The sequence below is a fragment of the Zhongshania sp. genome, from assembly GCF_029212375.1.
Lineage (GTDB): Bacteria > Pseudomonadota > Gammaproteobacteria > Pseudomonadales > Spongiibacteraceae > Spongiibacter.
In genome coordinates, this window is record NZ_JARGNU010000008.1 from 89,344 (window position 1) to 146,439 (window position 57,096).

53 protein-coding genes and 1 tRNA gene (1 of these 54 only partly in view) are annotated in these 57,096 nt (G+C 51.8%); 36 read left to right on the forward strand and 18 right to left on the reverse strand.

Going from position 1 to position 57,096, the window contains the following annotated elements; genetic code table 11:
• Positions 1–203: 203 nt before the first annotated feature.
• A complete protein-coding gene (locus tag P1U47_RS10210) occupies positions 204–1,562 on the reverse strand; it encodes a cytochrome P450 (protein ID WP_301028723.1) in 1,359 nt (452 codons plus the stop codon).
• Between the two features lie 291 nt (positions 1,563–1,853).
• Here P1U47_RS10210 and P1U47_RS10215 point away from each other — a divergent pair, with 291 nt between their 5' ends.
• The 5 genes from P1U47_RS10215 to P1U47_RS10235 all read left to right on the forward strand — a co-directional run bounded on the left by P1U47_RS10215 (position 1,854) and on the right by P1U47_RS10235 (position 8,493).
• A complete protein-coding gene (locus P1U47_RS10215) occupies positions 1,854–3,026 on the forward strand; it encodes an acyl-CoA dehydrogenase family protein (protein WP_301028724.1) in 1,173 nt (390 codons plus the stop codon).
• A 204-nt stretch (positions 3,027–3,230) separates the two neighbouring features.
• A complete protein-coding gene (locus P1U47_RS10220; RefSeq protein WP_301028725.1) occupies positions 3,231–4,403 on the forward strand; it encodes an acyl-CoA dehydrogenase family protein in 1,173 nt (390 codons plus the stop codon).
• A 9-nt stretch (positions 4,404–4,412) separates the two neighbouring features.
• A complete protein-coding gene (locus P1U47_RS10225) occupies positions 4,413–5,549 on the forward strand; it encodes an acyl-CoA dehydrogenase (RefSeq protein WP_301028726.1) in 1,137 nt (378 codons plus the stop codon).
• 76 nt (positions 5,550–5,625) lie between these two features.
• Entirely contained in the window at positions 5,626–7,179 is a 1,554-nt protein-coding gene (locus P1U47_RS10230) for a long-chain-fatty-acid--CoA ligase (protein ID WP_301028727.1), read from the forward strand.
• A gap of 81 nt (positions 7,180–7,260) precedes the next feature.
• Entirely contained in the window at positions 7,261–8,493 is a 1,233-nt protein-coding gene (locus P1U47_RS10235; RefSeq protein WP_301028728.1) for an iron-containing alcohol dehydrogenase, read from the forward strand.
• A 112-nt stretch (positions 8,494–8,605) separates the two neighbouring features.
• On the opposite strand, the gene P1U47_RS10240 is transcribed toward P1U47_RS10235, so the two are convergent.
• The gene (locus tag P1U47_RS10240) at positions 8,606–9,631 is read right to left on the reverse strand and encodes an AraC family transcriptional regulator (RefSeq protein ID WP_301028730.1); all 1,026 of its coding nucleotides are present in this window, start codon (positions 9,629–9,631) and stop codon (positions 8,606–8,608) included.
• Between the two features lie 213 nt (positions 9,632–9,844).
• On the opposite strand from P1U47_RS10240, the gene P1U47_RS10245 reads away from it, so the two are divergent.
• A complete protein-coding gene (locus tag P1U47_RS10245) occupies positions 9,845–10,858 on the forward strand; it encodes an AraC family transcriptional regulator (protein WP_301028731.1) in 1,014 nt (337 codons plus the stop codon).
• Here the strand turns inward: P1U47_RS10245 and P1U47_RS10250 are convergent.
• Together P1U47_RS10250 and P1U47_RS10255 are read right to left on the reverse strand one after the other, a co-directional pair.
• The gene (locus P1U47_RS10250) at positions 10,855–11,982 is read right to left on the reverse strand and encodes an ATP-binding protein (RefSeq protein WP_301028733.1); all 1,128 of its coding nucleotides are present in this window, start codon (positions 11,980–11,982) and stop codon (positions 10,855–10,857) included. The genes P1U47_RS10245 and P1U47_RS10250 overlap by 4 nt on opposite strands.
• Positions 11,983–12,142: 160 nt before the next feature.
• Entirely contained in the window at positions 12,143–12,955 is an 813-nt protein-coding gene (locus P1U47_RS10255; protein WP_301028734.1) for a hypothetical protein, read from the reverse strand.
• Positions 12,956–13,213: 258 nt separating this feature from the next.
• On the opposite strand from P1U47_RS10255, the gene P1U47_RS10260 reads away from it, so the two are divergent.
• Together P1U47_RS10260 and P1U47_RS10265 are read left to right on the forward strand one after the other, a co-directional pair.
• Positions 13,214–13,852 (forward strand): response regulator transcription factor, encoded by a 639-nt coding sequence (locus P1U47_RS10260; protein WP_301028735.1) that lies wholly within the window; start codon positions 13,214–13,216, stop codon positions 13,850–13,852.
• A gap of 144 nt (positions 13,853–13,996) precedes the next feature.
• A complete protein-coding gene (locus P1U47_RS10265) occupies positions 13,997–14,983 on the forward strand; it encodes a hypothetical protein (protein ID WP_301028736.1) in 987 nt (328 codons plus the stop codon).
• 104 nt (positions 14,984–15,087) lie between these two features.
• Here the strand turns inward: P1U47_RS10265 and P1U47_RS10270 are convergent, their stop codons facing one another.
• Positions 15,088–15,558, reverse strand: a complete 471-nt coding sequence (locus tag P1U47_RS10270) for an NADAR family protein (protein WP_301028737.1) — start codon at positions 15,556–15,558, stop codon at positions 15,088–15,090.
• A gap of 242 nt (positions 15,559–15,800) precedes the next feature.
• On the opposite strand from P1U47_RS10270, the gene P1U47_RS10275 reads away from it, so the two are divergent.
• Positions 15,801–16,460: a dienelactone hydrolase family protein gene (locus tag P1U47_RS10275; RefSeq protein ID WP_301028739.1), complete on the forward strand. Its 660-nt coding sequence runs from the start codon at positions 15,801–15,803 to the stop codon at positions 16,458–16,460.
• Positions 16,461–16,596: 136 nt separating this feature from the next.
• Positions 16,597–16,673 (forward strand) — tRNA-Arg (locus P1U47_RS10280).
• A 489-nt stretch (positions 16,674–17,162) separates the two neighbouring features.
• Here P1U47_RS10280 and P1U47_RS10285 read toward each other — a convergent pair.
• From P1U47_RS10285 to P1U47_RS10295, 3 genes are all read right to left on the reverse strand, one after another.
• The gene (locus tag P1U47_RS10285; protein ID WP_301028740.1) at positions 17,163–17,972 is read right to left on the reverse strand and encodes an HDOD domain-containing protein; all 810 of its coding nucleotides are present in this window, start codon (positions 17,970–17,972) and stop codon (positions 17,163–17,165) included.
• A gap of 242 nt (positions 17,973–18,214) precedes the next feature.
• Entirely contained in the window at positions 18,215–20,263 is a 2,049-nt protein-coding gene (locus tag P1U47_RS10290; RefSeq protein WP_301028741.1) for an NADPH-dependent 2,4-dienoyl-CoA reductase, read from the reverse strand.
• 206 nt (positions 20,264–20,469) lie between these two features.
• Positions 20,470–22,065: an ABC-F family ATPase gene (locus P1U47_RS10295; RefSeq protein WP_301028742.1), complete on the reverse strand. Its 1,596-nt coding sequence runs from the start codon at positions 22,063–22,065 to the stop codon at positions 20,470–20,472.
• Between the two features lie 227 nt (positions 22,066–22,292).
• Here P1U47_RS10295 and P1U47_RS10300 point away from each other — a divergent pair, with 227 nt between their 5' ends.
• The 3 genes from P1U47_RS10300 to P1U47_RS10310 all read left to right on the forward strand — a co-directional run bounded on the left by P1U47_RS10300 (position 22,293) and on the right by P1U47_RS10310 (position 23,971).
• Positions 22,293–22,547, forward strand: coding sequence for a hypothetical protein (locus P1U47_RS10300; protein WP_301028744.1), 255 nt, complete (start codon positions 22,293–22,295; stop codon positions 22,545–22,547).
• A gap of 43 nt (positions 22,548–22,590) precedes the next feature.
• A complete protein-coding gene (locus tag P1U47_RS10305; RefSeq protein WP_301028745.1) occupies positions 22,591–23,340 on the forward strand; it encodes a pteridine reductase in 750 nt (249 codons plus the stop codon).
• Between the two features lie 115 nt (positions 23,341–23,455).
• On the forward strand, positions 23,456–23,971 hold the full coding sequence (locus P1U47_RS10310; RefSeq protein WP_301028746.1) for a DUF1993 family protein: 516 nt from the start codon (positions 23,456–23,458) through the stop codon (positions 23,969–23,971).
• A gap of 55 nt (positions 23,972–24,026) precedes the next feature.
• Here P1U47_RS10310 and oxyR read toward each other — a convergent pair whose 3' ends face one another.
• Positions 24,027–24,917: a DNA-binding transcriptional regulator OxyR gene (gene oxyR, locus P1U47_RS10315; protein WP_301028747.1), complete on the reverse strand. Its 891-nt coding sequence runs from the start codon at positions 24,915–24,917 to the stop codon at positions 24,027–24,029.
• Between the two features lie 148 nt (positions 24,918–25,065).
• Between oxyR and ahpC the strand changes: the two genes are divergently transcribed.
• From ahpC to P1U47_RS10350, 7 genes are all read left to right on the forward strand, one after another.
• Complete coding sequence (gene ahpC, locus P1U47_RS10320; protein WP_008252550.1) at positions 25,066–25,635, forward strand: alkyl hydroperoxide reductase subunit C; 570 nt, start codon at positions 25,066–25,068, stop codon at positions 25,633–25,635.
• Between the two features lie 87 nt (positions 25,636–25,722).
• Entirely contained in the window at positions 25,723–27,330 is a 1,608-nt protein-coding gene (gene ahpF / locus P1U47_RS10325) for an alkyl hydroperoxide reductase subunit F (RefSeq protein ID WP_301028750.1), read from the forward strand.
• 162 nt (positions 27,331–27,492) lie between these two features.
• Positions 27,493–29,274 carry a von Willebrand factor type A domain-containing protein gene (locus P1U47_RS10330; protein WP_301028752.1) on the forward strand — a complete coding sequence of 594 codons (1,782 nt, stop codon included), beginning with the start codon at positions 27,493–27,495 and terminating at the stop codon, positions 29,272–29,274.
• A complete protein-coding gene (locus tag P1U47_RS10335) occupies positions 29,271–30,092 on the forward strand; it encodes a hypothetical protein (RefSeq protein WP_301028753.1) in 822 nt (273 codons plus the stop codon). Before P1U47_RS10330 ends, P1U47_RS10335 begins: the two co-directional genes overlap by 4 nt.
• Complete coding sequence (locus tag P1U47_RS10340; RefSeq protein WP_301028754.1) at positions 30,085–30,636, forward strand: sigma-70 family RNA polymerase sigma factor; 552 nt, start codon at positions 30,085–30,087, stop codon at positions 30,634–30,636. Before P1U47_RS10335 ends, P1U47_RS10340 begins: the two co-directional genes overlap by 8 nt.
• An 81-nt stretch (positions 30,637–30,717) precedes the next feature.
• Entirely contained in the window at positions 30,718–30,996 is a 279-nt protein-coding gene (locus P1U47_RS10345; RefSeq protein WP_301028755.1) for a type II toxin-antitoxin system RelE/ParE family toxin, read from the forward strand.
• Entirely contained in the window at positions 30,996–31,289 is a 294-nt protein-coding gene (locus P1U47_RS10350; protein WP_301028756.1) for a HigA family addiction module antitoxin, read from the forward strand. The genes P1U47_RS10345 and P1U47_RS10350 overlap by 1 nt, the downstream gene beginning before the upstream one ends.
• A gap of 241 nt (positions 31,290–31,530) precedes the next feature.
• Here the strand turns inward: P1U47_RS10350 and P1U47_RS10355 are convergent, their stop codons facing one another.
• Entirely contained in the window at positions 31,531–31,824 is a 294-nt protein-coding gene (locus P1U47_RS10355; RefSeq protein ID WP_301028758.1) for a hypothetical protein, read from the reverse strand.
• Between the two features lie 138 nt (positions 31,825–31,962).
• On the opposite strand from P1U47_RS10355, the gene P1U47_RS10360 reads away from it, so the two are divergent.
• On the forward strand, positions 31,963–32,850 hold the full coding sequence (locus P1U47_RS10360; protein WP_301028760.1) for a LysR family transcriptional regulator: 888 nt from the start codon (positions 31,963–31,965) through the stop codon (positions 32,848–32,850).
• 22 nt (positions 32,851–32,872) lie between these two features.
• Here P1U47_RS10360 and P1U47_RS10365 read toward each other — a convergent pair whose 3' ends face one another.
• The gene (locus tag P1U47_RS10365; RefSeq protein ID WP_301028761.1) at positions 32,873–33,907 is read right to left on the reverse strand and encodes a helix-turn-helix transcriptional regulator; all 1,035 of its coding nucleotides are present in this window, start codon (positions 33,905–33,907) and stop codon (positions 32,873–32,875) included.
• 400 nt (positions 33,908–34,307) lie between these two features.
• Here P1U47_RS10365 and P1U47_RS10370 point away from each other — a divergent pair, with 400 nt between their 5' ends.
• Together P1U47_RS10370 and P1U47_RS10375 are read left to right on the forward strand one after the other, a co-directional pair.
• Entirely contained in the window at positions 34,308–35,822 is a 1,515-nt protein-coding gene (locus P1U47_RS10370; RefSeq protein ID WP_301028763.1) for a thrombospondin type 3 repeat-containing protein, read from the forward strand.
• Positions 35,823–35,875: 53 nt separating this feature from the next.
• Positions 35,876–36,538, forward strand: coding sequence for a hypothetical protein (locus P1U47_RS10375; RefSeq protein WP_301028765.1), 663 nt, complete (start codon positions 35,876–35,878; stop codon positions 36,536–36,538).
• A 59-nt stretch (positions 36,539–36,597) separates the two neighbouring features.
• Here the strand turns inward: P1U47_RS10375 and P1U47_RS10380 are convergent, their stop codons facing one another.
• The 3 genes from P1U47_RS10380 to P1U47_RS10390 form a co-directional block, all read right to left on the reverse strand.
• On the reverse strand, positions 36,598–37,662 hold the full coding sequence (locus P1U47_RS10380) for a succinylglutamate desuccinylase/aspartoacylase family protein (RefSeq protein ID WP_301028766.1): 1,065 nt from the start codon (positions 37,660–37,662) through the stop codon (positions 36,598–36,600).
• A 9-nt stretch (positions 37,663–37,671) separates the two neighbouring features.
• Positions 37,672–38,577, reverse strand: a complete 906-nt coding sequence (gene rimK, locus P1U47_RS10385; RefSeq protein WP_301028768.1) for a 30S ribosomal protein S6--L-glutamate ligase — start codon at positions 38,575–38,577, stop codon at positions 37,672–37,674.
• Positions 38,578–38,661: 84 nt separating this feature from the next.
• Positions 38,662–39,123: an ATP-dependent zinc protease gene (locus P1U47_RS10390; RefSeq protein ID WP_301028769.1), complete on the reverse strand. Its 462-nt coding sequence runs from the start codon at positions 39,121–39,123 to the stop codon at positions 38,662–38,664.
• Positions 39,124–39,357: 234 nt separating this feature from the next.
• On the opposite strand from P1U47_RS10390, the gene P1U47_RS10395 reads away from it, so the two are divergent.
• On the forward strand, positions 39,358–40,059 hold the full coding sequence (locus P1U47_RS10395) for an SIMPL domain-containing protein (RefSeq protein ID WP_301028771.1): 702 nt from the start codon (positions 39,358–39,360) through the stop codon (positions 40,057–40,059).
• A gap of 195 nt (positions 40,060–40,254) precedes the next feature.
• On the opposite strand, the gene P1U47_RS10400 is transcribed toward P1U47_RS10395, so the two are convergent.
• Positions 40,255–41,031: a DUF2889 domain-containing protein gene (locus P1U47_RS10400; RefSeq protein ID WP_301028773.1), complete on the reverse strand. Its 777-nt coding sequence runs from the start codon at positions 41,029–41,031 to the stop codon at positions 40,255–40,257.
• A 297-nt stretch (positions 41,032–41,328) separates the two neighbouring features.
• Here P1U47_RS10400 and P1U47_RS10405 point away from each other — a divergent pair, with 297 nt between their 5' ends.
• The 3 genes from P1U47_RS10405 (at position 41,329) to P1U47_RS10415 (ending at position 45,029) form a co-directional block, all read left to right on the forward strand.
• The gene (locus tag P1U47_RS10405; protein WP_301028775.1) at positions 41,329–42,270 is read left to right on the forward strand and encodes a DUF4126 domain-containing protein; all 942 of its coding nucleotides are present in this window, start codon (positions 41,329–41,331) and stop codon (positions 42,268–42,270) included.
• Positions 42,271–42,433: 163 nt separating this feature from the next.
• Entirely contained in the window at positions 42,434–43,315 is an 882-nt protein-coding gene (locus tag P1U47_RS10410) for an OmpA family protein (protein WP_301028777.1), read from the forward strand.
• An 82-nt stretch (positions 43,316–43,397) separates the two neighbouring features.
• The gene (locus P1U47_RS10415) at positions 43,398–45,029 is read left to right on the forward strand and encodes a hemin-binding protein (protein ID WP_301028778.1); all 1,632 of its coding nucleotides are present in this window, start codon (positions 43,398–43,400) and stop codon (positions 45,027–45,029) included.
• Here P1U47_RS10415 and P1U47_RS10420 read toward each other — a convergent pair.
• Complete coding sequence (locus P1U47_RS10420) at positions 45,026–45,514, reverse strand: MarR family transcriptional regulator (protein WP_301028779.1); 489 nt, start codon at positions 45,512–45,514, stop codon at positions 45,026–45,028. The genes P1U47_RS10415 and P1U47_RS10420 overlap by 4 nt on opposite strands.
• Before the next feature lie 190 nt (positions 45,515–45,704).
• Here P1U47_RS10420 and P1U47_RS10425 point away from each other — a divergent pair, with 190 nt between their 5' ends.
• Positions 45,705–46,904: a multidrug effflux MFS transporter gene (locus P1U47_RS10425; protein WP_301028781.1), complete on the forward strand. Its 1,200-nt coding sequence runs from the start codon at positions 45,705–45,707 to the stop codon at positions 46,902–46,904.
• Positions 46,905–46,910: 6 nt separating this feature from the next.
• On the opposite strand, the gene P1U47_RS10430 is transcribed toward P1U47_RS10425, so the two are convergent.
• A complete protein-coding gene (locus P1U47_RS10430; protein ID WP_301028833.1) occupies positions 46,911–47,789 on the reverse strand; it encodes a LysR family transcriptional regulator in 879 nt (292 codons plus the stop codon).
• Positions 47,790–47,911: 122 nt separating this feature from the next.
• Here P1U47_RS10430 and P1U47_RS10435 point away from each other — a divergent pair, with 122 nt between their 5' ends.
• The gene (locus tag P1U47_RS10435) at positions 47,912–48,685 is read left to right on the forward strand and encodes a ferredoxin--NADP reductase (RefSeq protein WP_301028782.1); all 774 of its coding nucleotides are present in this window, start codon (positions 47,912–47,914) and stop codon (positions 48,683–48,685) included.
• A gap of 113 nt (positions 48,686–48,798) precedes the next feature.
• Here P1U47_RS10435 and P1U47_RS10440 read toward each other — a convergent pair whose 3' ends face one another.
• Complete coding sequence (locus P1U47_RS10440) at positions 48,799–49,632, reverse strand: class III extradiol ring-cleavage dioxygenase (protein WP_301028784.1); 834 nt, start codon at positions 49,630–49,632, stop codon at positions 48,799–48,801.
• A gap of 226 nt (positions 49,633–49,858) precedes the next feature.
• Between P1U47_RS10440 and P1U47_RS10445 the strand changes: the two genes are divergently transcribed.
• The 7 genes from P1U47_RS10445 to P1U47_RS10475 form a co-directional block, all read left to right on the forward strand.
• A complete protein-coding gene (locus tag P1U47_RS10445; protein ID WP_301028785.1) occupies positions 49,859–50,827 on the forward strand; it encodes a zinc transporter ZntB in 969 nt (322 codons plus the stop codon).
• Positions 50,818–51,324 carry an MgtC/SapB family protein gene (locus tag P1U47_RS10450; protein WP_301028787.1) on the forward strand — a complete coding sequence of 169 codons (507 nt, stop codon included), beginning with the start codon at positions 50,818–50,820 and terminating at the stop codon, positions 51,322–51,324. The genes P1U47_RS10445 and P1U47_RS10450 overlap by 10 nt, the downstream gene beginning before the upstream one ends.
• A gap of 127 nt (positions 51,325–51,451) precedes the next feature.
• Positions 51,452–52,591, forward strand: coding sequence for a hypothetical protein (locus tag P1U47_RS10455; RefSeq protein ID WP_301028788.1), 1,140 nt, complete (start codon positions 51,452–51,454; stop codon positions 52,589–52,591).
• Between the two features lie 88 nt (positions 52,592–52,679).
• Positions 52,680–53,066 (forward strand): MAPEG family protein, encoded by a 387-nt coding sequence (locus tag P1U47_RS10460; protein ID WP_301028790.1) that lies wholly within the window; start codon positions 52,680–52,682, stop codon positions 53,064–53,066.
• Between the two features lie 6 nt (positions 53,067–53,072).
• Positions 53,073–55,829, forward strand: a complete 2,757-nt coding sequence (locus P1U47_RS10465; RefSeq protein WP_301028791.1) for a CehA/McbA family metallohydrolase — start codon at positions 53,073–53,075, stop codon at positions 55,827–55,829.
• Between the two features lie 157 nt (positions 55,830–55,986).
• Positions 55,987–56,655, forward strand: a complete 669-nt coding sequence (locus tag P1U47_RS10470) for an OmpA family protein (RefSeq protein WP_301028792.1) — start codon at positions 55,987–55,989, stop codon at positions 56,653–56,655.
• 81 nt (positions 56,656–56,736) lie between these two features.
• Positions 56,737–57,096: the 5' portion of an LEA type 2 family protein gene (locus tag P1U47_RS10475; RefSeq protein WP_301028793.1), read on the forward strand. 105 nt of this gene lie beyond the right edge of the window; the window shows 360 of its 465 coding nt (coding positions 1–360); its start codon is at positions 56,737–56,739; the stop codon falls past the right edge of the window.

Here is a 57,096-nt window from a genome sequence, read left to right on the forward strand (position 1 = left end):
GTATTGGATTCTGAATCAAGTTCAGAATGACGGGCTAGGGCGTTCAGAGCGACGGGGTAGGGCGTTCAGAGCGACGGCTTTGTACGCCATACGGGATTTATAATTTCGTCATACAGGCTCTAACATCACGTCATGCCGGACTTGATCCGGCATCTGGTGGGGTAATTGTAAACTAGCTCAGTGGCATTAGATTCCGAAGCTTCTTAAAGCGCTTCGAATGTCACCGGTAAGCCGTCGGCGGGGAAAATAAGTGGTACCCAGCTGCGCGGCATTTCATATCCGTCTTTGACTTTTATTTGGTAATGGCTAAGCAGGTGAAATAAAAATAACTTGGTTTGAATTTCTGCAAAATTAAGGCCAAGGCATTTGTGCGCGCCGCCGCCGAAGGGCACCCATTGGTAAAAATGTTTTTTGTCTTCGGCGCGGCTTTTGGAAAAGCGCTCTGGATCAAAGCGGTTTGGCTCGGTCCAATATTCTTCCATGTAATGGGTGAATAGTGGCGAGATCGCGACGGCGGTATTTTTAGGAATATGGTAACCCAAAATATCCATGTCTTTTAAGGTGCGGCGTGGAATCGCCGGTACCGCGGGGTACATGCGCAGGGCTTCTTTGAATACCAGTTTGCTGTCTTCTAATTCACCAAGGTCGTCGTAGTCTAGCTGGGGTTTGCCAAGCGCCTTGTATTCATCGCGAAGCCGCTGCTGCCACTCGGGGTTTTTTGCCAAGGCGTAAACAATAGAACAGAGGGTGCTGGTGGTGGTGTCGTGGGCGGCAAACAATAGAAAGATAATATGGTCGCGGACGGCTTCGTCGGAAAAGTGTTTGCCGTCTTCGTCGGTGGCGTGGCAGATCTGCGAAAAAATATCGCGGCCCTCGCCGCGGCGCTTGGCATCAATATGCGCCATGATAAAGTTTTCTAAGTGCTGCCGGCCGCGCAAACCGCGATACCATAGAGTGCCAGGAATCGGCAGCTTAACCACTGCCATTGATGCCAGCATGGTGTCCACAAACGCTTCGTTAACGCTGCTCGCTTCTTCGCCCATTTCAATGCCAAGGAAAACTTCGGCAGCCACTTCCAGTAATAATTGCTTTACCGCGTATTGGAAATGAAATTCTTTACCCTTAGGCCAATTTTTAACACCTTGTTCAAGGTGCGGATTCATGGTGTCTAAGTAGCCTTCGATCGCATTTTTCTTAAACGCGCCCTGTAAAATTTTGCGATCGTAGCGATGGGCTTCGGCGTCTTTTAGCATAAGACCGTTGGGGAATAAGCGATCGAGTAATGGGTTCCACGCCAGCATGCTGGAGAATTCGCCCGCACTATTTTTTAGCACAATCTCATTGGCTTCGGGGCCGAGTAGGGTGAGGCTGTGTTGAAACAAGGTATTGCCACGAGATATTGGCCCGTACTTATTAAAGCGCTGTTCGGTTAATACCTTGTAATTACGTAAAAAACTAAAGGTTTGACCAAACACGGGCATGCCGTTGTCGCCGGGAATATGCTCTAGATCGCGGTTTGGGCGACGTGGATATTCTTGGTAATCAATACTCGAACTGCTCATTTTCTTCCTCATTACTGGCATTGGTCGCAGTGTGCGGGCTATCACTGCTGGCACATTAGGGCAGTCGTCGCTAGGGGGTCTAGTCGGCGCGCGACGATGGTGGTCGTTAGGTGCCAATGCCGCGCTGGGTCATTGTTTTTTGTAAGAAAATGTCAAAATAATGTCATGCTAAGTCATTGCCGCTAGCGCCTTAAGAGGGGATGCTTGAGTTTGTAATGTCGCCGCTGCTTTAGTTTGGCAGCACAAACAATTATCGCGTTTCGCGCTGATTCACTAATAAGAGATAAAAAAATGCTTCCCAGAGATTTTACTGAAGAACAGCAAATGTTCCGTTCCGCCTACCGAAAATTTCTTGAACAAGAAGTTGTTCCAAATATAGATACTTGGCGAGAGCAGGGCATTGTGGATCGCGAGATGTTTAAAAAAGCCGGCGATCAGGGTTTTTTAATGGTGTGGCCAGATGAACAGTACGGCGGTATGGGGGATCGCGACTTTCGCTTTGAACAAATTATTATTGAAGAGACGGCCAATGTGTATGGCGGTGATTGGGCCAATACCTTGCATAGTCGTTTAGTTGCGCCCTATATCGACCGCTTTGGCAGTGACGAACAAAAGGCGCGATTTTTACCGCGCTGCGTGAGCGGCGAGATTATTCTTGCGGTGGCGATGACCGAACCCGATGCCGGTTCCGACTTGGCGGGTATGCGCGCCGTTGCTAAAGATATGGGCGACCACTGGCTGCTCAGCGGCAATAAAACCTATATCACTAACGGTATTAACTCAGACCTAGTGATTGTTGCCGCCAAAACCGACCCTGAAAACAACCCCCACGCCATGGGCTTGTTCCTTGTTGAGCGCGGCATGGAGGGCTTTGAACGCGGCCGCAATTTGAAAAAGATGGGCATGAAGGCGCAGGACACCGCCGAGTTGTTTTTTAATGAGGTGCGAGTACCCAAAGAAAATGTCTTGGGTGATCCGAGCCTTGGCTTTTTGTATTTGATGGAAGGCTTGGCCGAGGAGCGCTTGATTGGCGCCTGCGGCTTCTTGTCGGGAGCACAAAAGGCCTTTGAAGTGACTCGCGAATTCTGTATGCAGCGCAAGGTGTTTGGCAAGCCGCTGTCTAAAATGCAAAACACGCAATTTAAAATGGCAGAACTGCGCACCGAAATTGATGTGGCACAGGCCTATGTTGATCAATGTGTGGCGGTTCATAATCGCGGCGCCCTCACTGCAGAAGACGCTGCTAAGGCCAAGCTCTACACCAGCGAACTGCTGTGCCGGATGGTTGACGAGGGCGTGCAGTTGCACGGCGGCGCTGGCTATATGGATGAGTACCCGATTTCGCGCATGTACTGCGACGCCCGTATTACTCGCATTTTTGCCGGCACCTCAGAGATTATGAAATTGATTATTGCGCGGGAAGTCTTTGCCGAAAACTTTGTTGAATTTGTCGACCGCGCTTAAGCGCATGCCCACATAAAAATAAAAACCTTTGGGGGCGTCGTGCCGGCGTCCCTCGCACTCCCAGCTCAAGTTTGGCGCTGTTACCGACTTTTTGGTCGGCCACTGCCAACAAGAGGCACCTGAGGACTAAGCCCATTTTCAAGGACACTGATAGCCTGAGCTGATTGGTGGCTTGCCGCCTGTAAAGACTGAAGAGAGAAAGCTATGCACGCGACCTACTCCCCAGAAGAACGTCTTTTTCAAGACCAAGTTCGATCGTTTCTTCGCAATAATTTTAACGCCGAGCTCGCCGCGCGAATTCGCGAGCCAGAGACTTTTAAGGCGGCCACTATTGAGTGGCAGAAAAAGCGCTTCGCTAAGGGCTGGGTCGCACCGGGCTGGCCAGTAGAATACGGCGGCTGCGCGTGGACGGATACCCAAAAGTATATTTTTGACGGCGCCCTAGCTGAAGCCGAGGCGCCAGATGTGCCGCCCTTCGGTTTAAAAATGGTGGGCCCGGTGATTTATACCTTTGGCAATGAAGAGCAAAAAGCGCGCTTCTTGCCGGGTATTCTCAATGGCGACACTTGGTGGTGTCAGGGCTATTCCGAGCCGGGTGCGGGCAGCGATTTGGTTGCTTTGCAAACTCGCGCGGAGCGCGACGGCGACGACTACATAATCAATGGCACCAAAATCTGGACGACCTATGCTCAGCACGCAGATTGGATTTTTGCGCTGGTGCGCACCGACACCACTGCCAAGCCTCAGCAGGGCATCAGCTTTTTGCTAATCGATATGCGCAGTAGCGGAGTGAGCGTAGCGCCTATTACCTCGATAGACGGTGAGCATCATCTCAATGAGGTGCGTTTTGACAATGTTCGGGTGCCCGTGGCCAATCGTATTGGCGAGGAGAACAAGGGCTGGACCTACGCTAAGGCGCTGCTTACCCACGAGCGCACCGCGCTGTCGGGTATTGCCTACTGCAAGCAGGTATTAAATACGGTTCGCCGTCTTGCTGCAGATGAAAATGATGACGGCCAAGCACTATTGGCGAGTCCGACCCTGCAAGCGCGCATGGCCGACATCGAAATGGAGCTGATGGCATTGGAATACACCGAGCTGCGGGTATTGGCTGCGGTTGCCAAGGGCGGCGCGCCGGGTATGGAATCGTCACTACTTAAACTTAAAGGCACAGAGCTGCAACAGGCGGTGCAAAGTCTGCAGTTTGACGTAGCCGGTTTATACGGCAGTGTTTTACCTAGTACTGGCTTAGCCATGGGCCACGATTACGGCGACCGCGCGCGGCGTGAATATATGTTTGGCCGCGCCTGCACAATTTATGGCGGTAGTAATGAAGTGCAAAAAAATATCATCGCCAAGTTTGGCTTGGGCTTGTAGGAGGGCGCTATGGATTTTTCATTGAATGCTGAGCAGCAATTGCTCAAAGATAGCGTCGATAAGTACATGTCGGAACGCTACGACAGCGAACAGCGCCGTAGTTACTTGGCGGCGCCCAAAGGCTTCTCCGCTGCAGTGTGGCAAGATTTTGGTAATTTAGGTTGGCTCACCGTGCCACTGCCCGAAAGCGAAGGTGGCTTTGGCGGCTCGGTAGTGGATACCGCGGTGTTAATGGAGGCAATGGGACGCTCGGTTGCGGTGGAACCGTATTTAGCTACGGTATTGCTGGCGGGGCAGTTAATTGCCAATGGCGATAATGCGACATTAAAAGAGCGTTATTTACCCGATATTTTGAGCGGCAACTGCCAAGCGGCATTTGCCTACCAAGAGCGGCGCAGTCGCCACCAGCTTGACGCCATCGATTGTCAGCTTGAACGCAATGGTGACGGTTACAGCCTTAATGGCCATAAAACATTGGTGCTAAACGGCGCGATTGCCGATGTATTGATAGTGACGGCGTGGTTGGACGAGAGTATCGCCTTATTTGCCGTGCCCGCAAATAGCGCGGGTGTGCATTGCGATGCTTTCCGTTTGATGGACGGCCAAGGCGTAGCGAATGTGCGTTTCGATGCTGTGCAACTCCCTCGCGAGAACTTGGTGTGCGCAGGCGCGGGTAGTATGGCGCTGATCCGTCGGGTGCTAGACGAGGCCACTATTGCAGTGTCGGCGCAGGCCGTTGGTGCCATGGAGTATTTACTTAAAGCGACGGTGGATTACAGCAATACCCGCAAGCAATTTGGGCAGCCGATTGGCAAGTTTCAGGCGCTGCAACATCGCATGGTGGATATGTATACCGCGACTGAACAGTGTCGTTCGCTGCTGGTGCGGGCGCTGTGTTCGAATAGTATTGAGCAAGGTGACGTTCAGACGCAAGCGCAAGCCGAGATGGATATTGCCGCACTCAAAGCCATGGTGGGCAAGCACGGCCGCGCGGTGGCTGAAGAGGCGGTGCAGATCCACGGTGGTATGGGCGTTACCGAAGAATTAAATATTGGCGATTATTTAAAGCGCTTGATGGTAATCGACAGTTTGTTTGGCGATCAAGATTGGCAGCGTCGTCGATTTGCCACCTTGCGTTACCAATAAGTTTTTGTCCAAGCCATTCTAAGTAGTTCAGCGCGGCATAGCATTGCTGCGCCTAACAAATAAAAAGGAATAATAAATGTTTGAAAACTTTATGGATTACGTGGCGTTTCAAACCACAGCGCGCCCCGAGGCTCCGTTTGCCAGCGATGTTGATCAAAGCCTAAATTACGGACAAGCGTGGCAGCGCTTAGGGCGCGTTGCGGCGCGTTTGCAGGCTAATGGTATTGGCAAAGGTGATCGGGTTGTTATTCTCAGCAAAAACTCGGTGGACAATTTACTGGTGTTCTTGGGCTGCGCGCGGGTGGGGGTGGTGCCGGTAGCCATAAATTATCGCCTTACTCGCGACGAAGTGGGCTTTATTGCCGAAGACGCCGATGCGCGTTTACTGTTTGTTGATGGTGAGTTTACGCCCTTGCTCGGCACTTACTTAGCGGGCATTGAACAGGTGTCTATTGTTGGTGGTTTAGACAGCGCGACTCCCTTGGATACGTGGTTGGGGGACGCAGGAGAACCGACGCCGGTCGCACTTAAGGGTGACGATGTGGTTTTTCAAATGTATACCAGCGGCACTACAGGTTTGCCGAAGGGCACGTTGCTGACCCACCGCAATTTAATTAGCAATAGTATTCAGGCGCCGCTGGCGACTGGCCTCACGCCGCGGGTGGGCGACCGTGGGCTTATTATTGCGCCGACGTTTCACGCCCTGGGGTTGATGGGCGCACTGGTATCGATATTTTACGGTAGTGAGCTCATCTTGCATCGCGACTACGATCCCGTAGGCATGATCGAAACCATGGCCAATGACAATATCAGCTTTGTGTCGGTGGTACCGGTGATGCTGCAATTCTCATTAGCCTGTATACCCGATATTGAGAAATATAAATTCCCCAATTTAGAGTGGATCAATTACGGCGCATCACCGATTTCAGTTGATCTACTTAAGACTTGCCTACAGGTGTTTGGTTGCAAATTTAATCAGGGCTACGGGCAAACCGAGTCCACCAGCGTTTTAACCTTCTTAAATAACGAAGATCATTTGCGCGCTCTGCAAGACAAACCTGAGTTGCTGCGCTCTTGTGGGCGAGCAGTGTTTGGCACAGAGCTGCGTATTGTCGACGAGCAGGGTAATACTTTGCCGACCGGCGAAGTGGGTGAAATTCTCGGTCGCGGCCCGCAGGTAATGAAGGGCTACTGGAAGCGCGACGACGCTACCGCGAAGACCGTGGTCGACGGTTGGTTGCACACCGGCGATGCGGGTTATCTCGATGCCGATGGTTATTTGTTTATAAAAGATCGCGTAAAGGATTTGATTATTTCTGGTGGCGAAAATATTTATCCCGCTGAAATTGAAAACGTACTGATGAGCCATCCAAAAATTGCCGATGCTGCGGTGATCGGCGTGCCTGACGAAACCTGGGGCGAAGTGCCCTTGGCGGTGTTGGTGCAGAGTGATCAAGGCGAAATTAGTATTGAGGATTTAATTAGTCACTGCCGCAGCTCGCTGGCGAGTTTCAAAATTCCCAAACATCTTGAGTATGTCGCGGCATTGCCGAGAAATCCTAGCGGCAAAATATTAAAGAAAAACTTGCGCGAAAGCATTGTTCCTAAATTTCAAACAGCGGTGGTGTAAAACTTGGTGATGCTCAAGTTTTAACTAACTGCTTAGCACAGCGATTATAGCGCTGTTGGCAAATGATCAAGGAGGTGCAAAATGATTAAGTTTTTTAGAACCCTATTGCAGCGCAGTTATTTGGCGTTGATTGCGATTCCCTTTAAGTTAATGCCGTCGCTGGCCTATATGGCTTTTAATGGCCAAGGGAGCACAGCGCAGCTGTGTCGCCATATAGCACGTCAGGGTATTAAGCGTGTTTTGGTGGTGAGTGACAAACCCTTGGTTGCGCTGGGTATTGTTGCTCGGGCGGTGGATGTGCTGCAAGACGAGGGCGTTAGCTGCATTATTTACGACGGCACTCTGCCCGATCCTACCTTTGCCATGGTCGACGCCGGTTTGGCTCTGCAGGCGCAGCACAGCTGTGATGCGGTGCTTGCGATTGGCGGCGGCTCTTCAATTGATTGTGCAAAAATGATTGCGTCGGCGGCGAGCAATGGCCGCGACGCTAAAAAATTAGTTGGTTATTTCAAAGTAAAAACTGCACCGCTGCCGCTGTTTGCGCTGCCAACTACCTCGGGTACTGGTTCCGAAGCGACTATTGCAGCGGTCATTTCCGATCCGCAAAGTCATGAAAAATGCTTTATAGCCGATCCTAAAATGCTGCCCAAGGCAGTGGCTTTAGATGCCGATTTACTGCTCGGTATGCCCGCGGCGATCACTGCGGCCACGGGTATGGATGCACTTACTCACGCTATCGAAACCTATATCAGTTTGTGGGGCTCAGACACCAGCAATGGCTATGGCTACGCCGCCGTAAAAATGATTTTCGACTACTTGCCCCGCGCCTATCAACAGGGCGATGACGCCGTGGCCAGAGAGCAAGTGGCGCTGGCCGCGTATTATGCGGGTATGGCGATTAACGAGGCCAGCGTGGGTAATGTGCACGCCATTGCCCACCAATTGGGACGTCATTACGGCACACCCCACGGTTTGGCCAACGCCCTGGTAATGCCGGAAGTGCTGCGCTTTATGGCGGTGGCGGCCCAGCAAGCACTGGCGAATTTAGGGCGTTTAATTGCAGTGGCAGACAGCCGTGACGACGATCGTGTGGCTGCGGGCAAATTCATAGATGCGGTGGCCGATTTAAACCGTCGTCTCGGCATACCCGAGCAATTGGATGCGCTGCGCGACGCCGACATCGCAACAATTGCAGCAGATGCGGTGAAGGAGGGCTCGCTGTATCCGGTGCCCATTTTGATGAGTCGCGATGAGTGTCAGACAATTTTGCGCAGTTTGCTAAGCAGTACTGAGGGCGCTGCGGCATTGGCCTGATGTTTCAGTAAATATTGGCGAAGTTCGTCAGCATAAAAAGCCCCAGCAGCGACTGGGGTTTTTTATGTCTTAAATTTAGTGACTATAAACGCGAAGGGGGCGCTAAGGTCACTTAACTTTGCTGAAAGGTCGCGTAGTGGCTGCGACGCATAACTTGGGGTGAGCTGTGGTAATAGTCGCTGAAGGCGCGATTAAAGTTACTTGGGTGTTTATAGCCAAGTTGATAGGCAATTTCCTTCAAACTCATGTGGGTGTTGAGTAAATACTCTCGCGCCAGCTCCATGCGCACCTCCAGGCAGATTTGGCGAAAACAACTACCGGCCAGCTCTAAGTGTCGCCGCAAACTACGTGGGCTCATGCGCAGTAATTTGGCGGTATTCCCCAGTTGAAAATTGCAATCTTGGGGGCGAGCCATAAGTAGGCGTTTTACCTGAGGAACTATTCCGCCGCTGCGATAGCTTTCACTAAGGATCTGCTGCACGTGGTGGGAGCAGGCGATCATTGCCTGTTCATTGCCGCTGGGGATCGGCCGCTGCAGCCAGTTTAGCGGCAATGCAATAGTGTTGTAGGGCGAATCAAAATGCACAGGGCAGCCCAGTAGTTCGCCATAGCGCGCAGCGTGGTCGGGGGTACTGCAACTGAGTTCAACATAGTCCGGCACCGCCGCCCGTCCCTCGGGCAGTATGCCCTGCACATAGCGCCACGCCGCGACACTGCACAGCTCCATAATTAGCTGCTCAATGGGCAGCGCATTCTTGGTGAGCTGAAAGCGGATTAAGGCGTGGTTTTCTGCGCGCTCAAGATGGACCTTTACCAAAAAGCTAGCTTCGCTAAAGGCGTGGCAGCTGATATGGGTGGCTTGCTCGCAATTGCTGGCGGTGAGCATGGCATAGCCGAGTAGCCCAAGATCGCTAAGCTGGGCGAGGTCGCCCAATTCCAAGGCAATCGCAGGCGCGTCTTGGCTGCGCAGGGCATTCAATAATACCAAGACGTTAACAAGGCTATTGCTACTTGGTGCCTGCCACCATTCATCGTCAATATTGCAGCGACGGCCGAGCTCGGCGCAGTCAATAGCGGGATAGCGATGTTGCAATAGGCGCCACAGAACCCGCAGTAAACGGGCTCCGAGCTGTTCCATTTCAATTAATTGCACAATGAATAAACAACTATGGCCATAAATGATAAAACTTGACGGTCACTAATGATAATACTTTTGGCGGCATAGGGGGACAACTTTAGGGCTGAAATTGCTAGTCTGCGTATGTGATATTGCGGCGCTCAAAAATGCCGCTCAATAATAATAGAGCGTGAAGTGCGCGCATGGCCGCCGCCGTGCGATAAGGAGGACGAAATGCGAACGCCTACAGTATGCAAAGAGTATCTCGAAAATCTTTTGGAGTACCTCGCAGAGCGGGGTGTAAACGCCCGCCAACTGCAGTCGGTACTGCGCTTAAATCCGCTGACTCATATTACCGAGCACGGCCGCGTGCCCCTGCGTTTATTTGAAATGACCCTCGACGCTGGCGCGACTTTGCTCAATGACCCCTGCTTGGGTGCTAATGCTGGCACCCACTGTTCACGCACGCCATGGGGAATCGTTGACTACCTTGGCATGAGCGCCGCAAATGCCCGCGAGGCATTGGATGGCATACAGCGTTACTCGCGCTTGTTGATCGACCACGGCGATATGGTACTGACTGAGATCAATAGCCAAACCGCCTGTTTAAGTTGGCAGCAGGTATCGCGCCAGCAATCGGCGCCCCATGTTGTTGAGTTTTTCTTTGCCAATTGGTATCGCGTGAATAAGCCAATGCTCGACCGTGGTGATGCGCATCGTGAGGTGCACTTTGCCCACGCGGCTAACGGACGCGAACAGCAGCTTACGGAATTGTTTGAAGCGCCGGTGCAGTTTGGGAAAAAAGTAAATGCCGTGCATTTTGGCCGCGAATTACTCGATCAGCCCACTTTGTACCCTCACCCAGGTATTCACAAATCACTGGAGCAAGCAGCCCGTATAGAATTGTCGAATTTGCAGTTTGAAGACCGCCTGATTAAAGATGTGCGCGATTGCATCGCCGGCCAGCTTGCCGAGGGCGTACCGCGCTTAGAAGATATTTCGGCGCAACTTGGTATTGGTGCACGCACATTGCAGCGCCGTTTAAACAACACCGAAACCAGCTATAAAAGCTTGGTTGACGAAACCCGCAAGGCGCGCTCGCTGGGCCTTATTGCCCAAGGCGAAATGGCGTTGCTAGACATCTCTGCAGAACTTGGCTTTAGCGACCAGAGCGCATTTCAAAAGGCCTTTAAGCGCTGGTATGGTCAAGCGCCGGGCCGCTACCGAATGATGTTGCAGGCGAGCTAGGGCGCTGAGTGTAGTTTATATCTCGGCTGAACTGGATGCGTGAAAATGTCCTTGGCGCGGGGCAGCTGTTGAGCGCCGCTAGGCAGCGGCACAACAAAGTGGGTTGCGGTGCCGACGGTTTCGGCTTGCATGCTTAGCTCGCCTTCCAACTGGTTTATTCGTCTTTGGATATTGAGCAGGCCGTGACCTTTGTGACCGGCCATGCCAAGCCCAATGCCGTTGTCTTCAATATGGGTAACGAGTGTGTTGTTACTGCAATCGACGGTAATCGTTAGCGTATCTGCCTCGGAGTGATTGATTACATTGGCAATAATTTCGCGAATGATCGAGACATAATTCTGGTATATAACATAGGGAAGCAGAGGATTACTTTGGGCGTCGTGCACCCAGTTTAAGGTGATGTCGGCGTCGTTAAGGCGGCGCTCACATTCATAGCGTAAGTCGGCGAGCATAACTTCTACTTCGGTATTGCGGGCGGTGAGACCATTCACAATGGTGCGCATTTCATTAATGGCAGAGCGAATACTAGCCTGCGCCGTGGGCAAATCTTTACGGTGTAGACCGGCGAGTAAGCTGGCGCCAATATTGTCGTGAAGGTCTTGTGCAATTCGCGCGCGCTCAGAGTCTACGCCGCGCTGGTAGGCGTCGCGGCTTTGTTCTGCGTGGGCCAGTATTTCGAGTAACTCTGCTGCTAAATCGAGGTCCTCTGGCGAGAATAATCGCTTGCCGCCCTGAGCGTAGCTAATTGCTAAGGCTGCGCGCTCGTCGCTGCCAGGTAACGCAAGTATTAAGCCGCTATCGGATAAGCGTGGCGCGGGAATATTTGCAATTACCTCGCAGTAAAGTGGATTAAAGCAGCGAGTTAATAAGGTTTGCCATAAGCGGTCTTTTTCATGGCTATTGCTGGCAAAGGCAATTTCAATAATATCCCCAAACCATCCCGTGCGATTTTGCTTAGTATCGCCTTTGAGTAGCCGCCACAAAAAATTGCGAACTGGTAGCCAGGTTAGGCCAGCGGCAATAACCGACAGACTGAGGGCTTGCTCTCCCTTGAGTTGAAGAGCGGCCACCATTAATAGGTCGACCAAAAATAAAATTACCAGTGTGGCAAGTGTACTCAGCACGCTGAGCCACCATTTTCCTAAGCCAAATAATCTGAATCGGCTTATACCTAACGCGAGGCCTAAGTAGAGTATTAAAAATAGCAAAAAACTATAGCCTTGGAGTTGCCCAGTTTGAAAGCCCAGCAGCTGCGGTAAAAAAATTAGCGCTGAAAAAACGGTGCTAGTCAGCAGCCACGAAAGCAAAAACCATTGCAGCGCCGCGCGAGCTATTGGATCGCCGCGGGTGTTGCGCCATTGCATAAAACTTAAGGTGAAACTGCGCGAGCAGCGCCAGTAGTACGGGCAGGCGGCGGCCCACGATCATTGATTCAAACGCGCCTAATTGTTGAAGTGCAAACCACGCTATGGCCACCAAAATAATGGTTGGTGGAACCCAACTGGAACCGAGCTGTTTAGGGTAATGCCACAGCACGCAAACTAAGGTGGCGGCAAACATCATTCCGCCTAAGAAATTAAGGTCGCTCAGAAGCCGAAACAGCTGGCCATCGATAGCCAGCTCACGAGTACTGTAAATTGCGGCTAGGCTCGCGAATAGCAAGGTGCTGCCGCCGCTGATGACCAAATAGCGGGCGCTGGCATCTTGCGTTTTGTAAGCGCCAACCGCGGAGCAAATTAACCAAGCCGCTAGCCCAACAAAAATTTGCACCCAAAAGGCGGCGGGTAAGTCGGACAGAGGGCGTTGGTTTTGGTAGCCAATTGGGTGAGCGAGACCGGCGTCGTCGATGAGCTTGAGCTGGGGCGATTGCAACAGTGTTGCAAGCTGGGATTGGCGCTGAGTGAACGACCGGTAAGCGGTGTAGCTGGGAAGATTGCCATCGGGTTCTTCCGTAAAATCGACTTGCTCAAGGGCCAGACTAACATCGCCGTCGCTTATGGCGACGATTCTGGCTCCCGCGCTTAATTGGGAATTGAGTGGCGAACTAGTAAGCTCAGCCGCGCCGTCGCGCCAGCGCCAATCGATGTTATGCCACACTGCCTGGCTGGCTAAAAAAGCGCAGTATGCCGAGAATAGTAAACCAAAAATTGTCGCAGCGCTTAGTAACGCAAGCGGCGAAATACGCAGCTTTATCAAGAGTGGAATCTCGCGATTATTGTGATTGTGTTAGTTATCCCCCCTGTATCGGGGGGTGTTATGCTGCGGTGCTTGCAGGCAGCATTGCTTATGGCCATGATCATATCACGGGTATGAATTTATACGCTTATTTCCCTTGGGACTCATGCAGAAAAGTCTATGGAATCTATTTTAATCGTCGAGGATATTCCCGAAGTTCGCCACTGGTTGGGCAGCGTGGCTGATGCCATTTTTGGCGCGGGCTATGTCCATTTAACCGACAGTGTTCAGGGTGCTCGTGACTTGTTGCGAAATGTAGTACCCGATTTGGCGCTAATTGATATAGGCCTGCCTGACGGCAACGGTATCGATATTGTGCGCGAGCTCAAACAGCTGTCGGCAGAAAGTATCTGCGTGGTGACCACAATTTATGATGACTCGGAGCATTTGTTTTCAGCCCTAAAAGCCGGAGCCGATGGCTATTTGCTAAAGGATGAATCTGAAGCGGATTTTAGTGCTCGGTTAAAAGGAATCTTACTGGGTCAGCCGCCGCTGTCACCCAGCATTGCACGGCGTATGTTGACCTTTTTTAGGCCTAGCGATGAGCTGAGTGTCAGTCTTACTGACCGTGAAAAAGAAGTGCTCAGTCTTATTGCCAGGGGCTATAGCGTAAAGCATTGCGCCGAGCTTTTAGGATTGAGTCACTATACCGTAGCCGATTATGTAAAAGTGCTTTACAAGAAGCTTCAGGTAAATTCTCGCGCCGAAGCCACCCTGCGCGCAATCGACATGGGCTTAGTTAATTCGGATGTTCAGTGAACGTCGGTAGCGATGTTTATTTTGAAAATTCAAATCATCTTAGGCGGTTAGTTATAGAAATCTAAGCCCCCGATTCAGGGGGTGTTAGATTTCTATAACTAATTGCTATTCTCTTGCAATTCCTCCTCTTGCGAGTCTGAATCAATGATAAAAATTATCCCCTTGGTATTAATTTCTACTCTCCTGTTTGGCTGTGCTGGTGTCGGTACAAAAAAGCAGCTTGACCCCGTACTGCTCAGCAATGCCGAGGTAATTGCTGGTAAACGTCAGGTTTTATTAGGCGATTTCAGAGTTACCTTTATAACCTTTGATAAAAGTTCTGCTAAGTCAGAGAGCCCGATGTTTAGCTCAGACAGTGGCTACGCCAGAAGTACATTGCGAGCAAAATTGGTAGGTGTGCCCGATAGCGTAATGCAGAGCCTTACGGATAGCGCCTATCAAGATTTTGTCGCAAAACTAAAGGCCAATGGATATACCTTGGCAGATGGCAGCGTATTAGCGGCCAACGGTGAATGGCAAAAACTGGATACCGAGCCTAGCCCTAAGAAAATAGGCTCGTCATTTAAGGCTATAACCGGTGGCAGTCAAGAGAGTACAACGTTTGCACCGAGCGGGAAGTCGTTGATTAAATTGAACATTGCCAAGGCCATGCCCTATCAAGTTTACTCTGCGGCCAATGAGGTGGGACTGCCGGTGCTCAACGTAAACTACACGGTTCACTTTGTGTATTTCGGTAGCGAAACGGATTATAAAGCGAATACCTATACCGATATCAAAGGTGCCGAATACTCTGCGGAAGTCTCTGCTGGGCAAGGCATTCAAGTTGTGCCTGGCTCTGGCTTGGATCTGATTATGGGCGTAACCAGTACCTTCAATGACCCCAACGCCAAAGTGAGCATTGGTGCGCCAGTGGTTGTTCCCGGTCCGTTTGGTCGTAGCAACGACGCCACCAGTGGTTTCCAGAAAGCAGCGAACACTTTCTCGGCAGTAGTCGGCATGGTAAGCGGTGGCGCGTCGTCGGCGAAAGATATTGATATCACTGCCGACCCAGATGTTTATGCCGCCAACGCTAAAAAGGCGCTGCTCGAGGCGAACCAGCGATTAACTAGTGCCCTAGCTGCGGCAAAGTAAATAGGCTATTCATTTACTCATTATGCGGCTGACCTAAACATGGGCAGCCGCTTGGATTACGTGACTAAGCGCAGCGTCGGCTTGTTGCATTAGCTTAGAGAAACTTACTGCTGATTTAGCTCTTCCCTAAGCTTTTTTCGAACCCCCATCAGCATCTTGCCAAAGGCGTTCTCGCCGCGCATGTCGCGGCCACTGCCCCAGAAGTAGTCATACTGACTGACATCTTTAATTTCCATCTCGCCAGAATCCAACAGCAATTGGGCAACGTCTGCATGAGTGCGCGCTTTAATATACGAAGCGCGGGTCATATAGGTTACGCTGTTTTTCTTCCAGTCTTTACGCTTTTGATGTCTTCTGCTCTTACCCAGCTTAGCTGCATCCGCAGGGTGAGCGGCCAAGCGAATTAGCTCGCGATATGCGGCGTCGTCAAATTTCATCGCCTGATAGTAGTGCTCTACCGAAGGCCACTCGCAGCCATCCAGCTCAAAGCCACGTTTCGCGTAGGACGCCAATAGCTGGCTGGGATCATCCCGCGTAAGGGTGAGCAGCTTCTTCTCTTTTACATCAAACAGCATAAGGCTTATCCAAATCAAACACCGGCAGAGCAAACAGTATATAGGCTTCTGGCAAGGGAAGGTGGCTGTATTGCGAGCCACGTAAGCAGTCGTCCTAAAATGCAATTTTGGGGGCAGAGTCATGCGCACTTCAACACCAAAATACCATGGCGCCTCATTCTGCCAGTATTGTCGTGTAGAGGCCTGAGTAGGCTGACCGTGCTATTCTGTTCACAAATTAATAAACGCTAAGGAGCGAGACCGTGCTTAAATGTGAAGTAATAGAACCGAAAGGCGCGCACGACGCGACCGTGATTTGGCTGCACGGCTTGGGTGCCAGCGGCCACGATTTTGTGCCGGTAGTGCCTCATCTTGGCCTGCCCGCCAATCACGGTGTTCGTTTTGTGTTCCCCCACGCCCCCGAGATACCCGTCACCATAAACGGCGGCATGGTCATGCCTGCGTGGTACGACATACTCGCTATGTCGATAGAACGCGAAATTGACCTAGTGCAAATAGAATCATCGGCCGCCGCTGTGGGCGAATTAATACAGCGCGAATTAGATGCCGGCATAGCGAGCGAACGCATCGTGTTGGCGGGCTTTAGTCAGGGCGGCGCCGTGGTCTACCATGCGGCACTTTCTTATCCCAAGCCCTTGGCGGGCTTGCTAACCATGTCTACCTATTTTGCCACCGCCAAAGAAGTGAAGCTCTCAGCGGCCAACAAAGCGCTGCCAATCCATATTTTTCATGGCACCCAAGACCCTATGGTGCAAGAAACGATGGGCCATACCGCCAATCAAGTTTTGCAAAGCATGGGCTTTAAGCCCAAATACCGCAGTTATCCCATGCAGCACGAAGTCTGCGGCGAGGAAATTGCCGATATTGGCAGCAGTCTTAAAGAATGGCTAAGGCTGGCTTAGGCAGATGGCTAGATAATATGGCCTCAATTTGGTCTCAAAACCAATTTAGGCCAATATTGGCAAGTAAATGACGGAGGTCGATTGAGGCGGGAAACCCTCTCTGTTATAGTGTCGCGCTTCGTGAAGTACCCATTTTGCGCCCGTAGCTCAGCTGGATAGAGCGCTGCCCTCCGGAGGCAGAGGTCAGAGGTTCGAATCCTCTCGGGCGCACCAAAACCAAAAAAGCCGGCCTTGTGCCGGCTTTTTTGGTTTTGGTTTGCTTGATCGGTGAGGACCTCTCTAGGTTCGATAAATTGTGCCCACGGCGCAATTTAAACAAGGAGCGGAGCGACGCAGCCCCGAAGGGGGCAAAACAGCCCCAAGGCTGTTTTGATTAATCCTCGCCCGCCGCGTGCGCATAACTCAGTTAAAGCCGGCCTTGTGCCGGCTTTTTGGTTTTGGTCTGCTTGATTGGTGTGTCTGCTGATTCTGCTAAGCCCTAAATTTGGCCTCATTTTTATTTGCAGCCACACCAGAGGAAGATACTTACTTATAGACTTTCCTGTTATTCGCATAGCCCGCACGGAAGAATCAGGTGCTAGTAAAAGCGCATTTTAAATTGAACTATCGTCGGTGCAAAACTGGATAGATCAGGCCAAGGATTTGCTCCGAAAAATCACTCATCAATACTGACGCTTTATTACTTTGAAAATGCACGTCATTTTACGATAGCGTGCTTCGCAGTTCGTCAATTTCCTCTCTAGCCTCACGTAGAAATTTTAGTCCTTGCTGTGGCCCAATGTCGCCGAGTTTTAGTTTTCGAAAGGCGGGAAGGCTGCTTAACTGGGGTAGTTTTTTATGGCTTGGTTCATTTAAATAGCTGTGGTAACGGGCAATGAGTATGAGGTCTGCCAGGTCGGCGTCGCCTTGCTTGTCGCGCAACCAATTGCCCCGTTCCAGCCCTACCGTTACTAGTTCATAGTCAAACTTCCAGTGATTTAGCACTAGGCCACTTATTTTTCCGGTGTATTCGTTGATTAGTTGATCGACGCCGTGGTGGTCGTTTAGCAGTGTGGGGTAAAGTTTTAGATTGGTCAGTAGTGGCAGGGCGCCGATATCTTGCATTAGGCCGGCGAGTAAGGCGCGATCTGGGTCAAAGCCGCAGTGACGAGCCATGACGTGAGCTAAGGCGGCGGTATATACACTGCGTTGCCAAATGTCGCGCAAATGGCGTTTTATTTGCGGGTCGTTGATATAGAACAGTGTTTTAAGGGCGTAGCTTGCGGTGAGATCGCGGGTTGCATCTAAACCGAGGCGACGCAGTGCGCTGTCGAGATTACTTGTGGCGTGACGCCGTTTGTAATGACTGCTGATGCTGACTTTAAGTAAGTAGGCGCTTAAGCCTGGATCTTGCTGTACTAGGCGAACGAGATCGGCAATATTTAAATTTTCATTGTTGGCGGCGAGGCGCACATTTATAGCGATATCGGGCAGGCTAGGTAATTCTAGGGTGCCAGATTTTAGCGCCGTCATTATGCCCGTAAGGAGATCTTGCTTGTTTGTAGGGTTGCTTTCCGTGTATCCCCTTTGGTGTGCTGCTGACATAGCGAACCAGACCGAAAGATTGAGTTCCGAGCTTGGCTTTTTAGCGAGCAATCAACAATAAGGGCTTGCCGCTAATGGGCGTCGTTATGAGTGGTTTTCTTCAAGCTTGTGGGCGAGTTCACAACCAGCGCATGTTCGCGCCGATTGTGATGTGCGGGCGTCGTCCGGCGTTAGAGACTCGCCGCTAGCTCGGCACCTTCGCGTATTGCACGCTTGGCATCGAGTTCGGAGGCAATATTGGCGCCGCCGATGAGGTGGTAGCGCTGGCTTGCATCAGCATCTTGCTCTGCTTCGGGATTGTAAAGCTCACGTAGTGGCTCTTGGCCCGCGCAGATAACAACGTGGTCGACCTCTAGTATGCGCTGCTCGCCGTCTTGGCTGATGTGCAGGCCTTGGTCGTCGATAAGGTCGTAGCTGCAGCCAGCTAGCATATTCACGCCCTTGTTTTTAAGCGTGGCGCGGTGTACCCAGCCAGAGGTTTTGCCTAGATCTTTACCGAGTGCGGTGGTTTTGCGCTGTAGTAAGAAAATTTCTCGCTGTGAGGGCTCGGGCTTGCCTGTGACCAGACCGCCGCGCGCGCTGCTGTTTTGGTCTATGCCCCACTCGGCAGACCAGCTGGCAATGCTTTGTGGCAGCGCCGTGTTGTGGTCGTGGGCGAGGTATTCGGCCACGTCAAAACCGATGCCGCCCGCGCCGATTAGCGCGACTCGCTTACCGATGGTGACATTACCCTTCAATACGTCGATATAGGAAACCACTTTGGGGTGGTCGATACCTTTAATATTGAGTGCGCGAGGGCTGACGCCGGTGGCGACGATAACGTCGTCGTAGCCGCCGCTGCTGAGTTCGGATTTCTCAACGCGGTGATTGAGCGTGAGCTTCACTCCAGAGGTTTCAATCTTCTTGGCAAAATAGCGCAGGGTTTCGTCGAACTCTTCCTTGCCGGGGATGGTTTTGGCTAGGTTGAATTGGCCGCCGATCTTGTCTGCTTGATCAAATAAATGCACTTCGTGGCCGCAGTCTGCCGCCGCCGTAGCGCAGGACAATCCCGCTGGGCCGGCGCCAATCACCGCAACTTTTTTGGTCTTGGGCGCGGCTTTAAAGATCAGTTCGGTCTCGTGGCAGGCGCGGGGGTTGACCAAGCAGCTAGCGCGCTGCATTTGAAAGGTGTGGTCTAAGCAGGCTTGGTTGCAGGCGATACAGGTATTGATCTCGTCGCTGCGATTGGCCGCGGCTTTGTTTACCCATTCAGAGTCGGCGAGCATGGGTCTGGCCATCGACACCAAGTTGGCTTGGCCGCTGGCTAAAATATTCTCGGCAATATCCGGCATATTAATGCGGTTAGAGGCAATGACGGGAATATTGACCACCTCTGTTACGGCGGCGGTAGCTTCGCTAAACGCGGCGCGGGGTACCGAGGTGACAATAGTGGGCACTCGCGCTTCATGCCAGCCTATACCGGTGTTGATCAAGGTCGCGCCAGCGGCTTCAATCTCGCGGGCGAGGTCTAATACTTCTTCGCGGGTGCAGCCGTCGGGGACTAAGTCGATCATCGACAAGCGGAAGATAATAATAAAATTGGCGCCGACTTTTTTGCGGGCCGCCGCCACAATTTCTACCGCAAAGCGGCGACGATTCTCTGGGCTGCCGCCGTAGCGATCTTTACGCTTATTGGTGGCGGGCGCTAAAAACTGATTAATTAAATAGCCTTCGCTGCCCATGATTTCGACGCCGTCGTAACCGGCTTTTTGGGCCAGCCATGCGGTGTGGGCAAAATCTTTAACTGTGCTGGCCACGCCGCGGGTGCTTAAGGCGCGGGCTTTAAAGGGATTGATTGGCGCCTTACTGGTCGATGCGGTTTTTGACAGCGGATGGTAGGAGTAACGACCGGCGTGCAGAATTTGCAGGCAAATTTTGCCGCCTTCGGCGTGTACTGCCTTGGTGACTTTGCGGTGGTTGTGAATATCTAAGCGCGAGTTAAAGGTACTGGCACCGGGGTATAACCAGCCGCTGCGGTTGGGGCTGTAGCCACCGGTAATCATTAGGCCAACGCCGCCTTTGGCGCGCTCGGCGAAGTAAGCGGCAAGTTTAGGAAATTGCCAAAAGCGATCTTCGAGCCCAGTGTGCATGGAGCCCATCACCACCCGATTTTTTAAGGTAGTGAAGCCCAGGTCGAGGGGGGCAAGGAGGTGCGGGTAATATTGGTTTGCTGTGCTCATGGCTGGGCTCTCGCTATCTAGACGTTGTCAAGATAGCGTCTGAAGTTGACGGTGTCAATATTTGAGCAGCCCACAATTATTGAATTGGGTGTTGGTTGTGCTTACTAAAGCGGGGCTTATAGGGGTGGTGCTGGCGGGGAGAGGCTTAAGCAGTACGACTAAGAGGCAGTTGCTGCGCTTCTTAGTCGTACTGCTGGGGGCGGAGCTTAGCTCGCTTTACTTAATTCGTGTGCTAGGAACTCGTCGTAAGTGCCTTGGAAGTCATTAAAGGTCTTGTCGGTGATTTCGAGCACACGGGTTGCGAGTGAGGATACAAACTCGCGGTCGTGGCTGGCGAAGATCAGGGTGCCGTCGTAGTGCTCTAGCGCCAAGTTGAGGGCTTCAATCGCTTCCATGTCTAAGTGGTTGGTGGGCTCGTCCATGATTAAGACATTGGTGTCCATCATCATTAATTTGCCGAACAACAGGCGGTTTTTCTCTCCACCAGAACAGACTTTGGCTTTCTTGTTAAAATCGTCTGAAGAGAACAACAGGCGACCCAGGGTGGCGCGTACAATTTGATCGTCGTGGTGGGGCTTGCGCCACCGGCTCATCCAATCAAACAAGTTGAGGTCGTTGTCGAAATCATCGGTGCTGTCCTGCGGGCAGTAGCCGAGGCTGGCGTTTTCGGCCCATTTGACCACGCCTTCTTTGGCTTCTAGCTCTCTCATTAGGCAGCGTAGAAAGGTGGTTTTACCCGCGCCGTTTTCGCCAATAACCGCAAGGCGAGTGCCGGCATCTAAGATCATGCTGCCTTTGGCAAACAAGGGCTCATCAAAGCCGTGACCAATGTTTTCTAGGGTCAGTGCGGCGCGGTGCAGTTTCTTATCCTGCTTGAAGCGGATATACGGCGAGGTCCGGCTAGAGGCCTTGATCTCGTCGAGCTGGATCTTGTCGATCTGCTTGGCCCGTGAGGTGGCCTGCTTGGCTTTAGAGGCGTTGGCCGAGAAGCGGCTAACAAACTGCTGAAGGTCAGCAATTTGTGCAGACTTCTTGGCATTCTGCGACTGCAGGCGCTCGCGCGCAGCGGTGGCGGCGGTCATAAAGTCGTCGTAGTTGCCTGGATAAACCCGCAGCTCGCCGTAGTCGATGTCGGCCATGTGGGTGCATACCGAGTTTAAGAAATGGCGATCGTGAGAAATAATCACCATGGTGCTTTTACGTTGGTTCAGCACGTCTTCCAACCAGCGAATGGTATTGATGTCGAGGTTGTTGGTGGGCTCGTCCAGCAGCAGTATATCTGGATCAGAGAACAGGGCCTGGGCGAGCAGTACTCGCAATTTCCAGCCCGGCGCCACTTCGCTCATGGGGCCAAAGTGCAGATCGAGCTCGATACCGGCGCCCAATAAAAATTCGCCAGCGCGGCTCTCGGCACTGTAGCCGTCCATTTCCATGAACTGGGTTTCTAACTCCGCTACCTTCATACCGTCTTCTTCAGACATTTCAGGCAGCGAGTAAATGCGATCGCGCTCTTGTTTAATCTCCCACAGTTCGGTGTGGCCCATGATCACGGTGTCGATAACCGAGTATTGCTCAAAGGCGAACTGGTCCTGATGCAATTTACCGACGCGCTCATTGGGGTCGATAGAGACATTGCCGGAGCTGGGTTTCAGGCTGCCGTCGAGAATCTTCATGAAGGTGGATTTGCCGCAGCCATTGGCGCCAATCAGGCCGTAGCGATTGCCGCCGCCAAATTTAACCGAGATGTTTTCGAATAATGGCTTGGCACCAAATTGCATGGTGATATTTGCTGTAGAGATCAAGAGGCTATTCCCGGACGCGTTAAACGTAATTTGTGATGAAGCATGAAAAGAAGGGGGCCGTACTATAAGGGTTTTGGCCTAAAAGGTCGAGCGTAAGCGGCCGTGAGCGCGGCGTTGGGGGCGATTTTAGGGCTAGATTGTGGAATATTTACTGATTATTTCAGAATGTCTTAAAAATCCGGTATGTTGTGCAAAAAGTGGCGCTAGCCGAACCGAGAAGAGTGAATATGAGCGAAAATAGCGAAGTAAAAATGTCCCCCCTGTGCCGCACTATCGAACAAAACGGCAAGTCTGTGCGGGTAGATATATACGAAGACGGCGATGGCAGCTGGATTCTAGAGGTTTTTGACCAATTCAATAATTCCACAATTTGGGAAGACGCCTTTGAATCAGACGCCGACGCCCTGTTTGAAATAGAAGCCACGATTAAGGAAGAGGGCATAGACTGCCTGATTGGCCCAGTTGATGGCGGTGTATTTTGATCGCAGTTTTCGGTAAGCGAGGTTGACTAGAGAGGCCAAGGTAATGGCGACCGCAGTGCAGCCCGTCGCGTTGATTACGGGTGGCGCCCAGCGTATTGGCGCCGAAATTTGCCGCCAGCTTCACAGTCGCGGTTATCGCATTATTATTCATTACCGCCACTCTAGCGCAGCGGCCGAGCAGCTGCGCGACAGCTTAAACGATCTGCGCGCAAACTCGGCGACGGCAATTGCCGCCGACATGACTTCGCTCGCCGAGGTACAGGCACTTGCTGACACGGCGCTTGCGGTTTGGCAGCGCGTAGACGTGCTAGTGAATAACGCCTCGGGCTTTTACCCCACGCCCATAGGTGAGGCGACCGAGGCGGATTGGGATGCGCTAATGGGCAGCAATCTCAAAGGGCCGTTTTTTCTCTCTCAAGCTTTGGCACCAGCGCTGCGCGATAGCGCTGGCTGCATTATTAATCTGGTCGATATTTACGCTAAAAATCCGCTGCCCAGTCACAGTATTTACTGCATGGCCAAGGCGGGGGTGATGATGATGACTCAGTCTTTGGCGCTAGAGTTGGCGCCAAACATACGGGTGAACGGGATCTCGCCTGGTAATATTCTGTGGCCAGAGCACGCCTCGGCATACTGGGAGCAAGAAAAGCAGGCTTTGACTGAGCGGGTGCCGCTAAAGCGCGAAGGCGAAGCCAGTGATATTGCGAAAACAGCGGTGTTTTTGGCGGCGGATGCGCCCTATATCACCGGTCAAATTATTGCCGTTGACGGCGGCCGCAGCCTAGCAATTTAGGTGTATAGCGCGTACAAGAGTGTGGTAAACCAAAAATAGCGGCAGAGCCGGATTGAATATGTAAACCCAGCCGCCATCCTAGGGGGCTGCCCAATTATGCTAACGAGGTGTGTTCATGCTTTACGATTTTACTGTCGTGCAGTTCAGTACAATGTTGTCTAATTTAAGCGCCATCTTGAACAAGGGCGCGGAATACGCCGAGGGCAGAAAAATTGATGTTGATGCACTGCTAACTTCGCGTTTGGCCTTGGATCAATTTAATTTAATTCGCCAAGTGCAAATTAGCTGCGACGCGGCCAAGCTGAGTGTGGCGCGCCTAACCGGCAAAGCCGACAGCGCCCCTAAGCACGAAGATTTTGAAACCACCATGGCCGAGCTGCAGGCGCGCATTAAGTCGGTGCAGGATTATTTGGCAGGCTTTAGCGAGGCAGATTTTGCAGGGGCGGCAGAGCGCCAAGTAGTATTGCCATGGTTTGAAGGCAAGTATTTGCTCGGTAAGGATTTTGCCCAGCGCTTTGCGATTCCCAATTTCTATTTTCACGTTAGTACCGCTTACGCGATTCTCCGCCATCACGGTGTAGAAGTGGGCAAGATGGATTACCTCGGCGCGATTCCCTTTCAAGATTTGTAAGCGTTACGGTGCCTAGCTTAGCGCAGGGCGACTGGGCTGAGGCCTGCCCGCCTTGTTAAAAGCTCTCGGCCATGGATTGTCGAATCGAGGCCACCACTGCACGCACGCAGCTCATTCGTGAATAGTTAGGCCGCACTAGCAGGCATATCTCCCGAGTTGGCAGTGGCGCCGTAAAGTGGATATAGCGCAGGTCTTTGTCATTGTCTTTCACCGCTAGGGCGGGCAGTAGGGTAATGCCCATGCCGCTGGCGACCATGTAGCGCAAGGTTTCTAGGCTGGTAGCCTGAAAGCGGGTGTCTTCCTTGGCGCCGGCGCTAAAACAGTAGTCTAGAGCCTCGTCGCGCAAACAGTGCCCATCTTCCAGTGTGAGTACCCACTGACCGTTAAGGTCGCTGAGCAGGGCCGACTCCTTTTTGGCGAGAACATGCTTGTGGGGAACCGCCAGCACCAGCGGCTCTTCAAATAGCGCGTAGCGCTCCACGCCTTGCATGGTGTTTAGCCAACTTAAAATCAGTATGTCTAATTCACCGTCGTCGAGTTTTTTGAGCAAAACATCAGTTTGATTTTCGTGCAGGTAAAAATTGATATTGGGGAGGCTCGCACTCAAGTCCGCCATGATATGAGGAAGCAAATAGGGCGCTACGGTGGGGATTAGGCCGATATGTAAGTCGCCGGCAAGGGGGTCAGAGAGCGCCTTGGCCGACTCCTCAAAATCATTGGCGGCGCGCAAGACTTGGCGGGCGCGAAGCAGTAGTTCTTCGCCGGCGGCGGTGAGCATCACCTTTTTGCGATGGCGCTCTATTAGCGTGAGGCCGAGCTGCTCCTCCAGTTTCATTATTTGCCCGCTTAAGGTGGGCTGGCTTACAAAGCAGGCTTCTGCGGCGCGACCAAAGTGCTGATGGCGGGCCAGCGCATCTAAATACTGCAAGTCTCTAATTTTGACCATGGGCTATATCTGCGCACTTTATGATTGGTAAAACCTATCTTAATCATAATAATCATCGATTAGAACTTATATCTCCGCTTCCCTAGTATGGGTCCTGAGCTTAAGGCACACCGCCTTTTCAAGATTACCACCACAAAGGATAGCCACTATGTTCCCAACCATTATCAATACCAAGGTTCAGCCCTTTAAAGCCACTGCCTACCACAATGGCGATTTTGTCGACGTTAGCGATGCTGATCTGTTAGGCAAGTGGTCTGTGCTGGTCTTTTACCCCGCTGACTTTACCTTTGTTTGCCCCACTGAGCTGGGCGATATGGCCGACCACTACGCGCAGCTGCAAGAAATGGGCGTAGAAGTGTACTCAGTGTCTACCGACACCCACTTTACCCACAAAGCGTGGCACGACAGCTCCGACACCATTGGCAAGATCCAATACCCAATGATTGGTGACCCAACGGGCAAGATCTCGCGCAATTTTGGCGTAATGATCGAGGAAGACGGTCTGGCACTGCGCGGTACGTTCGTGATTAACCCCGAGGGCGAAATTAAAGTCGCCGAGCTTCACGATCTTGGTATTGGCCGCTCAGCCAAAGAGCTAGTGCGTAAGGTGCAAGCTGCTCAATACGTTGCCGAGCACGATGGCGAAGTTTGCCCAGCAGCATGGCAGCCAGGTGAAGCGACACTATCTCCTTCTTTGGACCTAGTTGGCAAAATTTAATACCCCATGTTGGCCCCGTTAGCGGGGCCTTTTTTACCAATCAAATATGTAAATTAAAACCGAATTCTAAAGTTCACGGGAGTCACCATGTTAGACGCGAAAATGAAAACCCAGTTGGAGGCGTACCTCCAAAATCTAAAAACACCGGTAGAGCTGGTCGCGTATCTCGATGGCCAAGATAAATCCTGGGAACTTGAAATCCTGATGAACGAGGTGTCTGCGCTATCGCCGCTGGTGTCGCTGGCTCAGGGGGAAGATCACGAAGCGCGTCGGCCAGCAATGGGCGTGCGTTCCGTGGCCAGTGGCACCGAGATGCGGTTTGCTGGCGTGCCGCTTGGTCACGAATTTACCTCATTGGTGTTGGCGGTGCTGCACAGCGGCGGCCACCCCATGAAAATAGATAAAGAGTTGATTGAACAAGTGCGCAATCTTGACGGCGAATACCGTTTTGAGACTTACATTTCTTTGAGCTGCCAGACCTGCCCCGAGGTGGTTCAGGCGCTAAATATGATGGCGGCGATCAACCCGCAGATTCGCAATGAAATGATCGACGGCGCGATGTTCCAAGACGAAGTGGAAGCGCGAAAAGTGCTCGCGGTGCCAACCGTATTTATGAACGGCCAACAGTTTTCTCAGGGTCGTATTAGCTTGGCCGATATCTTAAAGAAGATGGACAAAAACGCCGGTGCGAGAAGCCTTAAAAAACTCGCCGAGAAAGACATATTTGATATGTTAGTGGTTGGCGGTGGCCCCGCTGGCGCCTCGGCGGCAATCTACGCGGCCCGTAAAGGAATTCGCACAGGCGTGTTGGCCGATAAATTTGGCGGTCAATTATTGGATACCGTGAGTATCGAAAACTTTATTTCGGTGAACGAAACCGAAGGGCCTAAATTGGTCGCCAATCTCGAGGCCCACGTTGGTGCTTACGATGTGGATATTATGGCGGGCCACCAAGCTAGCGGCTTATCGGTAGCTGACGACGGCAGCATCGAGATCAGTGTCGAGGGTGGCGCGGTATTGCGCAGCCGTTCGGTGTTGCTGGCGACCGGTGCTCGCTGGCGCGAAATGAACGTGCCTGGCGAACAAGAATACCGTGGTAAGGGCGTGGCCTACTGCCCGCACTGCGACGGCCCGCTGTTTAAAGGTAAATCGGTTGCGGTGATTGGCGGTGGTAATTCGGGTATTGAGGCCGCCATCGACCTTGCGGGAATCACCGGGCACGTCACGGTGTTGGAGTTTGACAACAAGCTGCGCGCCGACGAGGTTTTGCAGCGCAAGGCGCGCTCACTAAAGAACGTCGATATTATCACCAGCGCCCAAACCACCGAAGTGCTGGGTGACGGCGACCGAGTGATTGGTTTGGCGTATACCGACCGCCAAAGCGGCGAGACCAAAACCATTAGTCTGGCGGGTATCTTTGTGCAGATTGGTTTGGTGCCCAATACCGAGTTTTTAAAAGGGGTGGTAGACCTTAGCCCGCGCGGCGAAATTGAAATTGGCGCGCGCGGTGAAACCTCGGTGCCCGGTGTGTTTGCCGCTGGCGACGTCACCACCACGCCCTTTAAGCAGATTGTAATTGCAGTGGGCAGTGGCGCAACCGCCGCCTTGGGCGCCTTTGATTACTTGATTCGCCAGCCGGTGTTGGAAAACAGCGCCGAGCAAGTGGCAAACCAAGGTGCAAACCAAGCTGCTTAACCTCTATTTGATCTAAACGCCCTGTTGCCCCTCACCGAGGGGCTTTTTTTTGCCTGAACTCCACCAAAAAATATTTTAGCGAATACCCTGACAATTGCCTTGGCGGCGCGTTTATAGATATGACGATTAGCAAAACCTATCTTGCGACACATGGAGAACCACATGAAATACGCCGCCAGCTTGTCATTGCTTTTTATCTTTGCGATAGCTTTTATATTTTTACGAGGGCCACAAGATCCACTCTTAGAAAATCAGGGCGCTTCAGAAACCCAAGCCCCAAATAAATTCGAACACCACGCGATAAACGAGCCCGCTGAGCCGCAGCGGAATGCGGTAAAGGACGAGGTCTATACATCTGCTATTAGCCTGCCAGCCCCCAAACCGGCATCTGAAAAGATGCTTGCGGAGCATTTTGCTGGCGCTCAGGCAGCGGCTGCGCATGCTAAGCAAATAAAGGAGTCCGCCATGCTGGTCAGGCAGCGATCTCATTTTATTGCGGATACGGATTTCCCAATGAGCATTGCCCCGCGAGATAGAGAAGGCTATGCCGCCAAAACCGAGAACCGCTTTTTGTCGGTGGCGCTATCGCCGCTATCCACCTTTGGGCTAGAAGTAGATTCGGCGAGTTACGCAAATATGCGTCGTCAAATCAATAACGGCCAAATCCCCGTCCCCGCTAGTGTAAGATTAGAGGAGCTGGTAAATTATTTTGATTACAACTTCTCTGCGCCAACAGGCAAGCATCCTATTGCGGTGATGTCAGATTACGCCGTAGCGCCGTGGAACCCCGCCCACCGCATTGCCATGATCGGCGTGAAGGCGGTGGACACCACCGCTAGCAGTGAGCGCGGCGCACGCATCACATTTTTACTCGACACCTCGGGCTCTATGAATAGCCCCAATAAATTGCCGCTACTGATCCGCAGCTTTCAAACCTTGCTCTCGAATTTAAAGCAAGATGATCAGGTTGCGATTGTGACTTACGCGGGGAGTGCCGGAGTAGTATTGCCGCCCACGCCAGTTACCGAATCTAATCGTATTCAGCGGGCCTTGGCCAATCTTAGTGCAGGTGGCTCTACCGCCGGTGGTGCAGGCATTGCCTTGGCCTACGATGTTGCCCGCAAACAATTTGATAGCAAGTCGACTAACCTAGTGATTCTCGCCACCGACGGCGACTTTAATGTTGGCGCCAGCAGCGACGGCGAGCTAAAAGCAATGATCGAGAAGCAGCGCGCCAGCGGCGTATTTCTGTCGGTGATTGGCATGGGTACCGGCAATTACCAAGACGCGAAAATGCAGGTCTTGGCCGAGGCCGGTAACGGCGTTGCGCATTATTTGGATTCCGACGCCGAAGCCCAGCGCTTGTTTGGCTCCGAGCTAAGCCGCACCCTCCACATTGCGGCTAAAGACGTGAAAGTGCAGGTGGAGTTTAATCCAGCGGCGGTAGCGCAATACCGGCTGTTAGGCTATGAATCTAGAGTGATGAACGCCGAAGATTTTCGGGACGACAAAAAGGACTCTGGCGAAATCGGCGCAGGCCACTCGGTGGTTGCGCTCTACGAGATCATTCCCACTGGTAACGGCACCGCGCCAGATATTGAACGTCGCTACCCAACAGTTCGCAGCAAGGGAAGTCAGGCAATGGAGTTAGGCTTTGTCAAAATTCGCTACAAGCAGCCAGATGGCGACAAAGGCATTGAATTTGCGCATGCTATGACAACACAGGCTAAGGCGATTGAATCCGCTACCGCTGATTTGCGTTGGGCTTCAGCCGTTGCGGAGTTTAGCTTGGTACTGTCGCAGTCTGAGCATGCTGGTTCAGCCAGCTACGCGGCAGCCTTGCGCCGCGCCAGAGCGGTATTGCCGCATATGCCAGACGACAAACGCAGCGAATTTATTGGTCTGATCGAAAGGCTTACCACTACTAGGATCGCCCAAGAGTGAAAGAAAAAAATATTGAAGACTGGCTCACCCAGCTTAAAAATCCGAGCGAGTGTGAGTCAGCTCGAGAACAAGCGGTTATGGCCGCAATCAAGTCTGGGCTGAGCGCGTCGCAGCAGTCTAGCGAGCTAGACCAGCTGGCACTGCAGCGCCTGCATCGACGTATCGAGCAAGAAGGCCTTTACCAACAAGCTAAGTATCAACAGCCTAAGGTCAAACGTGGCCGAAATTTACATCGCTACGGCTATGCCGCGGCGGTATTGCTTGGCGTAGCGATTATGCTCGATCTGTCGGTCTTCAAGGGGCCAACACGGCAGGCGCTGCGCAGTGCAGCCGATTCGGACTCTGCGCAATTTAAGATGATGGCCGCCTCGCCACAAATGCGTAAAGACATAGCGGAAGAGGAGATGATCGAACCGAGGGCCGAGGCAATGTCTGGCGAGCAGTATCTGGCGGATGCTGCTAAAAACGAAGCGGCTGAAATGAGCAGCGCAATGGCGAAACGCGATCGCGTTGCCGCGGCGCCGCTAGCGAATGAACAACAGCAGGCTGCCCGTCAGAAAGGGGGCGTCGTCGCACACCGCCTAGTGGTAACTGACAAACAGTGGCAGGCGCTAAGCGAACTTGCCGGTGAGGGTATCTCGTTAAAACAGGGCGCCAACGCCGGTCATTGGCTATTGCAGCTTAATAGCGAAGCAGATGCGCAGCGCTGGCAGAAAGCCTTGCCAGAGTTTGAGCGGAATAAACTGTGGCCAATTGCTCAGCGAATTGATATTGAATTAGAGCTAGTCGACGCGCAGCGCGGTGACCGCAATGAATAATGCCGAGGTCGACGCGCTTATTGTGGATCTTCAGGCCGGAGGTGCCCAGCGCAAACACGCCGTAACCCAGCTCTATACAGAATTTTCTGGAAAATTTACCCGCTTCTTACAACTCCGTGGTGTGCCAGAATCAGAGTCAGAAGACCTGATGCACGACATCTTTCTCGCTTTTATTAAACGCTGCGATGGCTTCACTCCGAGTGGGCAAGGGCGAGGGTGGCTGTGGTCAGTTGTGCGCTCAAAATTGGCGGATCGCTACCGACAAGCGAGTAAAGAAAATACAGAAACCTATGACGATAACTGGGAGATCGAATCTGGAAACTACGACGAAGCGCGGCTGCAAGCCTGTATCGCCGGCCAAATGTCGGTGTTTACCCGAGACTACCCCGAAGGCGCCCAAGCACTGTCGTGGGTGATTGATGATGAACTAGACCTGCGCTCAGTAGCAGAATTACTCGGCCGCAGTTACGGCGCTACCCGAGAATTTATGTCGCAAATAAGGTCGCGGTTACGAGCCTATATAGACCAGTGTTTGGTGGGGTGAACAATCGAGAATGTATAAATGCGCCGCTGTTTTGGGTGTTACTCGTGTTGACGGTGTTGCGCAACGTGCTACACTCTACGCATGATCAAATCATTCAAGCACAAAGGCCTAGAAAAGTTCTACAACACCGGAACTAAAAAGGGCATTCAAGCTACTCACGCCACCAAGCTAAGGATGCGGCTCGCGGCTTTAGATACTGCCCATTGTATTGAAGATTTGGACATCCCAGGTTACCGGTTGCACGCGTTAAAAGGTAGCCGAAAAGGCCTGTGGTCTATCACCGTAAATGGTAACTGGCGTGTAACTTTTGAGTTTGTAGAAGGCCATGTTTATATCGTTAATTATGAGGATTATCACTAATGAGTATGCATAACCCCCCTCATCCAGGTGAGTTTATTCAAGCAACTTACATGGAGCCATTTGATATTAGCTGCCGCAATCTTGCAAAACATCTTGATGTAGCGGCCTCTACTCTTAATCGAGTCATTAAGGGTCAGAGTGGTATCAGTCCGGAAATGGCGCTAAGGCTTTCTAAAGCTTTGGGTCGTAGCCCAGAAAGCTGGCTTGCCATGCAGGATAACTACGATTTGGCACTTGCTAAAAAGCAGACAAAGCTGACCAACGTCTTCCCCCTTGACCTAAGTGCTGCGTAACAAGGCCGTCAATTTGACCACCTTACGCTGCGCTTCAGTCAGCAAATTTTGGTGGCGTTGATGCTGTGTAACAACTTCCAGACTTCCATCTAGTTCGCGATTTTTTACGGCCCGCTTTTTAAACAGTACCAGCCAACATCAGCACTAATCCCAAACCGAAATAGTCACTTAGCGCGTCTATAAATATATCCACAAAAAAGGCGAGGGCCCGCGAGCGCTCGCCTTTTAAATGCTTAACCGTTTAACCTAGCTTTTCAATGCTGAGTACCTCTTGGGTTTTTGCATCTATAAAGCATTCTGCGCGGTAGTTTGCTTGGTCTTTCGGCAATACTAACAGTTGTACTTTGCGGGAGTTTGATGGCCCGCTAATGCCTTTGAAACGCGTGCGGGTAGTGTCGTCATTTTCGCTGAATTTTTCCATGGTGCTATTTTTGCACGCGGCAACCAAGTCTTTGGTGGCTTCGCCGGCATGGGCGCTATTTAGTGCGCCGATGACTAGACCAAAGGTAAGCAGTATGTGTTGGATTGTTTTCATGATGGCATTCTCTTGTCAGTGTGGTTTCTGCTGTGGCAGGTAATTTGGTAACAATTTGTTTTGTATTGGTAACGTGGCCAGTGTAGGTTGTGCGTATATAATGGTAAATAGCCAAAAACACACATGTATGGTGCAAATATGCAGGCGATGGATTGGAGTGATGTGCATTACTGCTTGGCAGTGATCCAAGAGGGTTCGGTGACAGCCGCGGCGAAGAAGCTGGGTGTTAATCACACCACGGTGTCTCGGCGTATAAGCGCGTTGGAGAAAACCCTGCACGCGTCTTTGTTTGATCGCTCTACCTCGGGTTGGTCGGTGACCCCAGTGGGGGAGTCTATTCTGCCCAATCTGGAGCAGATGCAAGAGGCCGCGAGCGCCATAGAGCGCAGTGTGCATGCCGACCGTAAGGACCTTAGCGGCACGCTGCGGATTACGGCGCTGGATGTGTGTATTCAGCGCATTTTGTTGCCGGGCCTGAAAGCCTTCGGCGAAAAATACCCCAGTATTCATGTGGAATTATTGGCGTCGGAAGAAGCCTTGGATTTGTCGGTGCATGCGGCGGATATTGCTTTTCGCACTACCAATAATCCGCCGCCGAATGTGGTCGGCAAGAAAATAGCTAATTTCAATTATGGGGTTTATGCCACTAAAAGCGCGTGGGAAGACTATATGGCGGGGCGCGGCGATGTGGGCGCCATTTCGTGGATGTTAGACGGTAAGGCAATTCCCGAATGGCTGCGGCAAAGCTACCCCGATATGCCGATTCGCTATCGCTCTAACTCTTTGAATGTGATTTATGATTTGGTTAGGCAGGGCAGCGGTTTTGGTGAAATACCCTGTTCGCTGGGTAATAGTGATCCCGATTTAGTAAAAATTCCGGCGCAGGGTGTTATGGAGCCGATGGGTTTTTGGTTGCTGACGAATCTCGATTTGCGCACCACGGCCAGAATTCGAATCTTTCGCGACTTTATGCTGGACTATCTGCAGCCCTTAGTTGAGCGATTCGAGTCGCAGTCTGCTTTGTGAGGTATTTTATTTAAAAGTAATGTTAAACGATATCTACTTGGGTTCTGGCTAGCGATGCCATGACTTTGCTGAGTAACTCTGGTTGCGAGCGCACCCCAATTTTTGAGTAAATCGCTTTAAGGTGCGAGCGTATGGTGCTTTCTTTTACGCCCATGGCCTCGGCTATTTCTTTAACAACTAGGCCCTTGCATAGCAAGCGAGTAACGCCTGCTTCTGTGCTTGTTAAATGATATAAAATTTCCAGTCCCGCCAAATCAATATCCACATTGGCGTCGATATTTTTTATTTGCAGGAGTACGCCAAGCTCCTCTGTTCCGGGAATAAGGCCGGGTAGTAGATGTGGTTCTACACTGATTTGATACTGGTCGGTACGTGCATAATTGCGGCAGGATGCTGAGCGGTTATCGGTAAAATCCTGCAAGTTACCCATAAGTTGGTCAATGGTGTTACGCAACTTATGGGGCCGAAAAAATAATTTTCCTGCAGATATACACGCCACGTCTTGGCGTAGCAATTCTTCTGCTAAGTCATTTTGAGAAATGATGTGGGCGTCTGAACGCAGCAGATAAGCTGCACAGTCTATGATATTGGTGATCGAGTCGAAGCCGCTTTGTAATGATTCTAAGGCAATATTGCGTTTGTAAATCGCCAGCGCATTTTGTAAGTGGGGAACAAAGAGGTTGAGGGTTTCAAGTTCGTCGCTGCGGAAGGGCTTGTGTTGATGGCCGCGCTGAATGGTGACGCGAAATGCGTGGCCAATTTTTGGATCTTCGATGTAGGCGCCACAGGCATAGCGGATATCTAAAGGTTTGGTGTAGTCAGCGTAAAATTCTGAAGACAGAAAATGCCTATCTGGCACCGCATCACTGCTATGAAACTGAAAGGGTGAATACTTGGTCATGGCCTCTGCCCAGACGTCGGTGTGAATATAGTGCTCGCCGTAGACTTGCAGCTCGTCATCGTTCAAATGCCGTGATAAAACGATGTCGGTCGCGTGGGTTTGAATTTCTTCAAACATCAGTGTTGTGGAGCGCGACGGAATTTCGGTCTCTAACATGGTAAAAAAAGCCATCCATCCGTCGGCTTGGTGGGCGTGTCGATAAAGCTCGCCAATTAGCTGTGATAATTTACTGCTCTGCATTATTTATTGTTGGCTGTCCCCACAACTTTTAACTCACTTCCTGGGGGTCGCTACAGCTGCTGTCCGTTGCATCCCCCCAATCTAGGGGAGGCGTTAAATAAACTATACCGTTAGATTATCGCGTGAGCAATTCTAGCTGGCATTGAGGGGGCTTGTTGGTACACAGGGAAGTGTAAACATCTTGATGATGCTGGCTTGATAAGTGGAGGGACGGATATGCTGCTTAGGCAGCGCTCAAAGCAAGGATGCTACCCCTCATACAACGATAAAGAGCGTAGATTTAGCGATCTACGCAGCGCGTACCAAGGGTAGACGTATGGAAGCAATATTAAAGAAACCAGCCAATACACGCTTGCTGAGTGTCACATTGTCATCGGTGTTGTTAGTGGCCTGTGGCGGCGGTGGAGGTGGCGGTTCTGCCGCGAATAATGGCATTGATGTTTCCGGAACCCCCGTTAAGGGGCCGATGGTGAATGCCGATGTGCTGGCCTATCGCTACAGCGCGAGTGGCACTCTATTGAAAGGCAGCTTGTTGGCGAGTGGCACAACCAATGCGCAAGCCAATATCGCTGGTTTGCGTATCCCTAGCGATTATAGCGGCCCCGTTATTATTGAAGTTCAGGCAAACCAGCAAACGAGCGATTTAAATACCGGTTTAACGCCAGCGATATCGGTATTTCGAACAGTAGTTGCGAGCCCAGATGTATTGGCCGCTGGGCCGATTTACCCATCGCCACTCACCTCGCTTGCTTATGAACTGGCCGTTAGCAATGCCGACTCGGCTGCATACGGTGGCGATGGCGACGGCAGTATTAGTGAAGTTGAGTTTAGCAATGCCTTTGGCTTGGCCTCACAAAAAGTACTTGCAACTTTGGGCTTTGGTTTAGCAATAGACACCGATCTTAACACCACCCCGCCATTGTTAACCGCAGCAACGACAAGCTCGGCCGCGCAGGTACAGGCAATTACTTATCGCGGGGCGATCGAAGCGCTGAGCGCGATATTAATCACTATGAAAGACGATGCGATTGCCAATAATGCGGCCTCTCAGCAAACCACCGATTCGCTGTTGGCTGCACTTGCTGCCGACCTAGGTGATGACGTAATAGATGGCGCAGCAGGGAGTGAGGCAATTTCGGCTTTCGCCGATATCAGTGATTTGCTTGCTTTAGTCACGGTGGACCCCGCCACACTAAAGGTGCCGGGCACTGAAATTTCAATTGCTGATATTGAATCTGTGCTGGTGGCTGAGCAGAGCGCAACGGGTTCTGCGGTAGACAGTTCGGCTATTGCTGCCGGAACGGTTACTGCTAACCCTGAACCCGCAAAGGCGTCACCAGACGTAGATGCTGATGGGATACCAGATAGCATTGATAATTGCGTGTCTGTGGGCAATCCCGAGCAAGGGGATCTTGATGAGGATGGTGTAGGTGATGTTTGTGATGCCGATCGCGACGGTGACGACGTAGCCAATGCCGATGACGACTTTCCTAACGATGCCAGTGAATCAGTCGACACCGACCAAGATGGCATTGGCAATAACGCAGACCTAGATGATGACGGTGATGAAGTCCCAGACGTTGACGATGCCTTCCCTCTTGATGAAAGTGAATCGGTGGACTCCGACAACGATGGCCAGGGAGACAATACTGATACCGATCTAGATGGCGATGGCGTTGAAAATAGTGTGGATAACTGTCCCGTCACAGCCAATGAAGATCAGGCCGACAGTGATGATGACGATGTGGGTGACGTCTGCGACACCCCAGATCCACAGCCGTCTGCGGCGGTGTGGGGCAGCTTCAACTGGGATGATGCGAACTGGCAGTAGCTTCGCCTCGGATTATTTAGACACTCGTTAACGATTTTTTAGAGGAAGATAAAATGAAAAAGCATATTTTAATGGCCGCGGTACTCAGTGTTGTGACGCCCAGTTTGTTTGCTGGCGAAGTTGCGGCAGGGGATGTAACAACTTTTACCGCGGGCACAGCCGCTAAGGCCGGTGAGGTTAATGCAACTTTTCAGGCGCTCATTGCGGCTATTAATGACAATGCGGAGCGGATCAGTAATTTGGAGAGCACACAAGTTAATGCTTCTGTTGCGGGGGGAAGTTTTCAAATTCGCACCTTGAATAGCGAAATCGCGGTAGGCAGCGCTGATGGTTATCATGCGAATGACGATAACGATTTCACGAATATTAGCAATGGCGGTATAGCGGGCTCTTTAAGCTTTGATGCTGAGGGTTCGGGTGGGAGTTTCGTTGTTACTGGCGACCACGTTTACGAGGCTAACCTGCCAGGAAATCATCTGGAAAATCATGGTGGAGATGATTTAGGTTTAAGCGCGATAACCTACACTCAATCTGGAAATATTGTGAGTGTGGCTTTCCCGGATGACGGGGGCACGTCTACTGTCGATTTCATCGTAAGTGCAAATGGCTCCGTAATTTTGGCGCAGTCTATAGAGGCTTTCAATACAACTTTTGATGATGGCTCAAAAGGTAAATCATCCTATACAGAGTTGGTTATAGGGATTCGCACAGAATAACTCGGTGTGGGGTAATGGGTGGCACCAGGGCTTAAAACTCACTGGTGCTACTTTTGGGTTTACCCTGCAATAGGCGGATGGTCGTCATAATCGTCTGAGGTGGAATACCCCTCTGGCTCAAACTCTTCTCTAAACGCGTTAACCTGTTCAAGTGCCTCACTGATGTTGGCTTTGTATTTTGCGATATGGAATAAGGCATCACCTTCGTATACCAGTGGCAAAAACGTGCGGCCAATAACAATGCCGTCGTCGCTGGCGAGGATTTTGGCGTCTGAACTGCTATTGCCCATGGGGTCGGAAATAAGCGCGAGTACATCGCCCTTGGTTACAAATGCACCTAGCGGCACTAGCGCCCGCAATACACCGCTGCTATTGGCGCGTATCCAAGTAGATTGACCGGTAATCATGCTGCTGCGCTTGGGCTTTTTACTGCGCGAGGGCGGCAACATGCCGATATGCCGCATCACGTTAATAATGCCGCTCACTCCCGCGCGAATGGCCACTTCGTCAAAGCGCAGCGCTTCACCCGCTTCGTATAGTAGAACCTGAATATTGTGATTGCTGGCGATTTCGCGCAGTGAGCCATCTCGGGTTGCCGAATGCAGAATGACTGGCGCGGCAAAGCTCTCGGCCATGGCGCGGGTCGATTCGTCTTTAATATCGGCGCGGATTTGGGGCAGATTACTGCGGTGCCGAGCGCCGGTGTGCAGGTCGATACCGTGGGTGCATTGCAGTACTACCTCGTTGAGAAAGGTGTGCGCCATGCGCCCTGCCAGCGAACTTTTGGGCGAGCCGGGAAAGGAACGGTTTAGATCTCGGCCATCGGGCAGGTAGCGGCTGTTATTGAGAAAGCCGTGTACATTCACAATGGGTATGGCCAGCAAGGTGCCGCGCAGGGAGCGCAGGGCCTTGTGTTGCAATAGGCGCCGCACAATTTCAACACCATTGATCTCGTCGCCGTGAATCGCGGCGCTAACAAACAGGGTTGGCCCCTCTTTACGGCCGCGAATCGCTTTAACGGTCATCGACAGTTCAGTGTTGGTATAAAGCTGCGCTACTGGTAATTCTATTTGGGTGCGGCTACCGACGGGGATGTCGGTGCCGGCGATGGTGAGTTTCTTCATGGGTTACTCTTAACCTGTGCCACGAGTCTTATTTTTGTTCGGGCCGGCGTTTTCTTCAATAAATTTGATGATTTCAGCGGCAACATTTTTCTTGCTGGCGGTTTCTATACCTTCTAAGCCTGGTGATGAGTTTACTTCCATGACCAGCGGGCCGCGGGCCGAGCGCAAAATATCTACACCGGCAACATTGAGGCCCATAATTTGCGCGGCTTTAACTGCAGTGGCGCGTTCTGCCGGGGTGAGACGGGTTAACTCGGCAGTGCCGCCGCGGTGTAAGTTGGAGCGGAACTCGCCACTGGCAGCGGTGCGTTGCATGGCGGCAACCACTTTTTTGCCAATAACAAAGCAGCGTACATCGGCGCCGCCAGCTTCTTTAATAAATTCTTGTACGAGGAAGTCTGCCTTCAACTCGCGGAAGGCGTCGATAACGCTCTCGGCCGCTTTAGCGGTTTCGGCTAACACCACGCCGCGGCCTTGGGTGCCCTCCAGCAGCTTGACTACCACGGGTGCGCCGCCCACCAGTTTGATGAGTTCTTTGGTGTTGTGAACGTCGTGGGCAAAGCTTGAAATGGGCATGCCCACATTTTTACGTGACAGCAGTTGCAGGGCGCGCAGTTTGTCGCGTGAACGGCCGAGTGCAACGGATTCGGTGAGGCTGTAGGTGCCCAACATTTCAAATTGGCGAATAACCGCGAGGCCATAAGGGGTGATTGAGGCGCCAATACGGGGAATTATGGCGTCGAAGCCTTCGAGTTTTTCGCCCTTATACCACACCACTGGTTCGTGTGAGCTCAATTCCATATAGCACTTTAGGGTGTCTAGCACGCGTACTTCATGGCCGCGTTCGGTACACGCTTCAACGAGACGGCGGGTAGAGTAGAGGCGTCGGTTACGCGACAGTATGGCAATTTTCATGATACGGTTTCTCGTTTGTATCTGCGTGTATGGCGGAGCCATCAGATTGGCTCGGTCGCTGTTTAGTTCCCGCGGTTTACGGGTTTAGTTCGGTATTGTGTGGCGGGCTTGTTTCGGCGGCTTTTTGCTGGCGCAATACGAGCGGCTGGGGTCGACGGTATAGCGATTTTTCATGGCAGTGCGTCCTAACAACATGCGAAAGAGCATTTGTGAGCGGTCTGCGAGGGTCATTTCGGCAAGGCATTCTTCACCGCCAATACAAATGTGTGTCTCTATAACATAGCGCATACTGCGGTGACCGCCAGAATCAGTGACTTGCCGATAGTCTTTAATTGGCGCTCGGCAGTTGATAACGTCGGTGGTGTCGTGCTGATGGGGGTGTACTTTAAATTCGACCCACGGCGCACCGTCTACCTCGATGGCCTTGATATCAAAGGCGTGAAGTGAGGAGCTGCGCGCGCCGGTGTCGATTTTCGCTTTTATGCCGGTTAAGCCCAGTGCGGGTAAGCTTACCCACTCTCGCCATCCTAATATTGTCTGTGGCAAATGCGGCCTCATATCGTCAGACTTAAGGTGGCCAGCATAGCCGCTAAGGGCCGTGAGGAGTAGCTTTTAATGCTATTTATACTTTTTTAGTTAGCGGCCTTTGGGCGCGTTTTAGGCACTCATTGGTGGTGACGAGGTCTGATTTTGGGCGGTGCTTTTTGTAGGGGCGGCAAACGTAAATTTTAATCTGGGCCTACTGAAAATTGAATTATAAGGAATCAAAGGATGAGAAACGTGAATAAGCTAATGTTAAAGGGTGGTCTTACTTTTGTGTTGAGTGCATTGCTGCCGCTGTTTGCCGTTGCGGCGACCTTACCAGATGCCCCTCATGTGCTGGTGTCGGCGCGGGGCGAAGTAGAGGCTCAGCCCGATATTGCACATTTACAGTTACAAATTTCAGAAACCCAAGAAACGGCTGTGGAAGCGAAGCGCCTTGTGGATCAGCGCACTGCGCAAGTATTGACCGCCGTGGCGGAGCAGGGCGTGGCCGAGGCCGATATTCGCGCCTCACAGATTCGTATCTATCCAGACTACGAATGGCAGGACGGCAAGCGCTTATTGTTGGGGCAGCGGGTAGAGCGCAGTGTCGATATTCAGCTTAAGGATGTATCGCGCTACGGTGCGGTGCTCGATGCTTTGGTGCAGGCCGGTATTAGCGAACTGGGCAATGTGAGTTTTGATTTGTCTAATCGCGAGGCGCTACAAGCGCGGGCGGTGCAAGCTGCAATAGCCGATGCCAAGGCCAAGGCGTCGGCGCTGGCGGCGGGCTTTGGTCGCAAGCTGGCAGGGGTTTACCACATTGATGAAGGTGCAGCGGCGCCGGTGGTGTATGAGCGAGCAATGATGATGGATGCCAAAGTGGGCGCGCAAGCCCCAATGCTCATTGGCAAAGAAACGGTAAGCGCTACGTTAAATGTGGTGTTTTTACTGAAATAAGCGACATTTCTGGGGCTTTCTGCGGGCAAAAAAAAGCACCCAGAGTGTGGGTGCCAAGCGGGGGTGCTACTATGGAGACCAATGTTAGGAGCATAAGTCAAAAAATCTGTAGCTATAGTATCGCCACCCTTGTTATGGGTATATTCGTAATTGTGCGTATGATTTAAATTTTATGTAACAATATGATAATTAAGGTTATTCTATAAATTTAAGGAGTTGTTCAGGAACGTTGCTAAAGTCGCGCATACTATTAGCGACACGCTTGGCGCGCTCGATTTGTGGCGAGCTGTAGCTATAGCAAACTCCCAGCATAACGTCGCGATGGTCGTTGGCAGATTGGCCGACCTGAGAATTATTGGTGTAGCGGCGGGACACGGCAACAAAATAGCCTTTTTGCAGCGCAAAAGCCGCCTCGCGTTGATCGCCGCTAAAGTGGGTTGCGGCCCATTTGCTAAAGCCCTTATACAAAACATTGCCATTGAGATGACTGGGGCTGATGATTGCCCAATTACAGGTTTGCCAGCGATGGATTAAGTTTCCGTTAGCGAAAATTTCGGCGCTGGCAATTTGCTCGTCGTGGGCCTGATCTTCAACGCAAATATCGTAAATCATTTCTGGAATTTGGCGGGTACTGTGGCGAATAGCCAGCAGTGCAAGGTCGAGTAGATGGGTGCAATTGGCTGCGGTATCGGTTAGTGGCTTAATATCGAGTATATCTTCACACAGCGGCAAACCAATTAATTTGCGCAGTGGTTCTGTGGCGCCTGGGCAGGTATCAAAGGGAATACGCAGCGCAGCGCTGTGTATATCGGTGACCTTATTGCCGTCGTGAAATACGGTGCAGCGGAAGCCGTGGTTGGTGTCTTCTAGCTCGCCGTGCACCTGCCCAGCCTCGGCACGTAGGCGAATGCGGCGCCGATAGCGGCCTTGGCCATAGCTCTCGGTTTTCGGGTATTCTTGTGCGGTCGACATGCTGGCCTCCAGAATGATCGTGGCTTGTGACGCAATGTGACCATCGAACATGGGTGAATAAACCCCATGATATTAGCCTGTTAGCGCTAAAAACGCATGAGCTTCGTGGTGTTGATTGCATGATGGCGTCGAGCCATAAGCTGTTTGAATTGCGGGCGATATAGGGTGCAATGGCGCTCTGGCGGCCCAGTTGGGCGCGTCATGTGTTATTTTTACATGGTGTTATTGCCGGTGGTAGTGATGCCAGTCGATTATCGGGTGCAGTGCTGATATGTCGGTATACACACTGTAGGCCCTGTGTTTGAGTTGAGTGCAGCGGCGGGAATTGGGTATTTGCTAAGCGCTTACAAAGCGGAGATTAAGGCAGTGGATGAGTATCAGCAGCTAATTAGTGTGATATCCCTAACAATGGGGGTGGCGTGGGCCAGCGGCTTAAATTTATACGCGGCGATTTTAGTACTGGGCCTAGGTGGCTCAGTTGGCGGCATTGATCTGCCAGAGAGTTTGGCGGTGGTGCAAGACCCCGCGGTGATTTTGGCGGCGGGCCTGATGTACGCAGTGGAGTTTTTTGCCGATAAAATTCCGGGGGTGGATACTGGCTGGGATGCGTTGCACACCTTTATACGTATTCCCGCTGGTGCCTTGCTCGCGGCAAATGCGGTGGGCGATGTTAGCCCTGCGTTGCAGTTGGCGGCGGGTATTGTTGGCGGTTCGGTGACTTCGGTGACCCACGCAGCAAAGGCGAGTACCCGAATGATAATTAATACCTCGCCGGAACCGGTGAGCAACTGGCTGGCGTCAATCAGCGAAGATGTCGCTGTTTTTGGCGGCTTGTGGGTGGCGCTGAATCATCCGGTGTTGTTCTTGATTGGTTTTGTGGCCTTTTTATTCTTACTGATTTGGTTGCTGCCCAAGTTGTGGCGGGGCATTGCGCGGATTTTCCGTAAAATAGGGCAATGGCTGGGGCTGAGCACGGAAACGAGTCAGGCCTTGGTAGACGAAGCGAGCGTAGCGACGCCGTTAAACGCTGAGTCAGCGTTAGTTGCTAATTTAGATCGGAAACCAAAATCTTTATTAGAGGCCCTGCAGGGCTTGGAGGCGTTGCATCAGGCTGGCGCGCTTAGCGACGCCGAGTATCTGGCGGCAAAGGCCGCGGTGATCGCTGAACACGGCGCAGCGTCAGGCTCGAGCCCAAGTTCAAACGACGCGCCAAAACCTAATCCCAGTGCAATGACGTGATGTTAATCACAAAATCGACGTCGATCGTTTTTTGTTTGGGCTTGAGCGGGGTATCTCAAACAAATTCCATGCGCTGGCGAGGCAAATACGTTTTAATCGACTGACAGTTGCTTTCTTTTGCCGCCTCGCGCTCAGTGGCGTTAGGTGCTGGACACGTTTCACAATGGAACAAAACGGATTTTTACAGGTGTTATCTTCCTTGATTTCAAACTTAACGCGGCGTGTATGCTTATTGGTTTTACTTGTGCTGTTGCCGCTCAGCTCTGCTCAGGCCGGTTTAATTTTACATGTATTGAATCAAACGGGTGTTCTGCTCATTGGACATTCGCTGACTAAGGCGGTGGGTATTGATCTTGACGATACCTTGCTGTGTATTGATGACCAGCTTGGTGTGGCTGCGGTAGTGCTGCCAGTTGAACTAGACATTTTGGCGCCGAGTGACGAGTTGTTAGCGATGGATCAGGGTGTGCTGGCCGCAGACAGTGGCGCGCCAGTTAATGCGCTGGCACCGTTAACCGCAGCAAAAGATCAGCCCGCCTTGACCCCCCTTGCAAATATTGACCCTAGCTTTGTTGCTGGCCGTATTCAGGCAGACACCTATGCCTGTGCTGACGACGATGGTGACGGGGTTTGCGATCAAGATGACCAGTGTTTAAAAACCCCGCGCGGCATTAAAACCTTGGCGAATGGCTGCTACTTAGATGGCCCCCAGGTACTGCTTTTAGAGGGCGTATTTTTTGCCAATAACAGCGCGGTGTTAAATGCCAGTGCTAAGCAGGTGCTTGATCGTGCGCTATTAGTTATTCAACAATCAGACGCAAAGCATATTGAAGTGGGCGGTTATACCGATAATCGGGGCGCGGCAGAATACAACCTGCGGTTGTCGGAAGCCAGAGCGCGCTCGGTGCGGAAATATTTACTGAGCCAAGGACTGAGTGCCGACCGCTTAGTGGCGAAGGGCTACGGTGAAGCGGCCCCCCGCGCCGATAACAACAGCGCTGAAGGGCGAAACCTGAACCGGCGGGTTGAATTAAAGCGGCTGTGAGAAGTATCGCGCCGCCAAGACTAAATTTTACACACTACTACGGGGGCCGCGGCCCCCGCTCGCGTATTTGAGGAGAATATAAATGGCAATTGATCTGCCACCGGTAATGCCGCCCCAGCTGGCCAGTCAAATACAGATTCAGGCCAATAGCAGTGCTCAGGCTGCATCGATCTCGGCCGTCATCGGCGGCATTACGGTACGGGTTATCGGCAATCAGCAGCTTTCAAACACCCAAATAGAGGCGCTATTGGCCGAGGCCGAAACTCCGTCGGCGGCGATCACCAGCTTGACGCGGCGCTATTACAATGCCGGCCATTTATTGGTGAGTGTGAGCTATTACCGCCTAGACGACACCGTAACCGTGCTGGTGAATCAAGCCGTAGTAAAAGGCCTGCGAGGGAATCCACAGGTAACCGCTCATTTTGCCAATTTGGTGGGCGACCCAGACTTGAGCTTGGCAGAGTTTGATCGGGCGCGGGTGTTGGCCGATTTGCAGGCCGAACGCGCCGGCTTGTCATACAGTATTGCCTACGAGCAACACTACGATAATCAGGTGATTCTTGATTTTCGCGAGCAAGTTATTGCCGAGCATGATGCAACAGATTTTATTTTGGAAATGAACAATAAGGGCAGCCGATTCTTAGGGCGTTATTTTGGCTTGGCTGGCTTTAAACATCAGTTTACGAGTGGCACGGAGTTAAATTTAGCTTACAAGACCATATTTGAGTCGTTTGGTGAAGCCGGTGATGGCGACGATTATCAGCAATTTGATTTCACGCTTGAACATCCGTTTACCTTTGGTTTATACGGTGTTGAGGCCAGTCATATTGAATACCAGCGCCACCCACAAGTTGCGGCCAGCGGAATTGGTGGCCTGTGTTTGCCCTTGTTAAATAGCTGTTTGTTGAGTGGCGCGGGGGAAACGCTGTTCCTCGACGCCGATATCGACAGCATTGCCGTGTCTGGTGAGCAAGTTTTGTACAGCAATCCAGTGCAGCGTTGGACAGCATTTGAGCGGATTGAGCATATCAGTTCAGAGATTCGTTCCGCGGCGCAAAGTACGCCACTGTTAGATGAAAATTATGACTCGCTTGAGCTGGGAGCCAAGTATTCGGTGCGCGGCAGTTTGGCCGATGCGCCCTCATATTTCAAAGCGCAACTATCGCTAAAAACGGGTTTTGGCAACGGCGGTAGTTTTGCGAGCGACAATAGCGACGCGGTTAGTATTGGTAAGCGCGAAGCAGAATTTATTCTGCTGTTGCCCAAGCTGGGTTATAAATTTGCGCTGGCCCCAGACGTTGAGCTGGCCCTGAACTTTAGCGGTCAATTTGCCGACAACACCCAGTTGCCACAGCAGCAGCAATTTGTGCTCGGCGGTATGAACAGCATGAGCGCGTATTTACCTGGGGTCATGATTGGCGACAATGGCTATTTCGCGCACGTCGCCGTGAATGGCAAGCATCAGTGGTGGGGACTTGCGTGGGAGTCGTCGCTGTTTGGCGAGTACGCAGCAACCGAATTTAATAATGCTCGCGGTGAATTGGCGGCGAGCCAGAGCTTGGCCGATGCGGGCTTTAGGCTAAGTCTCAAGCCAGGCTACGGTTTAGAAACCGAGCTACTGGCCGCCGTGCCGGTGTTTGACGATGTGGTGGATGAACCCCGCCTAGAATCCCTAGAAGCCGATTTCTTTTGGCGGCTGCGCTGGGTATTTTAATCGTTAAAGGCTTTTTTTAAGAGCTGGTTTAGCGTTGTTTGCTCTGCGGGACTGAGCTTGGCGATGCGCGCTTGGTGCAATTCGGCAATGGTCGCGCATAATTTGCCCTCTAGTGCGATGCCTTCTGGGCTTAGTTGCACTAGTAAACTGCGGCCGTCGTCGGGGTTGTTGGGACGCAATACCAAGTTGGCACTTTGCAGGCGGTAGAGCACTTTTGTTAGTCCACCCGAGCTAAATAGCATGGCCTTGCACAGCTCTGTGGGGCTGAGCTGATACGGCGGCGCTTGGCGGCGCAGGGTGGCCAGCACATCAAACTCGGCGCGGGTTAACTGGCAGGTCTGCAAGGCGGCTTCGGTTTCCTTCATAAACCGGTCGCCTGCGCGAATAATCCGTAATATTGCTGGGGTGGCTGCGCGGTGCATTTCGGGCCAGTGCTGTTTTTGCTGCTGCCGTAATTCCTTAATACTAATGCGTTTATCATCCATGGCATTGACCTGCGCGCAGGTAAACGCCGGTGTGGATGCCTTTCTGCAAGTTCATATGTACATTCTCGAATGAACTATAAGGTTTGATGATGCTCATGCTTGGCGCTACCGGCGATGAAGGTTATTGAATCTTATCTTGCTGGAAAGCTAAATTCCAGCTATTATCTTTCTGGAAAGATAAAGGTGCCCTATGTCCTCCACGCTTCCTCCTCTGCGTTTAATATTGCTATTGGCTTTGATTTTTGCTCTGTCACCGCTGGCCATCGACATGTATTTGCCCACTATTCCGGCGATTGCGGCGGAGCTCGGTGTGCCGGTGCAAGATATTGCGGTAACCGTGAGCCTGTATATGCTCGGGTTGAGTTTTGGGCAGTTTTTTGGCGGGCCGATTAGCGATTATTTTGGTCGTCGTCCGGCGCTGTTTTTTGGCTTGACTGTTTTTGCTATGGCCAGCGTGGTCATTGCATTTACCGAGTCGCTGTCGGTGTTTTGGGCGGCGCGATTTTTCCAAGCGCTGGGCGGCGGCTTTGCCTCGGTCGTGGTGCCCGCCATTATTCGCGATCACACCGAAGGCCAGGCGACGGCGAAATTGTTCTCGCAAATTATGCTAATCACGATCATAGCACCCGCGTTAGCGCCGACGATTGGCACCGTGTTATATAGCTTGAGCGGCTGGCAGTTGGTGTTTTTAGTGTTGGCGGCCTACGCAATTACGGTTTGCGGTTTAGCAAGTATCATTATTAAAAAGCGCGGTTCAGAGCAGCGCGCACCGCTGGCAGATAGCCTGCTGACGCGCTATAAATTTGTGGTGTCTAATCGCGCCGCAATGGGCTATTTATTGGCCCAAAGTTTAGGGTTTAGCGTAATGATTACTTTTGTGGCCAATGCTGCACTGGTGTATATCGACATGTACGGCCAAAGTGAAGCTGTGTTTTCGATGTTGTTTGCGGGCAATATTGTCACTCTTGCCATTGCTAACCGCATTAATAATCGCCTGTTAAATACGGTGCCCGCCGCGCAAATTTTACCGCGAGCAATGTTGAATCTATTTGTTTTCTGTAGCGCCTTACTATTGGTTACGGGTTTCTCGCCGCCACTGTGGGTGGTGGTTCCCCTTGTGATGCTGGCAATTGGTGCGCTGGGCGGAATAATGGGTAATTCTCAGGCCTGTGCTCTGCAGTTTTTCCCCCAGCACAGCGGCATTGCCTCGGCGCTAATGGGCAGTGGCCAGTATCTTATTGGCGGTGTTATTAGCGGTTTGTCTACACAGTTTCATAGCGAACATATGTGGCCGATGACAGTCACCATGTTTTTAGCCTCGGCTTTAGGACTGTATTGTGTGCCCAAACCTAGCAAGCAGCCTGCGGCCTTAAGCTCGGAGGCTTGCTAGCGCTTGTTAGCTATTTCGGCATAACTCCAGCCACCGCAATATGCCTTCGCTGCGGTATTTTTGGCGATGCAGAATAAAGTAAAAGTAGCGTTTAAAATCCCGTGATTTCGCCTCTAGAGCCACCAAACGCTTGGTTTCAAACGAGCCCTGCAGCGAGAGTTTAGACAGGCAGCCAATGCCTAATCCGGTTTCCACTGCGCGCTTGATTGCTTCGGTGTGCTGTAACTCTAGGCGGATATTCAGATCAGGTAGCAGGTCGTGCAGGGCGCGGTCAAATGCTTGTCGAGTACCCGAGCCGGGCTCGCGTAAAATCCACTGGGCGGCCAGTAAATCTGCATTACTTAGATTTTTCTTGTTAGCCAAGGGGTGATTTGGGCTGCAAAATATCTGTAATTCATCCTCCCGCCATTTAGTGACTTCCAAGTCGGGGTGATGCAATTCGCCTTCGATTAAACCTATATCCAAATCAAAGTTCAGTACTTGCTGGCTAATGGCGGCGGTATTGGCAACATTGAGCTCGACTTTGGCGGCGGGGTGGCGATTGATGAACTCGGCCATGATGTCGACCGCAATGTAATTGCCGATAGTAAGCGTGGCGCCTACTTTTAGCTCGCCGATTTGGTCGTGGCGGCGAAAGCCTTGTTCTAAGGCTTGCGCTTGGTCTAATAAAGCCTCTGCTTGGGGGCGCAAGGCTCGACCTAATTCATTGATTTGCAATCGTTTTCCAATGCGGTCAAAGAGCTGGATCGAAAATTGTTGCTCTAAATCCTTGAGCGCGCTCGATGCCGCCGACTGCGACATAGACAGCTGCTGCGCGGCGCGGGTGATGTTTTCGGTGTGGGCCGCCGCTAGAAATACTTCAAGTTGACGCAGGGTATAGTGCATATTAATAAAACCGATATGAAAAATCACAATAAGTTGTTTTGCCGATAGCATAGCGCTCCCGTAGACTATTGGCAAATCAGCAACAACAGGGACGGCGCCCATCGCCGCAGGAGAGGTTTACAGTGAGCAATATTATTCGTGAGCGGGTGACCAGCGTACATCACTGGAATGACACCTTGTTTAGCTTTAAAACCAGTCGCGACCCGTCTTTCCGTTTTGAAAATGGCCACTTCACCATGATTGGCTTACAGCAAGGCGAGCGGCCGCTAATGAGGGCTTACAGCATCGTTAGCGCTAATTACGAAGATGAGTTGGAGTTTTTTAGCATTAAAGTTGCCGACGGCCCACTGACCTCAAAGTTGCAGCAGATTCAGATTGGCGACGAAGTGCTGATTAGTCGTAAGCCGACTGGCACCTTGTTGGCCGACCATTTACTGCCCGGTAAAAACCTTTATTTGCTTAGTACCGGCACGGGCTTGGCGCCGTTTATGAGTATTATTAAAGACCCAGAGGTGTACGAGAAATTCGATAAAGTGATATTGGTTCACGGTGTGCGTTACGAGAGTGAGCTGGCTTATCAAGATTTCATTCGCGATCACTTGCCTAGCCACGAATATTTTGGCGAGGTGGTGCGGGATAAACTGATTTACTACCCAACCGTGACGCGGGAAAAATACGCTAATCAGGGCCGGTTGACCGACTTAATTCGCAGCGGCAAATTAATGAAAGATATTGGTCTGCCACCACTTAATCTTGAAGATGACCGGTTTATGATTTGCGGTAGCCCAAGTATGCTTAAAGACAGCTGCGCTTTATTAAATGCCGCAGGCTTCCAAGAAACTCGCGGCGGTGTTCACGGCCACTTTGTAATTGAGCGGGCATTTGTTGAGCATTAAACTAGTGCATTAAAGCGACTAGTTAGCCTTACCTTTAAAAGCCCGAGTCACATTAATGACTTGGGCTTTTTGCTTTTTGAATTTTGGCTGTCACCGGCTGCGGCGCAATGGCGTTAGCACCAAAGATACATACTCGCCTTTTTGTTTAGAATCTGGAGTTCAAAATGCTGAGAACATGGCGTTTCAGCAAGGCCATAGCAAACATGTAAGGGCAGCAGGTGTTCTTCTCGCGGATGACAATAGCGGGCAGCTGGGGCGTTTTGCCACTGGGTGAATCGCTGCGTTCTATTTTCCTCACTAAAATCTGGGCTGGCACAGGTTTCGATTAACCAATTTTCAAATGACTCATTTTTTGCGGTGGCATCACTGCTTGGTGGTGCAAAAAATGCCTTTAAATTATGAAAGGAAAACCCCGAGCCAATGACGAGTAGATTTTCGTAATTGAGATTTTGCAGCGCCCGTCCGATATTTAGGTGCTCTGTGGGGTTGAGGCTATCAACAAGGGACAGTTGAACGCAGGGTATATCGGCCTCGGGGTACATGATTTTTAAGGGTATAAAGAGGCCGTGATCAAAGCCCCGCTGGGCATCGCAGTTAGCGCCAATCCCCGCTTTTTGTAAGCTGGCTTGGACCTGCTGGGCAAGTAACGGCTCGCCTGGACAGGGGTAGCTAATACGATAGGATTCTTCGGGGAAACCGTAGTAATCGTAGATTAGCGGCGGCTTGGCCGCCGAGGTAATTGTTGGAATACTGGCTTCCCAGTGCGCACTTATCACTAGAATGGCAGAGGGTTTGCGGATGTCGGCAGCGATGCTTTTTAAGCAGGCAAGCATCTCGGTATGCCCTACATCACCAAGCAATGGCATAGGGCCGCCGCCATGAGACAAAAATAATACCTGAGGCTTGGTTTTTATCACGCTGCGCTCCATAAAATTGTTCGTCGTCACCTTGCTCTCGCCACCTTGAATATATTGTACAGGCGCAGTTATTTCACGGTTGTTTACTTTAACACAAGGTATTTCGCCCGCGGCGTAAGGGTATAAAACCGATTGTTGTTACCGCTGGTGTGAGAAAACGCACCGATTACGTGAGCGGGGCCGCTGAGCGCGGCATTGTTTGTCGGTCTGCTGCTGTGCGATTATCCGCTGGAGTATAAATAATGAGATGCCCAGTATGGATGATTTTTTAGTTTACGGGATGTTGTTGGACGGCAAGGGCGGTGCTACCCCCTTAAGCACCACCGAAATTGATGCGTGGCAGCCAGCGCAGGGTTTGCTGTGGCTGCACTTTGATTACAGCAAACCGGGTACCTTGACGTGGTTGGAGGAGCACAGTGGCTTAGACGATATCGCCATTGCTGCACTGGTGGCCGAAGACACTCGGCCGCGTGCAACCTCGCATAATGGCGGTTTACTAATGGCGCTGCGTGGAGTGAATATGAATCCCGAGGCAGATCCTGAAGATATGGTGTCTATTCGTTTATGTGTAAACGAGCACCGCATTATCAGTTCTCGAAAGCGCCGCCTATTGTCGGTAGACGATATTGTGCGCAGCTTTAAAGAGGGTGAAGGCCCAGAAACCAGCGCGGAATTTATCGCCGTATTGTGCGACCGCCTAGTGCGGCGCATGGCTGGGCCAATTGATAATGCCGAAGATAAGGTCGACGAGCTTGAAGAGTCGCTACTGACCAGCGCGCGGGCAAGGCTGCGCAGTGAGCTTGGCCAGGTGCGGCGTCAATCCATTGCCTTGCGGCGCTATTTGGCGCCCCAGCGCGAAGCCTTGAACTGGGTGCAAAGCGAGCGCCTGCCGTGGTTTGGCGATGAGCAACGCTTGCGGGTGCGGGAGGTGGGTGATCGCTTAGCGCAATATATCGAAACCCTCGACAGTATTCGCGAACGCGCGGCGGTGAGTCAGGAGGAACTCGTTAACCAAATTTCGGAAGAATCCAATAGCCGAATGTATGTGCTGTCGATAGTGTCGGCGATATTTTTGCCATTGGGTTTTGCCACGGGGTTGCTGGGGATTAATGTAGGTGGTATTCCCGGTGCAGAAAATCACTATGCTTTTGCTATTTTTATTGCCATCTTAGTGGGCTTAGCAGGTGGCTTGCTCGTCTTTTTTAGGTATAAAAAATGGCTATAGTACTTCCCGATTTGGCTGTGTTGTCGATTGCGCCGCTGAAATGGCCTGCGGTACTCACCACGATTGTGGCGGGCGCGATTATTGGCTTGGAGCGCCAGATTCGCGGCAAGCCGATTGGTATCCGCACGGCGGCGCTGATTTGCTTGGGCACCTATGTGTTTATCGCGATGTCGGTGTCGGTTGGCAACGGCGTTACCGACCCGTCGCGGGTGATTGGCCAAGTGATCACGGGTATTGGCTTTTTGGGCGCAGGGGTTATTTTGTCCCGCGACGGCATGGTGTTAGGGGTGACGTCTGCGGCGGCAATATGGGTGCTCGCGGCTATTGGCGTTATGATTGGTCTCGATAAATATGGGCCGGCACTGTTAGTGGCGGGGGTGGTTGTGGGTATTTTGGTGGGGGTCGACGTATTGGAAAACAGCTTTCACTCCCTGCGCAAAGGTGTTCATCAGCGCATTACGGAGCGGCGCTATCAGCGGAAAAAGCCTGAAGAATAAGTATTGCCACGGTAGTGCTGCGCATATTGCAAAAATTTTGCGGCGGCCGTGTGCTAATGGTGGAGTCCTGACGGCGGCCTTGTTAAGTTAAGCTTATTAATACCTGTTTTTTTGATTGAGTGCTTTGATGATAAAAAAAATCTTGTGGGCTATTGTTTTTCTCGTTGTTGCGGCCATGTTATACCTGCAATTTGGCAATAAACCTGCACCCCTGCCGACCGACACCCAAAGTAGCCAGTGGTTGGAGAAAGGCTTATACGACGTCGATTATTTTGATGTAGAGCTTGTCGACAGCACGCGGCCTACCCAAGCAAATGGCGATTATAAGGGCAGCGCTGAACGGCGATTAAAAACACGTATTTGGTACCCTGAAGGTTTGGCTGCGTCGGCCCCCTTACTTATTTACAGCCACGGATTTATGTCTGCGCGCACTGGCGGTAGTTATCTCGCCGAACATTTTGCCAGTCACGGTTATATTGTGGCGGCGATGGACTACCCCTTAACGCACCTAAGCGCACCTGGTGGCCCGCTAGTGAAGGATGTCGTTAATCAGCCGGCAGATATCAGCTTTTTAATTGATCAATTTATGAGCTGGGATGCCGACAGCAGTAATCAGTTTTTTGAGAAAATTGATGAAAAGCATATTGGCGTGCTGGGCTTGTCGCTGGGGGGAATGACGTCGACCCTTGCCGCCTTTCACCCCGAAAATTCAGATTTACGCATCGCCGCCGCGGTGTCGATTGCAGGGCCGGCCTTTATGTTTGGCCCGCGTTTTTATGAGTCGCGAGATATTCCCTTTATGATGATTGCCTCGCCGATTGATGCCATGATCGACTATGCGGCCAACGGTGCTAATATTCCCGAGTTTGTGAAGGGCTCATTGCTAGTGACCATGCAAGATGCCTCGCATACCGCGTTCGCGACGCCGGGTAAGTATTTTCGCTGGCTGGATAATGCCGACATGGTGGGTTGTAGTGTGGTGACTCGGGGCCTAACAAAAACTGAAGACGAGGCGTGGGCGACGGAGTTGGGCTCTGCCGAGCAGGGTATTTTGCCGGTGCCCCAGCCTAAGCTGTGCACCGTAGACCCGCTGCCTAAGGCGATGAACCCGATTCGCCAGCAGTGGCTGACGACACTTGCGGTGTATCCTTTTTTTGAAGCGCACTTTGCGCTGAGCGAATTGCGGCGCCAAGATGCAGAGGATTACTTGCTCAAAACCTTTGCGGCCGAAGTTCCTGAAATTAGCGTGCAGCGCGCGGCGAAATGAAATATGACGAGCGTTTTGCTTGGTTTCTCCCCGTAATTTAAGCTGCGGCGAAGTCAGCAATAACCAGAACAAAAAATAGGGAAGAATAATGACTATTGCATTTTGGTGCGTGTTTATTGCGTGTTTACTGCCGATGATGACCGCATGGGCTGGCGGATATTTTCGAGCTAAGCAGTTTGGCCGCATAGATAATAAACACCCAAGATTACAGTACGCTCAGCTTGAGGGCGCGGGCGCTCGGGCTTATGCGGCGCAGCAGAACGCGTGGGAGGCGTTGCCGGTTTTCACTGCGGCGGTGGTCGTGGCGCATTTGGCTGGCGTGGCGCCGGAGCGGGCGGCGCTGGCCGCCGAAATATTTATCGCGGCGCGCATTCTTTACCCCATATTTTATATTGCCAATAAAGACATACTGCGCTCTTTAAGCTTTTTAGTTGGTATGGGTGCCTGCATTTCGCTATTTGTGATGGCGGCCTAACTACTTATGGCTGGACTGAGTACAAACGCAAAATGGACGTTGTGGCTGTCGTTAAGTGTATTTGTGACATCGGCCGCGCTGGCGGCGTCGAAGCCAAGCGAGCCTGCCGACGAAGAGGGCTTTACACCCCAACTGGAAGAGTTTTTGCCGGTGGTAGAAGTGCCACCGCCGCCGTCGCTGTTGCGCGCTGAGCAAATCAAAACAGAAACCTTCGATAGTTTTCCGCGTGGTGGCCCCGACAGCATTGCTGGGCTGGGCGACTGGTGGCTGTCTAACGGCAAGCTCTGTGTGGCGGTGAGCGATGTTGATCACAGCGCCGGTATTGTGGCCGGCGGTGGCACACTGATTGATGTTGGGCATTGCGACCTAGCGAATGACCAGTGGACTTACGCTAATATTCTTACTGGCTTGGCTAAGGAAACGGCAATTCCGGTTAGCGGAGTCAGTGCGGGTATTCGCGATGGCAGCGCTGAAATCACTACCGTAGGTGAGGCCGATGGTATCCGCCAGACGGTGGTCTATCGTTTGGCCGAGGGTGCCGACAAGCTCGATATTGACGTGATGATTGAGCGTATTGGCAAGGGCAAAGCGGTGCATATGAGTGGCCTCTTTACCCTGTATTCTCAGCGAGCACTGACGCCCTTCAGCTTGTCTAGCTATGTGCCCGACGCCACGCTGGGCTTTGAGCACCCCGCGATTGACCGCAATAAAGTATCGTCTTTATTGGCTGGGCTGCTGCCCAGCGACTGGAATATTTTGGTGGGGGCAACAAGTTACGAAACGCAGGCGAGTTACGGCGTGCAACTATCATCGGCGGAGCTCATCACCAAAAATGGCAGTCGCCAGCCGTTACCGCGCTTTTTAGCGGTCTTTCCAAATTACAGCTTACACGGCTGGATGAGTCGGCCGCTGTGGTTGCAGAGCGAACGCTTGAATTGGTTGTCGATGCTTCAAAACCAATTTATGGATATTAAACCCGGCGAGAGATTGCTAGCCAAATTTAGTGTGCTGGTTGGCGATCGCAGTGATGTGGCCTCGATAAGCGATCAAATTTATCAAGGACCACTGCTGCGCGGTTACGCCAATGACAACTCCGTGTCGGTTGCTATTTGGGATCAAGATGATCGACCAGTGACCCAAGGCCGAGTAGCCGAGGATGGTAGCTTTACAATTCGTCTGCCTAAGCACACACAGTGGGTGAAAATGCAGGCGACTTCGGCGTGGGGGCAAAAAATTACCCGCGAACTGTCGTTGGCCGATGCCCGCAATGACAGCGGTCGTTGGGTGTTTAAAAAGAAAGGCCTGCTTAAGTTACCTCGCGATATTCCCATGAGTCTGTATTTTTTTGGGCTTGGCGATACCGTTACCCCAGAGTTTGGCAATGACTTATTAGGCTTTACTGAGGCGGGGGTGTCGCTGCCGGGCTCATTGCGGCGCAATAGGGTTGATCTTGCTGGGGTCGCCTCGGATCCACTGCAAATTGACTTGCCGCCGGGCCAGTATCGGGTGCTTGCCAGCCGTGGGCTCGAATACGATGTAAAGGAGTACTTGCTTACAATTGTGGCGGGTAAAACCAGTCAATTGCCGATTATTGCTCCGCGCCAGATATGGCATAGCGACAATTGGCGCTCGGCCGACCTCCATGTACACAGTGGTGCCAGCTTCGATGCCATTCTGCCGTTTGATGAGCGCCTGCGTAGTTTTGTGGCGCAAGGTGCTGAGATTCTGGTGGCCAGTGAACATAATCGCTTAGTTGATTATCGCGATCGTGTTACTGCGATGGGGTTAGCTGGCCAAGTGCAAGTGATTGTGGGCGCTGAATTGACCGGTATGGCGCGTACCGCCAAAGCGCCTTATACCGTGGGGCATAGCAATGCCTTTCCGCTTAAAGCCAAACCGGCGGAGTTTGCTGGCGGAGTGCCTCCAGTTGAAAATCGCAGCTTGGGTGAGGTTATTGCTGGGGTTCGGCAAGTTGCCCCCAAGGCCGTTTTTCAATTAAACCATCCCCGCGCAGCTGATCCTCTCGATGCCGATTTGGCATTTTTTGATCACTTATCGCTGGGTAAAAATTATGACCCTAGGCAGAGTCTCGATAGCAGTAATAATGAAAGCCTGTTGGCGCCAGACCCCGTGTCGGGGTTTAGGGATATCGATTTTGATGTAATAGAAGTGCTCAACGGTGCAGAGTTTGCGGTTTATAGCCAAATTCGCGACGATTGGTTCTCGTTGTTAAATCAGGGCGCGCGGCGCGCGGCTACCGGCAACAGCGATTCCCACGGTTTGCGTAATGTCGTTGCCGCGCCGCGCAATTATATTTATTTGCCGGCGGCGGGGAGCTTGCCGCTCGATGAGGACGTCTTAAGCGACGCGATTCGGGCTGGCCATAGCTTTATCACAACGGGCCCGCTATTGGCGGTGACCTTGCGCAGCGCTAGCGCAGAGGCGGGGCTGGGCGACATGTTTAACGGCGCACGGGGCGAGTTGCATGTGCAGATTGACGCCGCGCCGTGGGTTTCAGTGGATAAATTAACGGTGTGGGTTAACGGCAATATTTATCGTGAATTACATGTTACGGCAGGAGACCACAAGGTGATTGAATTAATCACCGACCGCGACGCGTATGTGGTGGTAGAGGTGACAGGGCAGCCGGGGCCCATTTTCCAATCGCTGATGCCCGGCCTAGCGCCTTTGGCGTTGAGCAATCCAATTTATATCGACGCCAATGGTGACGGCCAGTGGCGCGCTCCCGCTATAATGAACTAGTCTATTACTCGCATTGTCATAGTCGGCGAAGTAGTTGTGTGGCAAGTTCATGGCAATAAGGGGTTTAATGCCGTGAATAGTGGGGTGTTTTTTAGTTAGTAGCCTGTGTCATGATAAGGCAATACCGTTTGATGAAATTGAACTAGGGGGTTCACCAATGAATATTTCTATTAAAGCCGGCCGCTGGACGGCACTGTTGATTGCAACTGTTTTTGCCACCGCTTGTAGTATCGACCCGTATACCGGCGAAGAAAAAACCAGTAATACCGCGAAGGGCGCTGGTTGGGGTGCATTAGGCGGTGCTGTGCTAGGCGCTGCGGTATCAAGTAAAGATGACCGTAAAAAAGGTGCCTTGCAGGGCGCGGTAGTTGGCGCCGCAGCGGGCGGTGGCTACGGTTATTATATGGATCGTCAGGAAGCAAAATTGCGCGCACGCTTAGAAGGCACAGGTGTTCGTGTTGAACGCGTTGGCGACAATATTAAACTGATTATGCCTGGCAACATCACCTTTGACACTAGCAGTTCTGCTATTAAAGGCGGCTTTCACAGTGTGCTAGACAGCGTAGTACTGGTGGCCAAAGAATTTGATAAGACGCTGATGCAAATTAATGGTTACACTGATTCTACCGGTTCGTTCCAAACCAACCAGTCATTGTCTGAGCAGCGCGCCAGCAGTGTTGGTCGTTACTTTATGAACCAAGGTGTGGCTGCTAGCCGTATTCGCACCTCTGGCTACGGTCCTCGTGATCCGATTGCCGACAACAGCACTGCGTCAGGCCGCGAGCAGAACCGCCGCGTTGAAATTGAAATGCTGCCTACTCAGTAAGCACATTGACGCAATGCAGGGGCGCCCTTTATGGTGCCCCTTTTTTATGCCTGAAGTAAATTTTTTAGGATGGTGGTAACGATGAAAATAAAAACGTGGTTGGTGATTTTAGCGGCCGTGCTTATGTCGGCATGTGCGGCATTCAATCCGCTTGAAAAGCCCCAGGTTGCGATTACCCATATTAAAATGGCCCCGGCCAATGGGTTGCAGCAGCGTTTATTGGTGGGCCTGCAATTGGACAACCCCAATAGTTTTGCCTTGAATTTGGGCCGCTTGCGCTATCAGCTGAGTTTGCAGGGCCAGGCTTTGGCCGGTGGCAGTTTGAATGAGTCTTTCAGTTTGCCCGCCAATGGCCGTACCGAGATTGTGGTGCCAGTAGAGGTGAATTTACTCAGCGGCTTGGGCGTGTTGCGGGCGATTATGGGCAGTATGCAGTCTGAT

Excerpts from the sequence above, each read along its gene's own strand:
- P1U47_RS10265 (WP_301028736.1), top strand. The coding sequence starts at position 13,997 with ATGATAAAAATTATCCCCTTGGTATTAATTTCTACTCTCCTGTTTGGC.
- P1U47_RS10225 (WP_301028726.1), top strand. The coding sequence starts at position 4,413 with ATGGATTTTTCATTGAATGCTGAGCAGCAATTGCTCAAAGATAGCGTC.
- P1U47_RS10380 (WP_301028766.1), bottom strand. The coding sequence starts at position 37,662 with ATGAAGAAACTCACCATCGCCGGCACCGACATCCCCGTCGGTAGCCGC.
- P1U47_RS10470 (WP_301028792.1), top strand. The coding sequence starts at position 55,987 with ATGAATATTTCTATTAAAGCCGGCCGCTGGACGGCACTGTTGATTGCA.
- P1U47_RS10210 (WP_301028723.1), bottom strand. The coding sequence starts at position 1,562 with ATGAGCAGTTCGAGTATTGATTACCAAGAATATCCACGTCGCCCAAAC.
- P1U47_RS10465 (WP_301028791.1), top strand. The coding sequence starts at position 53,073 with ATGGCTGGACTGAGTACAAACGCAAAATGGACGTTGTGGCTGTCGTTA.
- P1U47_RS10365 (WP_301028761.1), bottom strand. The coding sequence starts at position 33,907 with ATGTTAGAGACCGAAATTCCGTCGCGCTCCACAACACTGATGTTTGAA.
- P1U47_RS10245 (WP_301028731.1), top strand. The coding sequence starts at position 9,845 with ATGCGAACGCCTACAGTATGCAAAGAGTATCTCGAAAATCTTTTGGAG.
- P1U47_RS10355 (WP_301028758.1), bottom strand. The coding sequence starts at position 31,824 with ATGAAAACAATCCAACACATACTGCTTACCTTTGGTCTAGTCATCGGC.
- P1U47_RS10445 (WP_301028785.1), top strand. The coding sequence starts at position 49,859 with ATGGATGATTTTTTAGTTTACGGGATGTTGTTGGACGGCAAGGGCGGT.
- P1U47_RS10305 (WP_301028745.1), top strand. The coding sequence starts at position 22,591 with ATGGCGACCGCAGTGCAGCCCGTCGCGTTGATTACGGGTGGCGCCCAG.
- P1U47_RS10360 (WP_301028760.1), top strand. The coding sequence starts at position 31,963 with ATGCAGGCGATGGATTGGAGTGATGTGCATTACTGCTTGGCAGTGATC.
- P1U47_RS10290 (WP_301028741.1), bottom strand. The coding sequence starts at position 20,263 with ATGAGCACAGCAAACCAATATTACCCGCACCTCCTTGCCCCCCTCGAC.
- P1U47_RS10455 (WP_301028788.1), top strand. The coding sequence starts at position 51,452 with ATGATAAAAAAAATCTTGTGGGCTATTGTTTTTCTCGTTGTTGCGGCC.
- P1U47_RS10370 (WP_301028763.1), top strand. The coding sequence starts at position 34,308 with ATGGAAGCAATATTAAAGAAACCAGCCAATACACGCTTGCTGAGTGTC.
- P1U47_RS10400 (WP_301028773.1), bottom strand. The coding sequence starts at position 41,031 with ATGTCGACCGCACAAGAATACCCGAAAACCGAGAGCTATGGCCAAGGC.
- rimK (WP_301028768.1), bottom strand. The coding sequence starts at position 38,577 with ATGAAAATTGCCATACTGTCGCGTAACCGACGCCTCTACTCTACCCGC.
- P1U47_RS10300 (WP_301028744.1), top strand. The coding sequence starts at position 22,293 with ATGAGCGAAAATAGCGAAGTAAAAATGTCCCCCCTGTGCCGCACTATC.
- P1U47_RS10415 (WP_301028778.1), top strand. The coding sequence starts at position 43,398 with ATGGCAATTGATCTGCCACCGGTAATGCCGCCCCAGCTGGCCAGTCAA.
- P1U47_RS10420 (WP_301028779.1), bottom strand. The coding sequence starts at position 45,514 with ATGGATGATAAACGCATTAGTATTAAGGAATTACGGCAGCAGCAAAAA.
- ahpC (WP_008252550.1), top strand. The coding sequence starts at position 25,066 with ATGTTCCCAACCATTATCAATACCAAGGTTCAGCCCTTTAAAGCCACT.
- P1U47_RS10340 (WP_301028754.1), top strand. The coding sequence starts at position 30,085 with ATGAATAATGCCGAGGTCGACGCGCTTATTGTGGATCTTCAGGCCGGA.
- P1U47_RS10410 (WP_301028777.1), top strand. The coding sequence starts at position 42,434 with ATGGAACAAAACGGATTTTTACAGGTGTTATCTTCCTTGATTTCAAAC.
- P1U47_RS10235 (WP_301028728.1), top strand. The coding sequence starts at position 7,261 with ATGATTAAGTTTTTTAGAACCCTATTGCAGCGCAGTTATTTGGCGTTG.
- oxyR (WP_301028747.1), bottom strand. The coding sequence starts at position 24,917 with ATGGTCAAAATTAGAGACTTGCAGTATTTAGATGCGCTGGCCCGCCAT.
- P1U47_RS10425 (WP_301028781.1), top strand. The coding sequence starts at position 45,705 with ATGTCCTCCACGCTTCCTCCTCTGCGTTTAATATTGCTATTGGCTTTG.
- ahpF (WP_301028750.1), top strand. The coding sequence starts at position 25,723 with ATGTTAGACGCGAAAATGAAAACCCAGTTGGAGGCGTACCTCCAAAAT.
- P1U47_RS10285 (WP_301028740.1), bottom strand. The coding sequence starts at position 17,972 with ATGACGGCGCTAAAATCTGGCACCCTAGAATTACCTAGCCTGCCCGAT.
- P1U47_RS10215 (WP_301028724.1), top strand. The coding sequence starts at position 1,854 with ATGCTTCCCAGAGATTTTACTGAAGAACAGCAAATGTTCCGTTCCGCC.
- P1U47_RS10220 (WP_301028725.1), top strand. The coding sequence starts at position 3,231 with ATGCACGCGACCTACTCCCCAGAAGAACGTCTTTTTCAAGACCAAGTT.
- P1U47_RS10230 (WP_301028727.1), top strand. The coding sequence starts at position 5,626 with ATGTTTGAAAACTTTATGGATTACGTGGCGTTTCAAACCACAGCGCGC.
- P1U47_RS10450 (WP_301028787.1), top strand. The coding sequence starts at position 50,818 with ATGGCTATAGTACTTCCCGATTTGGCTGTGTTGTCGATTGCGCCGCTG.
- P1U47_RS10460 (WP_301028790.1), top strand. The coding sequence starts at position 52,680 with ATGACTATTGCATTTTGGTGCGTGTTTATTGCGTGTTTACTGCCGATG.
- P1U47_RS10345 (WP_301028755.1), top strand. The coding sequence starts at position 30,718 with ATGATCAAATCATTCAAGCACAAAGGCCTAGAAAAGTTCTACAACACC.
- P1U47_RS10350 (WP_301028756.1), top strand. The coding sequence starts at position 30,996 with ATGAGTATGCATAACCCCCCTCATCCAGGTGAGTTTATTCAAGCAACT.
- P1U47_RS10240 (WP_301028730.1), bottom strand. The coding sequence starts at position 9,631 with ATGGAACAGCTCGGAGCCCGTTTACTGCGGGTTCTGTGGCGCCTATTG.
- P1U47_RS10310 (WP_301028746.1), top strand. The coding sequence starts at position 23,456 with ATGCTTTACGATTTTACTGTCGTGCAGTTCAGTACAATGTTGTCTAAT.
- P1U47_RS10270 (WP_301028737.1), bottom strand. The coding sequence starts at position 15,558 with ATGCTGTTTGATGTAAAAGAGAAGAAGCTGCTCACCCTTACGCGGGAT.
- P1U47_RS10330 (WP_301028752.1), top strand. The coding sequence starts at position 27,493 with ATGAAATACGCCGCCAGCTTGTCATTGCTTTTTATCTTTGCGATAGCT.
- P1U47_RS10430 (WP_301028833.1), bottom strand. The coding sequence starts at position 47,789 with ATGCACTATACCCTGCGTCAACTTGAAGTATTTCTAGCGGCGGCCCAC.
- P1U47_RS10375 (WP_301028765.1), top strand. The coding sequence starts at position 35,876 with ATGAAAAAGCATATTTTAATGGCCGCGGTACTCAGTGTTGTGACGCCC.
- P1U47_RS10260 (WP_301028735.1), top strand. The coding sequence starts at position 13,214 with ATGGAATCTATTTTAATCGTCGAGGATATTCCCGAAGTTCGCCACTGG.